At 30.4% G+C, this 45,363-nt stretch carries 39 protein-coding genes and 5 pseudogenes; 35 read left to right on the top strand and 9 right to left on the bottom strand.

Annotated features, from left to right (window positions below; all coding sequences use genetic code 11):
* Window positions 1–43 precede the first annotated feature (43 nt).
* The 29 genes and pseudogenes from AC1RYN_RS01990 to AC1RYN_RS01850 all read left to right on the top strand — a co-directional run bounded on the left by AC1RYN_RS01990 (window position 44) and on the right by AC1RYN_RS01850 (window position 33,516).
* Window positions 44–1,825 carry an SDR family NAD(P)-dependent oxidoreductase gene (locus AC1RYN_RS01990; protein ID WP_481805629.1) on the top strand — a complete coding sequence of 594 codons (1,782 nt, stop codon included), beginning with the start codon at window positions 44–46 and terminating at the stop codon, window positions 1,823–1,825.
* A 7-nt stretch (window positions 1,826–1,832) separates the two neighbouring features.
* Window positions 1,833–2,645, top strand: coding sequence for an acyl carrier protein (locus tag AC1RYN_RS01985; RefSeq protein ID WP_481805628.1), 813 nt, complete (start codon window positions 1,833–1,835; stop codon window positions 2,643–2,645).
* Between the two features lie 44 nt (window positions 2,646–2,689).
* Window positions 2,690–5,044 (top strand): type I polyketide synthase, encoded by a 2,355-nt coding sequence (locus AC1RYN_RS01980; RefSeq protein ID WP_481805627.1) that lies wholly within the window; start codon window positions 2,690–2,692, stop codon window positions 5,042–5,044.
* A gap of 23 nt (window positions 5,045–5,067) precedes the next feature.
* Complete coding sequence (locus AC1RYN_RS01975) at window positions 5,068–5,784, top strand: hypothetical protein (RefSeq protein ID WP_481805626.1); 717 nt, start codon at window positions 5,068–5,070, stop codon at window positions 5,782–5,784.
* A gap of 22 nt (window positions 5,785–5,806) precedes the next feature.
* Window positions 5,807–7,642 carry a KR domain-containing protein gene (locus AC1RYN_RS01970; RefSeq protein ID WP_481805625.1) on the top strand — a complete coding sequence of 612 codons (1,836 nt, stop codon included), beginning with the start codon at window positions 5,807–5,809 and terminating at the stop codon, window positions 7,640–7,642.
* The gene (locus AC1RYN_RS01965; RefSeq protein WP_481805624.1) at window positions 7,611–7,955 is read left to right on the top strand and encodes an acyl carrier protein; all 345 of its coding nucleotides are present in this window, start codon (window positions 7,611–7,613) and stop codon (window positions 7,953–7,955) included. The genes AC1RYN_RS01970 and AC1RYN_RS01965 overlap by 32 nt, the downstream gene beginning before the upstream one ends.
* 256 nt (window positions 7,956–8,211) lie before the next feature.
* Window positions 8,212–9,024 (top strand): annotated as a pseudogene (locus AC1RYN_RS01960) (condensation domain-containing protein).
* A gap of 160 nt (window positions 9,025–9,184) precedes the next feature.
* Window positions 9,185–9,622: a condensation domain-containing protein gene (locus AC1RYN_RS01955; protein ID WP_481805623.1), complete on the top strand. Its 438-nt coding sequence runs from the start codon at window positions 9,185–9,187 to the stop codon at window positions 9,620–9,622.
* A pseudogene (locus AC1RYN_RS01950) lies at window positions 9,550–10,064 on the top strand (AMP-binding protein). The gene AC1RYN_RS01955 and the pseudogene AC1RYN_RS01950 overlap by 73 nt, the downstream one beginning before the upstream one ends.
* A 32-nt stretch (window positions 10,065–10,096) precedes the next feature.
* Complete coding sequence (locus tag AC1RYN_RS01945; protein WP_481805622.1) at window positions 10,097–10,426, top strand: hypothetical protein; 330 nt, start codon at window positions 10,097–10,099, stop codon at window positions 10,424–10,426.
* Window positions 10,410–11,366: a phosphopantetheine-binding protein gene (locus tag AC1RYN_RS01940; RefSeq protein ID WP_481805635.1), complete on the top strand. Its 957-nt coding sequence runs from the start codon at window positions 10,410–10,412 to the stop codon at window positions 11,364–11,366. The genes AC1RYN_RS01945 and AC1RYN_RS01940 overlap by 17 nt, the downstream gene beginning before the upstream one ends.
* A 15-nt stretch (window positions 11,367–11,381) precedes the next feature.
* On the top strand, window positions 11,382–11,627 hold the full coding sequence (locus tag AC1RYN_RS01935) for a hypothetical protein (protein ID WP_481805621.1): 246 nt from the start codon (window positions 11,382–11,384) through the stop codon (window positions 11,625–11,627).
* 19 nt (window positions 11,628–11,646) lie between these two features.
* Entirely contained in the window at window positions 11,647–14,238 is a 2,592-nt protein-coding gene (locus AC1RYN_RS01930) for a non-ribosomal peptide synthetase (RefSeq protein ID WP_481805620.1), read from the top strand.
* Window positions 14,239–14,240: 2 nt separating this feature from the next.
* On the top strand, window positions 14,241–14,417 hold the full coding sequence (locus AC1RYN_RS01925) for a hypothetical protein (protein ID WP_481805619.1): 177 nt from the start codon (window positions 14,241–14,243) through the stop codon (window positions 14,415–14,417).
* Window positions 14,414–14,539, top strand: a complete 126-nt coding sequence (locus AC1RYN_RS01920) for a hypothetical protein (protein ID WP_481805618.1) — start codon at window positions 14,414–14,416, stop codon at window positions 14,537–14,539. The genes AC1RYN_RS01925 and AC1RYN_RS01920 overlap by 4 nt, the downstream gene beginning before the upstream one ends.
* Window positions 14,514–14,654 carry a phosphopantetheine-binding protein gene (locus AC1RYN_RS01915; protein ID WP_481805634.1) on the top strand — a complete coding sequence of 47 codons (141 nt, stop codon included), beginning with the start codon at window positions 14,514–14,516 and terminating at the stop codon, window positions 14,652–14,654. The genes AC1RYN_RS01920 and AC1RYN_RS01915 overlap by 26 nt, the downstream gene beginning before the upstream one ends.
* A 43-nt stretch (window positions 14,655–14,697) precedes the next feature.
* Entirely contained in the window at window positions 14,698–15,204 is a 507-nt protein-coding gene (locus AC1RYN_RS01910) for a condensation domain-containing protein (protein WP_481805617.1), read from the top strand.
* Between the two features lie 34 nt (window positions 15,205–15,238).
* Window positions 15,239–21,172, top strand: coding sequence for an amino acid adenylation domain-containing protein (locus AC1RYN_RS01905; protein WP_481805616.1), 5,934 nt, complete (start codon window positions 15,239–15,241; stop codon window positions 21,170–21,172).
* 6 nt (window positions 21,173–21,178) lie between these two features.
* Entirely contained in the window at window positions 21,179–21,553 is a 375-nt protein-coding gene (locus tag AC1RYN_RS01900; RefSeq protein WP_481805615.1) for a beta-ketoacyl synthase N-terminal-like domain-containing protein, read from the top strand.
* The gene (locus AC1RYN_RS01895; protein WP_481805614.1) at window positions 21,513–25,202 is read left to right on the top strand and encodes a type I polyketide synthase; all 3,690 of its coding nucleotides are present in this window, start codon (window positions 21,513–21,515) and stop codon (window positions 25,200–25,202) included. Before AC1RYN_RS01900 ends, AC1RYN_RS01895 begins: the two co-directional genes overlap by 41 nt.
* A gap of 35 nt (window positions 25,203–25,237) precedes the next feature.
* Complete coding sequence (locus AC1RYN_RS01890) at window positions 25,238–25,477, top strand: hypothetical protein (protein WP_481805613.1); 240 nt, start codon at window positions 25,238–25,240, stop codon at window positions 25,475–25,477.
* Window positions 25,456–25,698: an acyl carrier protein gene (locus AC1RYN_RS01885; RefSeq protein ID WP_481805612.1), complete on the top strand. Its 243-nt coding sequence runs from the start codon at window positions 25,456–25,458 to the stop codon at window positions 25,696–25,698. Before AC1RYN_RS01890 ends, AC1RYN_RS01885 begins: the two co-directional genes overlap by 22 nt.
* A gap of 1 nt (window position 25,699) precedes the next feature.
* Complete coding sequence (locus AC1RYN_RS01880; protein WP_481805611.1) at window positions 25,700–26,323, top strand: condensation domain-containing protein; 624 nt, start codon at window positions 25,700–25,702, stop codon at window positions 26,321–26,323.
* 2 nt (window positions 26,324–26,325) lie between these two features.
* Window positions 26,326–29,025, top strand: coding sequence for an amino acid adenylation domain-containing protein (locus AC1RYN_RS01875; protein WP_481805633.1), 2,700 nt, complete (start codon window positions 26,326–26,328; stop codon window positions 29,023–29,025).
* Between the two features lie 46 nt (window positions 29,026–29,071).
* The gene (locus AC1RYN_RS01870) at window positions 29,072–30,214 is read left to right on the top strand and encodes an FkbM family methyltransferase (RefSeq protein WP_481805610.1); all 1,143 of its coding nucleotides are present in this window, start codon (window positions 29,072–29,074) and stop codon (window positions 30,212–30,214) included.
* Window positions 30,192–31,160, top strand: a complete 969-nt coding sequence (locus AC1RYN_RS01865) for a condensation domain-containing protein (protein ID WP_481805609.1) — start codon at window positions 30,192–30,194, stop codon at window positions 31,158–31,160. The genes AC1RYN_RS01870 and AC1RYN_RS01865 overlap by 23 nt, the downstream gene beginning before the upstream one ends.
* Window positions 31,161–31,538: 378 nt before the next feature.
* Window positions 31,539–32,642, top strand: a complete 1,104-nt coding sequence (locus AC1RYN_RS01860) for an MFS transporter (RefSeq protein ID WP_481805632.1) — start codon at window positions 31,539–31,541, stop codon at window positions 32,640–32,642.
* Between the two features lie 149 nt (window positions 32,643–32,791).
* Window positions 32,792–32,932: a hypothetical protein gene (locus AC1RYN_RS01855; protein WP_481805608.1), complete on the top strand. Its 141-nt coding sequence runs from the start codon at window positions 32,792–32,794 to the stop codon at window positions 32,930–32,932.
* A gap of 230 nt (window positions 32,933–33,162) precedes the next feature.
* Window positions 33,163–33,516 carry a thioesterase II family protein gene (locus AC1RYN_RS01850; RefSeq protein WP_481805607.1) on the top strand — a complete coding sequence of 118 codons (354 nt, stop codon included), beginning with the start codon at window positions 33,163–33,165 and terminating at the stop codon, window positions 33,514–33,516.
* Window positions 33,517–33,979: 463 nt separating this feature from the next.
* Here the strand turns inward: AC1RYN_RS01850 and AC1RYN_RS01845 are convergent, their stop codons facing one another.
* A complete protein-coding gene (locus AC1RYN_RS01845) occupies window positions 33,980–34,558 on the bottom strand; it encodes a TauD/TfdA family dioxygenase (RefSeq protein WP_481805631.1) in 579 nt (192 codons plus the stop codon).
* Between the two features lie 477 nt (window positions 34,559–35,035).
* Entirely contained in the window at window positions 35,036–35,389 is a 354-nt protein-coding gene (locus tag AC1RYN_RS01840) for a DUF6817 domain-containing protein (protein ID WP_481805630.1), read from the bottom strand.
* Between the two features lie 1,871 nt (window positions 35,390–37,260).
* On the opposite strand from AC1RYN_RS01840, the gene AC1RYN_RS01835 reads away from it, so the two are divergent.
* The 4 genes from AC1RYN_RS01835 (at window position 37,261) to AC1RYN_RS01820 (ending at window position 38,866) form a co-directional block, all read left to right on the top strand.
* Window positions 37,261–37,644 carry a prolipoprotein diacylglyceryl transferase family protein gene (locus tag AC1RYN_RS01835; protein ID WP_481805606.1) on the top strand — a complete coding sequence of 128 codons (384 nt, stop codon included), beginning with the start codon at window positions 37,261–37,263 and terminating at the stop codon, window positions 37,642–37,644.
* On the top strand, window positions 37,634–37,984 hold the full coding sequence (locus tag AC1RYN_RS01830; protein WP_481805605.1) for a prolipoprotein diacylglyceryl transferase: 351 nt from the start codon (window positions 37,634–37,636) through the stop codon (window positions 37,982–37,984). Before AC1RYN_RS01835 ends, AC1RYN_RS01830 begins: the two co-directional genes overlap by 11 nt.
* 161 nt (window positions 37,985–38,145) lie before the next feature.
* Window positions 38,146–38,763: a prolipoprotein diacylglyceryl transferase gene (locus AC1RYN_RS01825; protein ID WP_481805604.1), complete on the top strand. Its 618-nt coding sequence runs from the start codon at window positions 38,146–38,148 to the stop codon at window positions 38,761–38,763.
* Window positions 38,717–38,866 carry a hypothetical protein gene (locus AC1RYN_RS01820; protein WP_481805603.1) on the top strand — a complete coding sequence of 50 codons (150 nt, stop codon included), beginning with the start codon at window positions 38,717–38,719 and terminating at the stop codon, window positions 38,864–38,866. Before AC1RYN_RS01825 ends, AC1RYN_RS01820 begins: the two co-directional genes overlap by 47 nt.
* 869 nt (window positions 38,867–39,735) lie before the next feature.
* Here the strand turns inward: AC1RYN_RS01820 and AC1RYN_RS01815 are convergent.
* From AC1RYN_RS01815 to AC1RYN_RS01795, 5 genes and pseudogenes are all read right to left on the bottom strand, one after another.
* Complete coding sequence (locus AC1RYN_RS01815; protein WP_481805602.1) at window positions 39,736–39,888, bottom strand: hypothetical protein; 153 nt, start codon at window positions 39,886–39,888, stop codon at window positions 39,736–39,738.
* Window positions 39,885–40,621 (bottom strand): annotated as a pseudogene (locus tag AC1RYN_RS01810) (relaxase/mobilization nuclease domain-containing protein). Before AC1RYN_RS01810 ends, AC1RYN_RS01815 begins: the two are co-directional and overlap by 4 nt.
* A gap of 78 nt (window positions 40,622–40,699) precedes the next feature.
* Window positions 40,700–41,095 (bottom strand): plasmid mobilization protein, encoded by a 396-nt coding sequence (locus tag AC1RYN_RS01805; protein WP_154785751.1) that lies wholly within the window; start codon window positions 41,093–41,095, stop codon window positions 40,700–40,702.
* A gap of 1,115 nt (window positions 41,096–42,210) precedes the next feature.
* Complete coding sequence (locus tag AC1RYN_RS01800; RefSeq protein ID WP_481805601.1) at window positions 42,211–42,435, bottom strand: hypothetical protein; 225 nt, start codon at window positions 42,433–42,435, stop codon at window positions 42,211–42,213.
* A gap of 99 nt (window positions 42,436–42,534) precedes the next feature.
* Window positions 42,535–42,669: pseudogene (locus AC1RYN_RS01795) on the bottom strand (transcriptional regulator); the annotation flags it as partial.
* 538 nt (window positions 42,670–43,207) lie between these two features.
* Here AC1RYN_RS01795 and AC1RYN_RS01790 point away from each other — a divergent pair.
* Window positions 43,208–43,826: pseudogene (locus AC1RYN_RS01790) on the top strand (ATPase).
* Window positions 43,827–44,128: 302 nt separating this feature from the next.
* Here the strand turns inward: AC1RYN_RS01790 and AC1RYN_RS01785 are convergent.
* A complete protein-coding gene (locus AC1RYN_RS01785) occupies window positions 44,129–44,464 on the bottom strand; it encodes a hypothetical protein (RefSeq protein WP_481805600.1) in 336 nt (111 codons plus the stop codon).
* Complete coding sequence (locus tag AC1RYN_RS01780; RefSeq protein ID WP_481805599.1) at window positions 44,436–44,843, bottom strand: hypothetical protein; 408 nt, start codon at window positions 44,841–44,843, stop codon at window positions 44,436–44,438. The genes AC1RYN_RS01785 and AC1RYN_RS01780 overlap by 29 nt, the downstream gene beginning before the upstream one ends.
* Before the next feature lie 201 nt (window positions 44,844–45,044).
* Between AC1RYN_RS01780 and AC1RYN_RS01775 the strand changes: the two genes are divergently transcribed.
* Window positions 45,045–45,227: a hypothetical protein gene (locus AC1RYN_RS01775; RefSeq protein ID WP_481805598.1), complete on the top strand. Its 183-nt coding sequence runs from the start codon at window positions 45,045–45,047 to the stop codon at window positions 45,225–45,227.
* The last annotated feature ends 136 nt before the right edge of the window (window positions 45,228–45,363 follow it).

Genomic DNA, 45,363 nt, shown 5'->3' with positions numbered 1-45,363 from the left:
TGTTGGCTACGCCTTCGACATTACGTATTGCTAAGGTTAATACATGCTCCTGTTGTTGGGGAAAAATTATTATTATTTGATTCAGGCTTTAAATGAAACTGAATGGGAAATATTTCCAAAATTAACCGTAATTACGTCAGCATCTCAACAAGTAATCACCGATGAGAAAGTAAATATTTTCTCAGCTCCACTTTTTGGAATGAGTAGGGTTGCTTTTCATGAGCATTCCGAATTTGATTGTACTAGAATTGATCTTAGTGACACCCCAGAAAAAGATAGTAAATTTTTATCTAATATACTTTATTCGGGTTTGAAGAAAAAAGAAATAGCTATTCGGGACAATAATTTATTTGCTCACAGACTTAATCATTATGAGATTCCAAAATTCATTGATGCAAATAACAGTGATCTAAAAACTCTCCCTGCTGACGATGCTGTTTCATTTCAATTTGTTACCGACGAACCTGGAGTATTAGATAATATTACAGTTAGAGAAACAGAAATAAAAAATCCAAGTGACGATGAGATTGAAGTAAAAGTACAAGCTGTTGGCCTCAATTTTATGAATGTGATGTCTGCCTTGGGTATTTATCCAGGTTCTCCAAAAGGCTTTCTTTGTTTAGGTATTGAATTTGCAGGTATTGTTAACAGAATAGGCTCAGAAGTAACCGATCTTAAAGTTGGAGATCGAGTGATAGGATTAAGTCCGCAACATGATTGTTTTGGAAAGTACACAATTTGTAAATCACTACAAGCTGTAAAGATTCCTGATCATATGAATTTTCTTGATGCCGCAACAATTGCTGTGGCGTATGGAACTTCGTATGCATGTTTAATAGCCCATGGGAATCTTAAAAAAGGAGAAAGGGTTCTTATCCATTCTGCTACGGGAGGTGTTGGTATAGCTGCAATTGAGATAGCTAAAAATGTTGGAGCTGAAATTTATGCTACAGCAGGAACTGAAGAAAAGAGAGAGCTGTTGAGAAAAATGGGTGTAAAATACGTAATGGACTCGCATTCTCTTGATTTTGTGAAAGAGATTAGAAATTATACAAATGGAGAAGGAATTGATGTTGTATTGAATTCTCTTACTGGTGAAGCAATGATTCAAAGTATTAAGTTACTTCGTGGATTTGGACGTTTTCTTGAAATAGGTAAAAAAGATGTTTATGAGAATAGTATTTTAAAGATGGATATTTTTAAAGAAAGTATTAGCTATACTTTCTTTGATCTTCATAAAATGCTAAATGAAAGACCTGATTTGGTGAGAGGGCATCTTAATAATGTAATGAATCATTTTGAAAATGGACATTACGCAGCAATTCCAAAAACTGTTTTTCCAGCTTCTGCTATGTTAGATGGTTTTAATATGATGGCTAAAGGACAGCATGTTGGTAAAATTGTTTTCGATTTAAATGATCCATTGTTGATGGTAGAACCAGCCAAAAAAATGTTTTCAGAAAATGAAACTTATTTGATTACCGGCGGAATGGGTGGATTAGGTTTTGCTCTTGCAGAATGGATGTGCGAAAAAGGAGCTGTTAATATTGTGCTTGTTGGAAGAAATAAACCTAGCGATGCAAGACAAAAAGAAATTAATAAGTTGATTGCAAGAAAAAAGAACATCTTGATTCTAAATGGAGATATAAGTAATCCTTCGGATGTAGATTTAATCTTGAATGAAATAAAATTATCAATGCCCGAACTAAAAGGTGTCTTTCATGCAGCTGGATCATTATCAGATAGTTCAATTGCAAAATTGAATGTTGAAACATTTAGAAAACCGATAGAAAGTAAAGATTCAAGGTGCGCTGAATCTTCATAATGCTACATTGAATGATAATTTAAAATATTTTGTTCTTTTTTCTTCAGTGGCATCAACAATTGGTTCTATAGGGCAAGCAAATTATGTAGCAGGTAACGCTTTTATGGATGCTTTATCAAAAGAAAGACAATCACTTAAACTTACTGTTAACTGTATCAACTGGGGACCAATCGCAGAGATTGGCCTCGCTGCTGAACAAGATATCCGTGGCGGCCGACTTGAAGAAGAAGGTATCCCTAGCTTTACAGTAAATGAATATATTGAAGCTATTGAGTTGGTATTAACAAATCAATTAACTGATGTAAATGTATTTAATTTTAACCATGCCAAATGGGTAGAGAATAATCCTTCATATGCAGTTGATAAACTTCTTGACAATCTTACAAATTCTAAACAGATAATAGTTGAAAATAATTTTGTGCAAATGCTCAAAGAATCTATTTCATTTGACGAATCTGCCTTAATGATGGAAGTCGAACTTCAAGAAATTTTAGGAGGAATTCTTAAAGCTGCTCCTGGAAAAATTGATAAAGACCTTCCTTTCGTTAATCTTGGATTAGATTCACTTATGGCTATTCAATTTAGAAATAAATTGCAGAAATTAATTGGTATTCAAATCTCAATTACTACGTTTTGGAATTATCCAAAAATTCATCTTTTAGCTCGACATTTATTAAATGAGTTAAACATCAAAACAGAATTGTTTTCGGCTGAAGAAAAAGTAATTATTAACACTGATAAAGAGATTGATCTTTTGATTGAGGAAATGTCTGATTCAGAAATGCTTGAAGAACTGGATCGAGAACTAAATAATCTCTAATCAAATTAGACACTGCAACCAATTAAGAAATAAGCAACACAAGTATGGAAAAGGAACAACTGACTGAAAAACTCAAACAATCATTGGGTGTAATTAAAAAGCTAAAAAATGAAGTTCAGAAGTTAAAGGAAAATGATGGGCCTATTGCTGTAATTGGTATGGCCTGTAAATTACCAGGTAAAGTGAATAATACTGAAGATTTTTGGCAATTGTTGCTTGATAAAAAAAATGGAATTGTTGATATTCCAGCTGACCGATGGAATATTGATGATTTTTATGATGAAAATCTTTCTGTTCCAGGAAAAATGTGCGTTCGAAAGGGAGGTTTTATTGATGATATTGATTTATTTGATGCACAATTTTTTGGGATTTCTCCTATTGAAGCAGAAGCACTGGATCCACAACAACGTATACTTCTTCAAACCACTTTGCAAGCAATAGAATCTGCAGGTATACCTACAGAAAAGTTGAAGGGCTCTTTATCTAGTGTCTTTATAGGAATTGCATCACCTGAATATATTCAGCAGAGAGCAGCAACAAAACAATATCATTTAATGGATGTTTATGATGTTACTGGAAATACTCCGTGTACAGCAGCAGGAAGAATATCTTACAACTTTGATTTAAAAGGTTCTAATCTTGCACTAGACACGGCATGTTCTTCTTCACTTGCAGCTATACATTTAGCTTGCAATAGTTTGCATAACGGCGAATCAGATTTAGCTATTGCAGGAGGCGTTAATTTAATGTTAGAACCAAATGCACATATAATTTTCTCGAAAATGGGAGCACTTTCTCCTGAAGGGGAATGTCGTTCATTTGATGCTAATGCTAATGGTTTTGTTCGAAGTGAAGGCTGTGGTGTTGTTCTATTAAAAAGATTGAAAGATGCAGAAAGAGACGGAGATAACATCCTTGCCGTTATTAAAGGTTCAGCTCTCAATCAGGATGGAAAAAGTAATGGATTAATTGCTCCTAACGGGTTAGCTCAGCAGGAGGTTCTTAAAAGTGCTTTGTTAAAAGCAAATATGACTCCTTCCGAAATTGATTATATTGAAACTCACGGTACTGGTACACCCCTTGGAGACCCAATTGAAATAGAAGCTATAAATAGAGTTTATGGTAAAGACAGAATAAATAAAAACACCTTACATATAGGTTCAGTAAAAACGAATGTTGGACACTTAGAATCAGCTTCAGGAATAACTTCTTTTATAAAGGCTGTTCTTTCCTTAAAGAATAGATGCATTCCTGCCAATCTTAATTTTAAAACCCCTAGTCCACATATTGAATGGATGGATTTTGTAAAAGTTCCCATAGAAACAACTAAGTATAATATAGTTGATAAACCTATGGCTGTTGGTGTTAGCGCATTTGGCTTTAGTGGTACAAACGCTCATGTAATACTTGAAGAGTATAAAACTAAAACAAACAACTCGGAAGATTCTTTAAAAAATCATATTGTTTTTTTATCCGCTAAAACAGATAAAAGCTTGCTAGATATTGCAACTAGATATAAAATATTTCTTAAAACGAATAGTCAAATATCACTTTCCGATTTTTCATATACTACAGGAATTGGCCGATCTCACTTTGCTAAGAGATTAGCAATAATTACGTCTTCAACATCAGATTGTTTAGTTCAGTTAGATCAACTCCAGAATCCTAAAAATGAGAGTATCGTAATTTCTGGACTATTCCCAGAAAGCACAAAGTTAATTACATCATTTTTATATAATGGTCAAGGAACACAATATCCTGGCATGGGGAAAGAACTTTACCATAGCCAACCTGTTTTTAAAGCAGCTGTTGATGAATGTATAGAGTATATAGATAAAGAGATTGAATTTTCGTTTTTAGATTTGTTGCTAGGAGACAATATAAAACAAGATCTAAATCAAACGGAATGGGCCCAACCGGCAATTTTTATTATAGAATATGCTTTAACTAAATTATGGGAATATTGGGGAATTAAACCTAATTATATTCTAGGACATAGTATTGGTGAATATGCAGCGGCCTGTTATAGTGGAATTTTTAGTTTGCAAGATGCATTAAAGCTTATCACAGCAAGAGGAAAATTAATGGAAGGATTGAAAAATCCCGGAAAAATGATTTCAATTGTAGCGAATGAAGAGAAAGCAAGAATAATTATAGACAGATTTGAACAAGTTTCTATCGCAGCAATAAATGGTGATGAAAGTGTTGTGCTTTCTGGCGATGCAAAACAGATCGATGAAATCATTTCAATTCATGGAGAGCAAATTAAAATGAAAGCCCTTAATGTTTCGCATGCATTTCATTCTCCCTTAATGAAACCGATGCTTGAGGAATTTACAAACTTTGTAAAACAATTACCTATAACAACACCTCTACAATACAAATTATTTCATCCGTAACAGGGAAGATTATCACAAATGAAATGAGTACCTCTGATTATTGGGTAGATCATGTAATTAAAACAGTAAAATTTAAGAAAGGCCTAGAAATGCTTGTAAGTTTAGGAGCAAATGTATTCCTTGAAATTGGTGCAGACGCTGTTTTAAGCGGTCTTTCAAAAACAAAAGTAGATCAAAAATCATCTTTAGTAATTACAAGTCTTAAAAAAAACAGAAACAACAATGAAAGTATTCTCTTTGCCTTAGCGCAACTATATGTCAATGGAGCTAATGTTTTTTGGCAGAATTTTTATCAACATACTAAAAATTCAAAAATAAGTATTCCAACATACCCTTTTCAAACCAAAAGATACTGGTTGGAGAATAACATAGATAAAGAAATTGGAATACATAATAAACCGAATGAACACCCCTCTTTGGGAAGTAAAAGAAAACTTGCAGGTAGTATAAATACATATATTTGGGAACAGCAATTTAATCTAAGATCAATATCATATCTGTGTGATCACAAAATAGAAAACACAATTATTTTTCCAGCTGCATGTTATACAGAAATGGCTGTATCGGCAGTAAAAGAACTTAGCAGCCAGAAACATATTGAACTGAATTCGATTAAATTTGAAAAAGTCTTTATTCTGAAAGATGAAGAAATTTATGAACTTCAAATGCAAGTAAAAAAAGAAGATAATAATTTTCGTTTCAGCATTTATAGTAGAACTTTAAAAAGAGAAAGACTCTGAATGGGTATTCAGGATGAGTGGAATGGCAATTACAAAAGAAGATACTAAACAAAGTGTAACTCTTGATATAGATGCAATAAAAAAGAGGTCTTTAAGACAGTTGTCGGGTGTTGCTTTTTATGCTGATTGGTATAAATCAGGAAACCATTGGGAGAATACTTTTAAAGGCGTTTCAGAAATTTGGATTGGTAAAGATGAAATACTTTCGTTTAGTAAAACTCCAGTTGATATAGTTGGTCAAATGAAAGATTATCATTCGCATCCTGCATTAATGGATATATGTGGGCAACTGCTTGCTGCTGGAATTGAAGGAACAAAGGAAAGTGCTTTCGTTGGCAAAGGAATAGGTGCTGTAAAAATACATGATCATTTATCAGGCGATGCGTTTTGGAGTTACGCAAAGATATTAAATAACGATACAATTAATAGAAAACTTATAGGAGATGTTCAGGTGTTTAACTCTGCAGTCGAATTGGTTGCGGAGACTACTAATGTAGAATTTGAATTTATTGGTAGTCAATCAAATGAAATAAAAATAGAACAATGGATTCATGAAGTAGAATGGATCGATATGGATATAATCTCTGAAGCAATAGAACAAAAAGATTCATGGCTTATATTCGACCGTGCTAAAACACTAGGGGCTAAATTATTTTCATCAGTAAATCAACATGGACTAAATGCGATTGTTATTGAAGAAGTAGAAAGGCTTAAAACATGTATTGAAAATAATCAAAAAATTATTTATATCCCACAAAATATCATTGGAGAATCATCAGACTATCTTAATGAAATTTATTTAATTATTCAGGAAATTGAAATCATTATAAAAACAATTACTGATTATAATGGTGAAGCAATAAAGTTATGGGTGATTACCCGTGGAGCATGGAGCTACTCTGCTGAAGAAAAATTACTACATGCCACTTTATGGGGGTTTGTCAAATCACTTGAGCTTGAGAATGAAAAAATTTGGGGAGGTATTATTGATATTGAAAATTCTAATTCAGAAAAATTTAATTTTGAACAAATTCTGTCTCTCATTTGTCGTGAACAAAAGGAAAAACAAATTCTTATTGGTGAAAATTCTATACAAGTTCCTCGCTTAAGAAAAGCAAAAATTACTCCTCCTTCAAACGAACTAAAATTTTCAAAAGATGCCACATATATGATTACAGGTGGTCTTGGTGATTTAGGCCTTCTGACCGCTGAATGGATGATTAAAATGGGGGCTAGAAGACTTATTCTTACAAGTAGAAATGGTTTGCCTTCTCGAAATAAATGGAAAGATATAGATTCCCTTTCAAAGATTGGTAATAAAATAAATGCAGTAAAAAAACTAGAGCTAAATGGAGCTCATATTGAAATATTAAAACTTGATGTAGCGGACGAAAAAAAAATATCAACTTGGTATGATGAATACTGTTCTGCCTCTTTCCCCCCTATTAAAGGAGTTATACATGCAGCAGGAAATGTAAGTTATACGCCTTTTGGAGAATCGAATGCTCAAAAGGCAATCGAACAACTTAGCCCGAAAATTTTAGGAGTGATTAATCTGGATAAAATTTTAAATGATAATCTAGACTTCTTCATTATGTACTCCTCGGCATCAGCGATACTTGCTTCACCTGGTTTGAATATTTATGCAGCAGCCAATAGTTTTATGGACGCACTTGCTTTGTCTAGAACTAATCGTGGATTAAAAACATTAAGTATTAACTGGGGAGCATGGTCTGATACTGGCCTTGTAAATGAAGCCTTAAAAAATCAAAAATCAAGTTATAAGATAATGAATCTTATTTCGCCTAGTCAAGGTATGAGTGCACTTGAGTTGGTTTGGAATTCATCTTCTTGGTAGGTTAGCGGTATTACCAGTCGATTGGTCATCGTGGACAACTTTATTTCCTTCATCAGCAAATATGCCATTTTTTAACGAAGTGATTGAATTTATTAACCCAATAAGGGATGATAACTCTGAATGGGTTGATTTTTTAAATGAATTCAATGGTAATCAGGAAGCCACAGTTTTAGAAATAGAAAAATATTTGATTCAAAAAATAAGTGTATTATTGAGACTAGATAAGGGAGATATAAGTACACATATTTCTCTTGCCGAATACGGACTCGATTCCATGATGGCTATTGAACTTAAAAACAAAATAAGAAACTAACCTTAAGGTTATCCTTAGTATGGTTGATTTAATACAAGGTCCTAGCATCAATGAATTGGCTATGATCATAGCCGAACGTTTAAATAACAAAATTGAGACCATCGCAATTGAACACAAGCATCAAGAATTATCCGCTGGAATAATTATAAATTAAGTGCTGGTCAAGAATCCTTATGGACCTTGTACCAAATGAATCCTTCAAGTTCTGCTTACAATGTAGCTTTTACGACAAGGATAATGAATGGACTGAACTTGGATAAAATGGAAAGAAGCAATTGAAATTATTGTTAATCGTCATGAAACATTGCGAATTTCATTTAGTACATCCGAAACAGGAATTCCATCAAACCTTGCGCCCTTTAGGAAAAAAAAATCATTCAGTTTTAATATCATTGATGCATGTAATTGGGACAATGAAAAATTGTACGAAGAGGTTAAATCTGCTTATGAAATACCATTTAATTTAGAGAATGATCCTCTTTTAAGAGTTGATATGTTTGATGAAGGAAAAGGTTCATTTGTCATGTTGCTTACATTGCATCACATGTGTTGTGATGGTTGGTCATTATGGGTATTGCTCGATGAGTTGAAGGAAGTTTATTCATCACTTTGCACAAATAAAGAAATCATTCTAACGGAAAAGATTTTTAACTATTTTGATTTTGTTTCTTGGCAAGATGAAATGCTCGTAAGTAATGAAGGTACTAGATTATGGCAATTTTGGAAGAAACAGTTGGAAGGAGAACTTCCCTGTTTTAAATTTACCTGTTGATTATCCACGGAGTTTAACAACTGAAAATGTAGGAGCAACTTACAGATTTGATATTGATAAAGATCTAGTAGAAAAACTCAAGGAATTTTCTAAAAAGAATCAGCTACACTTTTCATGTCAGCTCTAACCTTGTTTAAAATACTACTTTACAGATATACTAATACTGAAGATATTATTATAGGTTCACCAACTTCAGGCCGTAGTAAAATGGAATTTGCTGGACTTGTAGGAGACTTTATAAATATGACTGTAGTTAGAACAAAACCATCTAATATTCTTTCATTCAGGAGTATTTAGGAAAAAGTAAAACAGACTGTACTTGATGTGCTTTCTAATCAGGATTTCCCTTTCCCTTTAATTGTTAAAAAATTAAATCCAAAAGAGAAACTAACCCCAATTTTTCAAAGTATGTTTAGTCTCACAAAAGCCTCAAAAGTTTGAAGAAATTATTGCCCTTATGGAAGGAGATAATGTGAAGTGGGGTGAATTAGAACTTAGCCCGTTTAATATGCCTCAGCAAGAAGGGCAATTTGATATCACGCTTGAATTGATTGAGAATAGCAAAGGTATAGCTGGTATTTTTAAATATAATTATAAGTTGTTTAACGAAAGTACTATTGTTAGGATGCAAGAACAATATGTAAACTTGATGCGTGCTTTATTAGATAATCCAGATCAACTTATATCAACAGTTTCTATGCACAACAAAGTGACTGAGGATACGATTCTGAAAAAATGGATCGGTAATAATGTTAAATTATCAGAAAAAGGCATTAATACACTTATTGAAGAACAAGTTGCTAGAAATGAACAACAACTGCATTGGTTGATGGGGACGAAGAGCTTAGTTATTCTGAATTGGATTGCAGAGCAAATCAGTTTGCTGCTTACTTGATATCCAAGGGAGTTAAAAAAGGTGAATTGGTTGGAATCTGTACTGAAGATCTTTTAACATGGTAATATCTATTCTAGCTGTACTAAAATCAGGCGCAGCTTATGTTCCGCTTGATCCGGATTTTCCTGTTGAAAGGTTAAACTTTATCACTTCAGACTCTAATATTTCATACCTCATTACAGAAAATAATCACTTTAAGTTATTTGGTGAATTTAACGGAGTTGTAATTGATTTAGATCAAGAAGCTAGGAACATTGCAAAACAACCTTATGAGCAAAATAGTATAACTGTGTATTCTGATGATTTGGCATATGTAATATATACATCAGGTAGTACAGGTAGACCAAAAGGAACATTAATTACTCATGGGAATGTTGTTAATTTTTGCAAGGGAATGGATACTTTGCTTGGTTCTGATCCGAGGAATATCACTTTGCTGTAACCACAATTTCATTTGATATAGCTGTTTTGGAATTGATATGGACTTTAACCAATGGATTTAAGGTCGTTTTGCAAGAGAATAATATAAAAAATTTGGCTACTCCATCTATGGATTCTTTAACAAGTTTAAATGAACTGGAAAATAGTAATCCATTACCTGAAGCAGGAACAAATAAAATTTACAGCGTTGTTGAAAATATTATAAAAAACAAAGTATCTCATTTACAATGTACACCTTCATTAATGCGTATTCTGATAAATGACGATAATACTAGGAATGAATTAAAATGGCTTAAAAAAATTATGTTGGGAGGAGAAAAGCTTCCCTTGGAGTTGATAAAAAAAAATAAATGCTGTATCTGAAGCAGAAATTTTCAACATGTACGGACCAACAGAAACAACAGTATGGTCATCCGTTAAAAAAATCGACAAACAAGCAACTAGGATTACTCTTGGATCACCGATTGACAATACACAATTTTATATTCTTGACTCCTTTCTCAATCCTGTATCAGAAGGAATGTTAGGAGAATTATATATTGGAGGAAAAGGTGTTACAGCTGGATATATAAACAGACCAGCTTTAACCGAGGAAAAATTTATAAAAAATCCATTTAGTGATGAGTATAATCTTATTTACAGAACAGGTGACTTAGTCCGTTATGACAGCAATAACGAAATTGAATATATTGAGCGTGCAGATTTACAAGTAAAGGTAAATGGTCATAGAATCGAAATAGAGGAAATAGAAATTATACTTAACCAGATGCCACTAGTCGAACAGGGTGTAGTTGTCTGTGTGAAAAAAGATGAAAATGATGCGCTCGTGGCCTGTATAGTTGTCAGTGAAGGTGAACAGTTAGATATCAAGACGCTTCGTTCACAATTAAAAATGGTTCTTCCCGCATACATGATTCCTGGATTTTTTCATATTATTCCTGAAATTCCATTGACTGCTAATGGAAAGATTAATAGGAGTGTATTACAAAATTTAGATATAGAAATCTCATCTCAAAATGAATATGTAGCGCCGAGAAATGATTTAGAAGAAAAGTTGGTGAATATTTGGAAAGAGTTGTTAAATGTTCAAAGAGTAGGTATTTATGACGATTTTTTTGAGTTGGGTGGACATTCACTTTTAGCCGTAAAACTTATTTCTGAAATTAGAAAAATAATTGAAGTAGATATTGAAATGAGGCTATTATTTGAATTAACAAACATAGCTTTAATTTCAGAATACATAGAAATGACAAAATTAAATTTACTAGATACTTCTAAAGTTTATCAAAAAATTGAATTATAAAAAAACACCAAATTAATGCAAGAAAATAGCATCTCAACAGTTTTAGCCCTATTAAAAAAAGCAAATGATCATGGAATTATTGTTTCTAAAAATAATGATAAACTTAATTTACATTTTACCGATGATGCCATAATAGATAATGCTATAATAGAAGATTTAAAATTTCAAAAACAGGCAATATTAAATTTTTTGAGCAATCAATTAATGAAACCTAAGGAAGAAGAATTATCAATTTCAGAGTTTGTAAAGTCTAGAGAATAATGTCTTCAGCAAAATTCCTTTGTCATTTTCACAGGAAAGACTTTGGTTTGTTGATAAATTTCAAAAAAGTGCTCAATATAATCTACCAGCTGTTTTTAAAATAAATGGAGACTTAAATATCCAAATGTTAGAGCAATCTTTTAAGGATATTATAAAGCGTCACAAAGTTTTAAGTTCTAATTTTAAAGATGAAGACGGAGTTCCTTACCAAAGTGAAATATTGGATATTGAGTGGAATATAAAAATTATCAATGATTCAAAAACTAATGACGACAAAGCTATAAATGAATATATACTTAATGAGATTCAGAAGGATTTTGATCTTTCAAAAGATTATTTAATTAGAGGTACGATAATAAACTTTTCTGATGAGGTTTTACTTGTTGTTGTTTTGCATCACATAATATCTGACGGATGGTCAATTCCAATTTTTATTAATGAATTGAGCGAATTATATCGATCAAAAAAAAATAATAGATCTGCTAATCTAGGCGTGCTACCAGTACAATATTCGGATTATTCACTATGGCAAAGAGAGTATTGGGAAAAATTGGTTCTCGAAGATAAATTGAAGTACTGGGAGAAAACATTGGATGGAGTAACTCCAATAAATTTACCTATTGATTATTCTTATCCTTCACTTCAAAGTAATAATGGAGATCTTATAGATTTTAGCTTTTCAAAGCAATTAAACGAAAATGTCATTAGTTTTTCAAAACACAATAAAGTCAGTGTTTTTATGACTCTTTTAAGTGCCTTGAAAATATTAATGTACAAGTATACAGGTCAAAATGATGTTTGCATAGGTACACCTGTCGCTAATAGGAGTCAAAATGAATTGGAAAATCTTGTTGGATTTTTTGTTAATACTATTGCTTTAAGAAGTTATCTGAATGAAAATGAAAGTGTTAGTGTCTTTGTAGATCAAATCCGTAAAGTAACTTTAGAGTCATATTCAAATCAAGATGTGCCTTTCGAAAAAGTTGTTGAACGAGTTGTTAAAGATAGAAATGTAAGTCGTAGTCCGATATTTCAGGTTTTATTAGTTCTACAGAATGAACCTTATGCACAGGTAATAAATATTGATGATGTAACTCTAACGCAATTAAAAATAGAAAAAAAGACATCTAAGTTTGATATTACTTTTGAATTCATTCAAAATAAGTCAGGACTTGAATTGAGTATAGAATATTGTACAGATTTATTTAAACAAGAGACAATAGAGCGCATGGCAAGTCATTATGAACTTCTGTTAAGTAATATTGTAGATAATCCGCATCAACAGATAAAAGATCTTAAATTTCTAAGTTTAGAAGAAGAGAAAACATTAACGGCAGACTTCAATGATACCTTAAAGACATATGATCATGATAAAACTTTAGTCGATTTATTAAAAATCCAAGCGAATCAATCGCCAGATGAAATAGCCTTGATTTTTGATGAAGAAGAATTAACATACAGAGAACTTGATAAGCGTTCGAATCAGTTAGCTCATTACCTTCAAAGAAGAGGAGTAAAAAAGGAATCATTAGTAGCAATATGTATTGATCGTTCTATTGAAATGATTGTAGGATTGCTTGGAATTATAAAAGCCGGAGGTGCCTACGTACCTATAGACCCTGAATATCCTATTAGCAGAATTAACTATATGTTAGAAGATTCGGGAAGTGAAATTCTTTTAACCAGTTCAGAAAGCTGCCCATTGACATTAAATGATCCAGAGATAGATTTGATCTATTTAGATCAAGAGTCTGAGAATCTTAATAACGAATCCATTTTGGCTTTAGATATTGAAATTAGTGTTGATAATTTAGTTTATGTGATTTATACCTCTGGTTCGACGGGTACTCCAAAAGGAGTTATGGTAGAGCATAAAAATATTGTAAATCGATTGTATTGGACGCAGGAATATTATGGGCTGACTCCATTAGACAAAACTTTACAAAAAACATCCTTTAGTTTTGATGTTTCAGTTTGGGAAATATTTTGGCCTTTGATAAGCGGTTCAAAATTAGTTTTAGCAAAACCTGGAGGACAGAAAGACAGCTTTTATTTAAAAAATATAATCGCGGAGCAGGAAATAACAACGATTCATTTTGTCCCTTCAATGCTTGAAGTGTTTTTGCAAGACATAAACCTTGATGATTGCAGAACATTAAAACGTGTCTTATGCAGTGGAGAAGAGCTTAAGAAGAGTCATGTTTTAACATTTAGAGAAAAATTACCGGTAACAGCATTGTATAACTTATACGGTCCAACTGAGGCCGCAGTAGATGTTACTTACTGGCAGGTTCCATTGGATGTAAAAGGACTTGAAATAGTTCCGATTGGTCAGCCTGTTTCAAATACCAGTTTATACATTTTGGATAAAGATGGAAATACAGTACCCATAGGCGTTGTAGGAGAATTATTCATTGGTGGAATACAAGTGGCACGAGGTTACCTGAATCTTCCTGACCTAACTAAAGAACGCTTTATTTCAAGCCCTTTTCAAGAGAATATGCAATCTAGATTGTATAAAACTGGCGATTTGGCTCGCTGGTTATCTGATGGTAATATTGAATATGTGGAAGAAGGGACAATCAGGTTAAAATTAGAGGTTTTCGAATAGAGTTGGGAGAGATAGAAAGTGTTTTACAGGAAATACCAAGTATCAAGCAAAGTATTGTAATTGCTCGAGAAGGAAATGATTCGAACAAACAATTAATAGCATATATCGTTTCAGATGGAGTTTTAGATTTAATAGAAGATAAGCGATTTTTCTTAGAACGAGGCTGCCAGATTATATGATCCCATTATCTATTATAAGTATAGATGAAATTCCATTGACATCTAATGGTAAGATTAATAAGAAAGCATTACCAAAATTCAATGATTCAGTTTTAAATCGTAAAGAATATACTGAACGCTAGAAATGAAATAGAAGAAGAAATAGTAAATATTTGGGGAGAATTATTAAATATCGATAAAATTAGTATTTACGATAATTTTTTTGATTTAGGAGGACATTCACTGCGCAGCTGTTAGGGTAATTTCCTTGATAAGGAAAAGATTAAATATTGAAGCTGAAGTGAAACAATTATTCATCAATCCTACAGTTGAAGGTTTTTCAGAGTATATTCATAGATGTAAAATAGTTCGTGTTTCTACAACAATTGAAAAACAAAAAAGGACTGAAAACATACCTCTTTCTTTTGCACAGGAGCGACTATGGTTTGTTGATAAAAAACAAGGAAGTGTTCAATTTCATTTACCAGTCGTATTAGAATTACTTGGAAATGTGAATGTTGAAATTTTATATAACTCATTTAAAAAAATAATTGATAGACACGAAATATTAAGAACAGTTTTTGTAGAAAATAAAGGAGAAGTATTTCAAAAAATATTAAAAATAGATGACGAATCAGTTTCATTTTTTGAAGAAATAAATACGACTGAAAAAGAAGATTTAAATTACCTAATACAGAATGAGATAGATAAACCCTTTAATCTGTCAAAAGATTTATTATTGAGAGTGAAGCTATTTAAACTTTCAACTGAAAAATGCTGTTTACTCTTACTATTATATAAATATTGATGGTTGGTCGCTGCCAATTTTTGTAAAGGAATTATTGGAAATTTATGAATCTGAAGAAAAAGGAATTGAACATGGATTAAAAGAACTTCCGATTCAATATGCAGACTTTGCTATTTGGGAAAGATCAAATACTGATGAAGTAACTTTAAATACAAAACTTAAGTTTTGGGAAGAAAAACTAAAAGATCTTTCTCAATTAAATTTACCTACGGATTATCCGCGACCAAAATTTCTAAGCCTAAAAGGGAGTAATACAAGGTATAGTATTGATAAAGAGTTAAGTAGTAAATTAAAAAAATATAGTAAAGAGGAAGGGGTTACCCTATTTATGTCAATGATGGCTATTTTTAAAGTAATGCTTTATAAATATACTAATCAAGAAGATATATGTATTGGGACATCAGTAGCAAATCGAAATTATGATGAAATAGAAGAGTTAATTGGATTCTTTGCTAATCGATTAGTTTTAAGAAATTCAGTAAAAGGAGATAGTTTATTCAAAGATTTTCTAAATCAAATTAAAGATTCTACGTTAGATGTATTTAATAATCAAGACGTTTCTTTCGAAAAGATTGTAGAGCGAGTTCAACCTGAAAGGGATTTAAGTAGGAATCCTTTATTTCAAATAGCATTTATATTTAATAATAATGAAATAATTCCTAGTATAAATATAGGGGAATTAACCGTTGTTGTGAAAGATTATGTTCAAAAAACGTCTAAATTTGATCTAGCATTTAATGTGATTGAAACTGATTCTGAATTAGATATTTTTATAGAATATAATACGGATTTGTTTAAGGATTCAACTATTAATAGAATGTTTGAACATTATGATACTCTTATATCTTCTATTCTAACAAATCCAAACTATACAATTGATCAATTAAATATTTTAGGAGAAGAAGAAAAGAATAAAATATTAGTTGAATTTAATAAGCCTAAAGCTGATAAATTATATGATAAATCATTTATCGAATTATTTAAAGAACAAGCAAGAATTTCACCTTCAGAAAGGGCTCTAGTTTTTGAAAATCAAATATTAACGTATAAAGAGCTTGATCAAAAATCAAGTTTGCTGGCCAATTACCTTCTATCTAGAAATGTTAAGTCTCAAGAAATCATAGGTGTATGCTTGAAAAGCCCTCTGCAAATGGTTTTAGCTATATTGGGGATTTTAAAAATCAGATCGGTGTATTTATCAATTGACAGTGAATTGCCAAAAAGTAGAATTAAATTTATAACAGAAGACACAAAATTAAAGTTTGTTTTGACTGATGAATTTTGTCAGAATTTATTTGATTCAGAAGATGATTTAGAATTAATTAACATAGATAATAAAGCAATATTTGAAGAAAATGAATCAACAAAAGAACTTATATGTTTTGATGATTTTATCAATGATGACTTTTACATTATCTATACTTCAGGCTCTACAGGAAAGCCCAAAGGAGTAGTTATATCACATCATAATGTTTTAGATTATATATCTGGTCTTTTTGAACACACAGATATAACAATGTGTTCTTCATTTGGATTAATGTCAACAATGGCAGCAGATCTTGGTAATACCGTTTTGTTTAGCTCACTTCTCTTAGGCAAAACACTTCATTTATTTTCAAGAGAGTCACTTACAAATGCAAGTAATATGCATGAATATTTTGAGAATAACAAAGTTGATTGTATAAAGATTGTGCCATCTCATTGGAAATCCCTGGAATATAATAATAATATACTTCTGCCTAAACAAATGGTGATATTTGGGGGAGATAAATTAACGATGGATGTAATTGAAAAGATTAAGAATATTGATCACAAATGTAAAGTTTTGAATCATTACGGCCCAACTGAAACAACTATTGGGAAATTATTGTATAAAGTTGATTTAACAGAAAAGAAAGACATTATACCTATTGGCAAGCCATTTACAAATAGCGTTGCCTATATTTTAGATAAATTTAAGAACCCTGTTCCCATTGGAATTGCTGGAGAGTTATTTATTGGGGGTGCAGGAATTTCAAGAGGATATTATAATCAGCCTGATTTAACTAATGATAAGTTTATAGAGAATCCTTTCTCCGACGATTATAATGGTAAATTATACAGTACAGGAGATTTAGTTCGTTGGTTGTCAGATGGTAATATCGAATATATCGACAGAATTGATAATCAAGTTAAAATAAATGGCTACAGGGTAGAGATTGGTGAAATCGAAAAGACTTTATCAGAAGTAAAAAATTTAAAACAAAATGTTGTTATAGTTCGTGAAGAGGATGAAAATAAATCTTTAGTAGCTTATGTGGTTACAGATGGCGATTTTGATAAGGAATTAATTAAGCAACAGCTGAAATTAAAATTACCTGATTACATGATTCCTGCATTAATTGTCAATTTAGAATCAATTCCTTTAACTGCAAATGGGAAAATAGATAAAAAAGTATTATTAGAGAAAGAATTATCTCAAATAAATATTAAATATGTTGAACCAAGAGACGAATTAGAGCAGAAGTTAGCTACTATATGGGAAGAATTACTTAAACGAGATAAAATTGGAATTCATGATAATTTTTTTGAGTTAGGTGGACATTCTTTATTAGCAATTCGAGTTGGATCTAGAATTAGAAAAGAGCTGAAGAAAGATTTGAGCATAAATGATTTGTTTTTGAACCCTACAATTGCATCTCTTTCGGTTTATATCAAAGCTATTGAATATTCTAGTAAGTTATCAATTATAAAAATTAATGAACGCCCAGATGATATTCCATTATCCTATTCTCAGGAAAGATTATGGTTTATTGATAAGTTATATGGCAGTACACATTATCATATACCGTTTGCACTAAAAATAGAAGGATTTGTTGATAAAGATGTATTTGAAGATATGTTTAAAGTTTTAATAAATCGTCATGAGGCATTGAGAACTATTTTTATTGAAAAAAATGGAGCCGTTTATCAGGAAGTAATTACTCCTGATTTGTGGAGATTAGAATATGTAGAAAATTTTCAAATCAATACGCAGGACGATATTGAAATTTTAATTAATCAAGAAATTTATAAACCCTTTAACTTAAATAAGGATTATCCTTTTAGAGTCAAAATTATTAAAGAAAATACAGATCAACATTACATGGTTGTTGTGATACATCATATCGCCGCGGATGGATGGTCAATACCAATTTTAATTAATGAATTAAAATCAATTCTCGAATCTAAAATAACAAAAGAACCTCAACAATTAAATGAGTTGCCTATTCAATATTCGGATTATACAATTTGGCAAAGACAATATTTCAATGAGAAGGTGCTGTCAGAGAAAACGACGTATTGGGAAAATAAATTAAAAAATACAGAAACTTTAAACTTACCATTAGATTACAAAAGACCCAATATACAGTCTATTAATGGTAGTTCTGTAGATTTTATTTTTGAAAGAACATTAGTTGATAAGCTAAAAAAAATATCAATAGATTGTGAAATAACTCTATTTATGGCACTTTTGAGTGGCTTAAAAATATTAATGTATAAATATACTGGACAAAATGATGTTTGCATAGGTACACCTGTTGCTAATCGGGATCAAAACGAGCTCGAAGGACTTATAGGTTTTTTTGTAAATACAGTTGTAATGAGAAGTCATTTAAATGAGACTTCAAGTTTTCTTGAATTTTCAGAACAAATCAAAACGACTTGTTTAGAAGCATATTCGAATCAAGAAGTCCCTTTTGAGAAAATAGTCGAAAAAGTTGTTAAAAACAGAGATTTGAGTACAACTTCATTGTTTCAAGTTTTATTTGTTTTTCAAGACAAATCAGAGATATATGAAATTAATTTAGATTCTGCAGGTTTAAAATTCTCAATTCAGAAATTAAAACAATCTATAAGTAAATTTGATTTAATATTCAATCTAACAGAAAATAAGTCAGGACTTGAATTGAGTATAGAATATTGTACAGATTTATTTAAACAAGAGACAATAGAGCGCATGGCAAGTCATTATGAACTTCTGTTAAGTAATATTGTAGATAATCCGCATCAACAGATAAAAGATCTTAAATTTCTAAGTTTAGAAGAAGAGAAAACATTAACGGCAGACTTCAATGATACCTTAAAGACATATGATCATGATAAAACTTTAGTCGATTTATTAAAAATCCAAGCGAATCAATCGCCAGATGATATAGCCTTGATTTTTGATGAAGAAGAATTAACATACAGAGAACTTGATAAGCGTTCGAATCAGTTAGCTCATTACCTTCAAAGAAGAGGAGTAAAAAAGGAATCATTAGTAGCAATATGTATTGATCGTTCTATTGAAATGATTGTAGGATTGCTTGGAATTATAAAAGCCGGAGGTGCCTACGTACCTATAGACCCTGAATATCCTATTAGCAGAATTAACTATATGTTAGAAGATTCGGGAAGTGAAATTCTTTTAACCAGTTCAGAAAGCTGCCCATTGACATTAAATGATCCAGAGATAGATTTGATCTATTTAGATCAAGAGTCTGAGAATCTTAATAACGAATCCATTTTGGCTTTAGATATTGAAATTAGTGTTGATAATTTAGTTTATGTGATTTATACCTCTGGTTCGACGGGTACTCCAAAAGGAGTTATGGTAGAGCATAAAAATATTGTAAATCGATTGTATTGGACGCAGGAATATTATGGGCTGACTCCATTAGACAAAACTTTACAAAAAACATCCTTTAGTTTTGATGTTTCAGTTTGGGAAATATTTTGGCCTTTGATAAGCGGTTCAAAATTAGTTTTAGCAAAACCTGGAGGACAGAAAGACAGCTTTTATTTAAAAAATATAATCGCGGAGCAGGAAATAACAACGATTCATTTTGTCCCTTCAATGCTTGAAGTGTTTTTGCAAGACATAAACCTTGATGATTGCAGAACATTAAAACGTGTCTTATGCAGTGGAGAAGAGCTTAAGAAGAGTCATGTTTTAACATTTAGAGAAAAATTACCGGTAACAGCATTGTATAACTTATACGGTCCAACTGAGGCCGCAGTAGATGTTACTTACTGGCAGGTTCCATTGGATGTAAAAGGACTTGAAATAGTTCCGATTGGTCAGCCTGTTTCAAATACCAGTTTATACATTTTGGATAAAGATGGAAATACAGTACCCATAGGCGTTGTAGGAGAATTATTCATTGGTGGAATACAAGTGGCACGAGGTTACCTGAATCTTCCTGACCTAACTAAAGAACGCTTTATTTCAAGCCCTTTTCAAGAGAATATGCAATCTAGATTGTATAAAACTGGCGATTTGGCTCGCTGGTTATCTGATGGTAATATTGAATATGTGGGAAGAAGGGACAATCAGGTTAAAATTAGAGGTTTTCGAATAGAGTTGGGAGAGATAGAAAGTGTTTTACAGGAAATACCAAGTATCAAGCAAAGTATTGTAATTGCTCGAGAAGGAAATGATTCGAACAAACAATTAATAGCATATATCGTTTCAGATGAAGAATTAAATACTATTTATTTAAGAGATCAGCTAAAGGTGTTTTTACCAACTTATATGATCCCCAAATATTTTATTCAATTAGATAATATTCCGCTAAACAGCAATGGTAAAATAGATAAAAATATTTTACTTAATGAGAATTTGTCAGTCCTTTCTTCAGGTGTAGAATATTATGAGCCTAGAAATGAAATAGAGATGAAAATGGTAAATATTATAGCAAGTGAATTAGAAAGAAAATACAAGGATGTTGGGATAGATGATAATTTCTTTGATTTGGGAGGGACATCTTTAAAAATGATTAAAATATTAAGTAAAATTAATAGTGAATTCGGGCTTGATGTTAAGATAATTCTACTTTTTCAATATCCAACCATTAGGAGTTTGACTCAAAAGATTTTTTATGAAGAAACAATCGTTGAAAAAAGCAGCTCAGAGGATGAGAATATTTCTGAATATCTTGATGATATAATAAATTTAATGAACTAGGAATATATGAAAAATCAAACTAATAGTAAAGATATAGCTATAATTGGAATCTCAGGAAAGTTTCCTAAATCTAGAGATGTTAATGAGTTTTGGAAAAATTTGATTGATGGTGTTGAGTTGACTACTTTTTTCTCTGACGATGAGTTAAAGAGTTTTGGAATGTCAGATGTTCAGATTAATGATCCTAATTTCATAGGAGTTGAGTCATCAATAGAATCGGAAACATTTGATTATTCGTTTTTTGGATATACGCAAGAAGAAGCCTCATTAATGGATCCGCAAATAAGGTTATTTCATGAGCAAGTATGGGTAGCACTTGAAGATGCTGGTTGTAACCCTCATGATTATCTCGAAAAGAATTGGAATTTTTGTTGCAGCTAACGATAATCTAAATTGGAGAGTTCATGCATTGACTTCTCAAGGAAGTAATGTTAATCCATTTTATCTTAATCAAATATCTGATAAAAATTATATAAGCACTTTAATTTCCTATAAATTAAATTTAAAAGGTCCAAGTTACTATATAGACACCGCTTGTTCAAGTTCACTCACTGCAGTGCATTTAGCATGTCGAAATCTTTTACTTAGAGAATGTTCTGTAGCCATTGCAGGCGGGATTAGAATTAATACACTGAAAGAGAGAGGTTATTTTTATCAAGAAGGTATGATTTTCTCGAAGGACGGACATTGCAGATCTTTTGATGCTAATGCTTCTGGTACAATTTCAGGTGAAGGTATAGGTGTTGTTGTTCTTAAAAGATTAGATGATGCAATTAGAGATAAAGACTCTATTTATGCCGTAATCAAAGCATCAGCAGTTAATAATGATGGAAGCAATAAAATTGGTTACACGTCCCCAAGTGTAGATGGTCAGGCAAATTGTATTAAATTGGCACATGCGATTGCTGGTATTCCTGCTGCTTCAATATCATATATTGAAACGCATGGTACAGCAACTAAACTTGGAGATCCAATAGAAATAGAAGCTTTAAATAAAGCCTTTAATTTCAATAAAGAAAAACATTGTGCTTTAGGCTCTGTGAAATCCAATATGGGACATTTGAGTGCTGCTGCAGGAATAGCTGGATTAATTAAAACTGCTTTATCATTAAAACATAAAATTATTCCTCCCTCATTGAATTATGATGAACCAAATCCTAATATTGATTTTAAAAATGGTCCTTTTTATGTGAATCAAAATTGTCAGGAATGGAAAAGTGTAAATCAAGAGCCTTTAAGGGCAGGAGTTAGCTCTTTTGGTATTGGTGGAACTAATGCACATATTGTATTGGAAGAATTTTCTACCAATGAGGAATCATTTGATAATCGTCCTTATAAGATTGTGAGACTTTCGGCAAAAAGCTCAGCATCTTTGCAGAGGTACAAAAATGATCTAATTCCCTTTTTAAAGAACAACCCAGAAGTCAATCTTTCATATTTATCTTATACTCTTCATACAACAAGAGCTAAATTTGATATTCAGGATTATTTTGTTTGCGCAAATAATCAAGAATTAATTGATTTATTAAAAATTTCTGAGGAAGATAAATTTGTTCAAGAGACTTTTAAAAAGAAAAGGAAAGTGGTTTTTATGTTTCCTGGAGGTGGAACGCAATTCATTAATATGGGCTACAAAATTTATTTATCTGAACCTTATTTTAAAAAGGTAATGGATGAAGGTTTTGATTGTCTTAAAAGTATAAATGGAAAAGATTTTAAAAAAATCATTTTTAACGAATCCCTTGATGAATTTCAAAATAAACTAATTAATGATATTGAGAATATACAGCCATTACTCTTTCTTTTCGAATATTCATTAGCAAAACTATTCATTCATTGGGGAGTAAAGCCAGACATGATGATTGGCCATAGTCTTGGTGAATATGTAGCGGCCTGTGTGAGTGGTGTTTTTACTTTTGAAGATGCATTGCAAATAATTTCTGCTAGAGGTAGACTAATGAGTCAAGTTGACGAAGGCTGCATGTTGAGCATAGGAGTATCGGCTGAATCGATTCCCGCTTCATTGTTAGAAAAAGTCTCAATTGCGGCAATAAACTCTCCGGATTCATTCGTAGCATCAGGAACAATTGAACAAATAGTAGAATTAGAAAAGAATCTTTCTTTAAAAGAAGTACCTTTTAGAAGATTAAAAATAGCTATTGCATCTCATTCTGAAATGATGAATCCAATTTTAGAGGATTTAAAAAAAGAAATTAACAAGGTAAAATTATCTAAAGCTGAAATACCTTTTATTTCCAATTTTGATGGCAAATATATTACTAATGAGCAAGCAATTTCTGTAGAGTATTGGGGTTCTCATTTAAAAAATACAGTTAATTTTTCTAAAGGAATCAAGACTTTGCTGGAAGATGATGATGTCGTATTTATTGAAGTTGGACCAGGAACAGCTTTAACTACTTTTCTTCAACAAAACAATTTGGATAAAATTCATAGAAATATTATTTCTATGAATTTAATTAAACATCCTTTTGAAGAAATTGATGACAACAAAAAATTAATGCAATGTGTTGGAGAATTGTGGAAAGCAGGAATTGATGTGAATTGGAATACTTTTTATGAATTTGAGAAAAATTTTAAAATTTCTGCTCCATCATATTCATTTGAGAAAAATGTTTTCCCTGTAAGAGTAGATCCTTTTAGTAAGATTTTGGAGAATGGTTCTAGAGATATAAAAAAAGCAGAAAATGTCACGGAATACATATATAATCAGAAATGGAAGCAAGTAACTTATCTTAGTTTAAATTCACAAGAAGCGTTTGATTGGACTATAGTTTTCGTAAATGATTCAAACTTATCTAAATCGGTACAAAAAAAACTTAAAAATGAGTCGAGTACTATTTTTTATGTAAAACAAGGTGAAGAATTCATTAATAATGGAAATGAGTTTTATATCAACATTTTTAATGAAGACAACTATAAACAGCTTTTCGATTATTTATCTACACAAATAAAAGGTACCTGCAGAATTTTACATCTTTGGAATACTTGTGACGAAGTTGATAAATATTCAAATGAGTCACTTCGAGCTATTCAGTATAGTGGTTATTTTAGTATTTTGAATATTGCAAGGAGTTTTGAATTAAAAATTAAGAATTCAAGTTTAACAATAGATGTTGTTATTTCAAATCTTTTTAAAGTTTTTAATCAAGATGAGATGAAATATGAAAAATCTACGGTACTAGGAGCTTTAAAAGTGATACCAAAGGAATATCCACAGATTAAATGTAATTGCATTGAATATGACACTTTAGAATTTAGTGATACATCAAACGATATTCTTAATTTATTAATTCTTGAATCTAATACTTACAGGTCTAAGGAAATAATAGCTTACAGGAAAGGTGAATTATGGGAGCCTACCTATGAAATGATTGAAGATAAAAATATTGTTCCAAGTGGCAATTTTAAAAAAAATGGTACTTATTTAATTACTGGTGGTAATGGTGGTATTGCAAGAGTATTTAGTGAATATCTGGTTAATGAGTATGATGCTAATTTAATTTTGGTTGGAAGAACATATCCAGAGGACGATTACTTAGAAAAATTAAATACTGGAAAAAGTAAAATCATTTTTATCGAGTCAGATTTGATTGATAAACAAATTTTAGAGTCTAAAATAAGTTTATTAATACAAGAAAATGAGCTAGAGTTGAATGGAATTATTCACTCTGCTGGGGTAGCAGATTTTTATGGATTAATTCAAGATAGAACCAACGAAGAATGTGAAAATGTTTTTGTTGCCAAGATATTGGGAACTAAAAATCTTTATGATATTTCCTTAAAATACACTTTAGATTTCTTTGTTATGTGTTCGTCAAACTCTTCTTTAATGGCTCCTTTTGGACAAGTAGGGTATATTGCTGCTAATATTTTTCAAAACTATTTTGCACAGGCGCAAAGGTCTGGAAATAAGGTTATAAGTATCTTGTGGGATGCTTGGAAAGAAGGTGGTATGGCTATTGATGCAAGGAAACGTAAAAGTATAAATCAAGAATTAAAAGGTATTTAGATCAAACAGGAATCACAAATGCCGAAGGAATTAAATTGTTAGAATATTCAATCTTATATAATTTGCCCAATTTTATTGTTTCAACGAAAGATCTAGAAAATTGGATTAGCGATTCAAAAAATCTTACAGTAGATAAAGTTATCAGAGAAGTTGAAAAAGCTACTGCTTTTGTAAAAGTTAAAACAGAAAGGCCATTGCTTAAGTCTAAGTATATAGCGCCTACGACTGAAACAGAAAAAATATTGTGTAAAATATGGCAAGACTTTTTGGAATAAAAGATATTGGAATTAACGATAGTTTTTTTGAGATAGGAGGAGATTCGTTGAAGGCGATGACAATAATGAATACTATAAAGAAAACTTTTGGAATTAACATTTCTCTCAAAGAAATGTTTGTTAAACCAACTATTTATTTTCTAGCAGAAAATATTGATGCTATAAATAATATTCACTGCTCTAGTAATGTTGATGAATTTTTTAATGAAATAAAAATTTAATATGATTGATTTAATAAAAAAACTGGTAAGTGAAGAAATTTATCTTAAAGTTGAAGAAAACGAACTAATTGTAAAGTTTAAAGGAAGCAGTTTATCAGAGCACATTATTGATGAAATAAAAACAAACAAACAGGATTTAATAAAGTTTTTAAGTAATAAGGAAGAGAATTATTCAATACCAGTATCAAAAGTTCAAGAGAATTATGATTTGACATCTTCGCAGAAAAGGTTGTGGATACTTAGTCAATTTGAAGGAGGAAGTTTAGCATATAATATTTCAAATGTTTTTGTACTAAAAGGAGATTTTTCTTTTGCTAATCTTGAGACTGCTTTTAAAACGGTTATTCAAAGACATGATAGTTTAAGAACTTCTTTTAGAAAGGATGATAAAGGCGATATCAAACAATTTATATTAGATTATAGTCAGGTTGATTTTGATGTTGATTTTCAAGATATTAGTGTAAGTGGTGCATCATTTGCGAAGAAGATTATAGAAGAAGAGTTTAGAAATCAATTTGATTTGACCCAGGCTCCTTTGGTTCGTGCTAAAATTATAAAATTGTCGAATATTGAACATATTTTGGCTATTACTATTCATCATACTATTGGAGATGGTTTTTCTTAGATATCTTAACTAAAGAAATTATCCAAATTTATAATGCATTAATTAACGACAGTAAAATATCATTACCAGCATTAAAAATTCAATACAAAGATTACGCACAATGGCTGAAAAGTGATATTGTTTTGGAAAGATTAGAAAAACAAAAAACATTTTGGTTAAAAGAATTTGAAGGAGAATTACCAATATTAAATTTACCTAGTTTTAAAAAAAGGCCAATAATTCAAAGTTACAACGGAGAAACTATTAGTCATATTTTTGATCAGAATTTTTCAAAAAAAGTCAAAAAATTCGCCAGCCAGCATGATGCTACTTTATTTATGCTTTTAATGTCTGGTGTAAATACTTTATTGCATAGATATACAGGACAAAATGATATAATAATTGGAACACCCATAGCAGGTAGAGAACATGTTGATTTACAAAATCAAGTTGGGCTATATATTAATACCTTGGCTATAAGAACTCGATTTAAAGAAGAAATTACATTTTCAAATTTATTAAAATATCAAAAAGAAACATTATTAGGGGCTTATGAGAATTCGGATTACTCATTAAATGATCTGATAAATCAACTTAAATTTAAAAGGGATGCAAGTCGCTCTGCATTGTTTGATGTAATGGTTGTTTTGCAAACTCAGCAAGGCATTGCTAACTTGGTAAATCATGATTTAAAAGGTTTAGAGATAGCATCTTATGAGGATATTGCTAAAGAGGCAAGTCCTTTTGATCTAACCTTTTCATTTTCAATGATTGATGATGAACTGCAATTACATTTGAAATATAATACAGATATTTATGATTTCTTTTGGATCGAAAAAATGATTACACATTTTCAAAATTTACTTTCAAAAGCAATTGATCAACCAGAAAAAGCAATCGATGAAATCGATTATTTAGAAGAATATGAAAAGCATCAGATTTTAAATTTATTTAATGAACAGAATGTATCTTACCCAAAAGATAAAACGATAATTGATTTATTTGAAGAACAAGTCGAAAAAACACCAAACAACGTAGCATTAGTTTTTGAAGAAAAAAAGTTTAGTTATTTAGAAATTAATCAATTGGCTAATCAATTAGGGAACTATTTGAGGACTAGTTATGATGTCCAACCGGACGATTTGGTTGGTATTAAGTTAGATCGCAGTGAAAGAATGATTTTTGCAATCTTAGGGGTATTAAAATCTGGAGCAGCTTATGTTCCCATAGATCCCGGCTATCCTAATGAAAGAATTGATTACATTGTTAAAGATAGCGCCAGTAAAGTCATAATCAATGAAGAAGAATTAGAGTTGTTTTATGAAAATCAACAGAAATATTCTAAATTAAATCTCGAAAAGATCACCACGCCAAATAGTTTAGCTTATGTAATATATACATCTGGAACCACTGGAAACCCAAAAGGGACTTTACTGGAGCACAAAAATGTTGTGAGACTTTTTTTTAATGAAAAATCGCTATTTGATTTTAAAGAAACAGATGTATGGACAATGTTCCATTCATATAGCTTTGATTTTTCAGTATGGGAAATTTTTGGAGCATTATTATATGGAGGTAAATTAGTGATCATACCTAAAAGTATTGCTCAAGATACCCCAGCATTCATAGAATTATTATATGATCAATCTGTTACAATTTTAAATCAAACCCCTTCAGCATTTTACAATTTAATAGAATTTGAACGAAGAAAAGAAAAAAGAGAATTTAAAATAAGATATATTATTTTTGGAGGAGAAGCATTAAATCCATTATTACTTTCTGACTGGTTTAAGAGATATTCTAAAATAAAGTTAATCAATATGTATGGTATAACAGAAACTACCGTTCATGTTACCTATAAAGAAATTAAAGAAAGTGAAATAGAATGCGAACAATCTAACATTGGTAAAGCAATTCCAACTTTAAGCTGTTTAATATTGGATTCATCAAAGCATTTGGTTCCCATCGGAGTTGCGGGTAAGATTTATGTATCAGGAGATGGTTTGGCAAGAGGTTATTTGAATCGACCGGATTTAACAGCCGAAAAGTTTATCAATAATCCATTTCAAAGTGATACAAAAGTTTATAATACTGGGGATTTAGGTAGATGGCTTCCTGACGGCAATATTGAATTTTTAGGACGTGAGGATCATCAAGTAAAAATTAGAGGACACAGAGTAGAGTTAGGAGAAGTAGAAAATGTATTGTCTCAAATTCCGGGTGTTAATCAGAGTTGTGTTTTAGTAAAGGAAAGACATACAGATATTGGTGTAAACAAGTATATGGTGGGTTACTATATAGCGAATAAGAGCTCTGTGGAGGCACGTGCTAGTTATATAAAAGAAATATATAAGGATAAAATAGCAGCAAATAATTTATGCTATGAAGTACTTAATAAAGATTTTAGTGCATTTGCATACCGAAAAAGTGAATTAGAATTTTTACATAAAGAAATATTTCAAACCAATACATATTTATCAAATATTACAATTAACCAAGGTGACATTATATTTGATGTTGGGGCAAATATTGGAATTGCGTCACTATTTTTTGCAAATCAAGCAGATAATCTTACTATATATAGTTTTGAGCCAATCAACCAGTTATTTGATGTTTTAAATATGAATTTATTCATTCATTCAGATAAAGCATTTTTTAAAAATCTCAATTATGGAATTGGGGATAAAAATGAAGATAATGTAGCTTTCTCATTTGTAGAATAATACAGTTATATCAACTCAATATCCAAATTTAGAAGAAGATAGTGAGTTGTTATCTAGCTATCTAGGAAATGTAAATCCTTTAACAGACAATAAACAATTAGTAGATTTTATTATTGACTCTCAAGAAGAAGTTTTTTGTCAAATACGCACTATTTCAACGATTATTGAAGAGGAGCGTATTGATAAAATCGATTTGCTTAAAATCGATGTTGAAAAAGCTGAATTAGATGTTATTAATGGAATTCAAGAAAAAGATTGGAATAAAATAAGACAAATTATAATTGAGGTTCATGACAAAGAAAATCGTCTTGAATTTATAAAATCGACTTTGTTAGAAAAGGGCTATTCCGTAAAGATTGAGCAAGAAATGGATTTGCAAAATTCTAGACTTTTTATTGTCTATGGTACTAGACTATCTATAGATACCATTACAAATAAAGAAACTAATGGTAAGTTAACCAATAATAATCCTGTCTATGAAACACTAGAGAAGTATAAATCACATGATGCTAAGATAATTATAAGTCCTGAAATAGTACTAAGTTATCTCAAAGTAGTTTTGCCAGATTATATGATGCCGACCAGCTTAGTTGAGTTAGAAAAATTTCCATTAACCCAAAATGGTAAAATTGATAGAAATGAATTGTCAAAAATGGAAGGGGAAGATTTGATAAAAAATGAATATGTTGCTCCAATTAACGAAATCCAATGCAAGTTAGTTGAGATTTGGCAAGAAATATTGGGTATAGAGGAGATTGGAATTAAAGATGATTTTTTTGCATTAGGCGGACATTCATTAATTGGAATGCAAATTATATTTAGAATACAAAAAAAATTAACAGAAGATGTGACAATTAAAGATTTATTTGTAAATCCAACCATAGAGTTGCTTTCTAAAGTTATAGAAGACAAAAATATAAACAATGATCGTATTAAAGAATTAAAAGAGATTAGTCGTAAAGATTATATAGGAGAAGAACTACATGAAGTTTTGTACAATCAAAAATGGAGGTTTAAAGAATATGAATTAGGAATATGCACGGCAAAAAACACAGTAATTAAAACAGAACTTTATAATGTTGATGAAAAAGCTCTATCTAAAACATTAGAAAGTTTAGTTTTAAGACATGAAAATTTAAGAACATTATTTTGTCGTCGTGGAGAAGATGTTTTTCAAAAGAATATATGAGATAGATAATTTTCCAAATAGTCTTAAATTAATTGATATAAGTGAAAGCAAACAAAAAGATGAAGAAATGGCGTCACTTGTGGACAAAATTTCAAATCATTTGTTTGATTTTAGTACTGAACAATCTTTTTCATGTAATTTAATTAAATATGAAGAAGGTAGGTACATGTTTATTTTTGTTGTGGACCATATCATTTGTGATGCTACAGCAATCAAAATATTAGTAGATGAGCTGTATTTAATTTACAATGCTTATAAAGATAATAAGGAAAACCCGCTAAAACCTCTTGAATTACAATTTAAAGACTATGTTAAATATCATAATGAGCATTATAAGGGTGATAAATTAAGCATGCACCAATCGCATTTCATAAATCTTTTAAAGAATACTCCTGCTAAATTAAATCTTAAAGAGAAATATTTAGATAATGTATTATTGTTAAATAAGGGCGAAGATGTTCTAAATGAATCGGATATTTTCAAAAAGCATAAAAAAGATGATTTGAATGTTTCAAGAAATGAAATAACAAATGGTGCATCTTACAAGTTCGTATTATCCGAGGAGATCTTAAACGACATTAAAAGAGCATCTTCTGAATATAAAGTAAGCTTATTTAATTTTATTTTCACTTGTTATAGTGTTTTTTTATCAAGAATATGCAATCAGAATGATTTTGTAATTTTGTCTCCAATATCAACTAGAAGTAATGAAGATTTTTCAAAAATCGTTGGATGGTTAATTGGGAATTTGTTAGTTAGGATTAAAGTTGATGATGAAAAAGATTTTCAGAGTTCATTAATGTTATGCAAAGATCAGCTCATAGAAGCGATGGATCATATTTATTACCAGAACTATGTTGAAGATGTAAATGTTTCATGGAATGATTTAATGTCAGCAATGATCAATGTTATTGCAGACGTTTATAATGAAAGAGATATTAAGTGAGGCAAAGTCTTCCCACAGTAACCTGAGTCATCATATACATTTTAACTTATCATTTACACTTGAAATATATAAAAATGGAATTGCTGTTAATTGTAAGTATAGAAAAGATTTTATAAATCCCTTATTGATAGAGCTAATTTGTGAAGATTTTATTGAAGTTTTACGAATTGCTAGTAGCTCTCAAAATATTGAAATTAAAAATTGGGTTTAAATGAAAAAGTTTTATTCTTATTATTATTGGTACTAATATTTCATTTGGAAATGCATTAACAGGATTTACACTTGGAATTTGGACACTAAATCATACTACATCAACATTGTCTTATGCGTTAATTAGCTTTTCCGCAATTGCACCTCAAATACTATTAAGCCCTTTTTATTGGAAGTTTTATAGATCGATGGGATAGAAAAATAACCATAATACTTGGGCAAGCGATTGCTGGTATAGGAACACTAATGTTAATTTTGTTAGTAGATAATGATCTATTATCCGATTGGTCCATCATTTTGATTGTTCTAGTAAAATCTATTTGTAACGGATTTATTACTCAAGCATATTATGTTTCTACAAAATTTTTGGTTCCAAAAAAGCTCGCAAGGAAAGCTAAAGGTATTGAGCAGATTGGATTTGCCATAGTCAGAATTCTGGCACCTATTCTAGCACCTATAATGCTTGCTATTATAAGTTTAAAAGGCTTATTGTATATAGATTTGTTAACTTATTTTATAACGGTATTCGTTTTCTTATTTTTTAATTTCGGAGAAAGTAGAGAAGAAATTAAGAGAGTTAACTTGTTTAAAGATTCAACAATTGTGTTTTCTTATTTAAAAAGTGAAAAAGGTCTAGTTCGAATTTTAGGATACTATTTTATAACTAATTTACCTCTTGGTATGGCATCTGTAATGATTGCACCATTAGTCTTAGATTTTTCAAACGAAATTACGTTAAGTATAGTAATGTCAATTGGGGGTATTGGTCTTTTGTCTGGGGGCCTTTTTGCATCTTTTTATAAGGGAATAAAAAATCCTGTTGCTGCTGTTTTTAATCTGAATATTTTTATTGGTTTGGTGCTGTTTTCATGTGTTTTTTTATATATTAATTCAGTTTTGCTGAGCATTGTTGCTTTTGTTTTAGCATTTTCCATAACGATTATAAATGTGCTCATAAATTCATTTTGGCATGTTATAGTGCCACATGAACTTGATGGAAGAGTTATGGGATATAGAACAATTATTATGGGATCTGCTATTTTACTATCATACCTTTTAGGTGGAATTATAGTTGATTTTTTGATATTGCCAATTGTAAAATACTTTGATTTTAAACATCTGACAAACAGCTTACCAAATAAGACAATAGCAATTATGTTTCTATTTTCCTTATTAGGTATTTTGAATACTTTGGTTTCTATTAAATATAGAAAAATTAAAAATATAGAAAAATTAGATAAATTATATATTGATTCATTAGAATCGATTTAGGAAATAAAAGTGTTTTTTAAATTATAATATCTAGTAATATTATACAATTAAAAACGACACCAAATTAGTGCCTCATATGGGAATCACTTTTTTCTTTAGCATAGAAAAGAAAATATTCTATATCGTTGCATCTAAAAAATTACAAATTAATGATGAAAAGCCCAATAATTAAAATTATTGCATTGCCTTTTGCAGGAGGTAATGTATATTCATATCGAAGTTTTGAATTAAAGACCCCTTCAGATTATGAATGGATATCCGTAGAACTCCTGGCAGAGGTAAAGACTTAATCAGGATTGTATTAACCAATTCAGTCCACAAGTTTTCAGATGTTTATAACCAAGTTGTAAATAGTATTGAAAATACAGATTACATTATTTACGGTCATACATGTAGGACTTTTAGGGAATGAACTTGCAAAAATGCTTATTAAGGACAAAAAAAGATTACCACTGTTTTTGTATTTTACTCGGTAAAATTTCCTTCTGTCAGAATTTGAAAAAAATATATATTATTTAAAATGGACGAATTTTGGAATGAAATATTTTTAATGGGGGGGATCTCAGATGAGATTATGAAAAATGAATATATCAAATTATTTTTTGAACCAATATTGAGGTCCGATTTTAGATCGATTGAAAATTATAAATACTTAGAAGTTGTGGACAAAATGTCTTTACCGATTTTCTTAAGAATTGGAGATCAAGAAAAAATTAAGATGAATCAATTAAAGGATTGGCAAAATGAAACGACAATACCCATAGATATACGTGTTTTGAATGGAAATCATTTTTTTTTATTTAATAATTATCAGTTAATTTTAGATGAAATTGTAAGCTTAACTACGATAAAACTGTTTTGCAGCATGTTTTAAGTTCTAAATAAAGCATAATCTAAATAGCTTATTTTTCGTTTACTCTATTTTTTTGGTTCAGTATCCATCGATAAACCCATGTCGAAAATTGAAGGTGAAAGCTCGCTTCTGTTTTTAATTTCTCAGGTTTTTCATAAAATTATTTCAAACCTTTTCAATTGATTTAGGAATCGGAAAAATTACTGAACCAATTAAATATTTCATTCAGTCATTCAAAGAAGTAAATCTAAAACGTTATGCGTCAATGATTTTGTTATATTTTGTATTGCGTATTTTAAATTTTAAGTTAATAATGTCTCTTCCGGAAGGCCATCTGGTACTCTTGAAACTATAGTTTTTTTATCTCGTAAATATCGTTTTTATCATAGTATTAGAAATATTATATCCTATAACATAGAAACTAGGATTTTTCGTTCTCCTTGAAAAGGTTCTCTGCCATGAGCAATTAAAATATTATCAAGAATTAGCAGTCACCTTTGTTCCACTTAAAATAAACACTATGTTTTTTTGTTACTTCTCTTATTTCATCAAAGTATTCTAAAGGAATCAAACTTCCATCACCAAAACATGCATATTGAGGCATACTAAATACATCATCTTCATAGAAATCCATAAGAGCTTCATATATTTTAGGTGGATTAGTTGAAAAGTGAGATTGATTAGCTTTGATTAAACCAAACCCAATCTTTCGAAATATCATGTGAAGAACAGCTTGTCTGTTTTGAATTAATTGTAAGTTATTATTGTTAAGCCATTTTATGTTAATTTGATTTAATTTGCAATGTTCTTCAACTTCATATTTGTTATTGGTTTCAAAAGTTTTTTGCCAAGAAACCCCAGCGCCGATACCATTATTAAGGTTTCTGATATATTTAACACCTTTATTTTTGAATTCGTTTAGCAATTTTTCAGAAAGATCATTATATATTTTTCTACTGTCAGCAATGACAGTGCTTCCTCCAATATGTGAAGGAATAGAGCAACTGAAAAATAAAAACTTAGGCCAGTTACTGGCATAAGATAGCTCATTATGAAGAGAAATGAATGACTCTGATGGATGTTCAGTTGATGTATATATTTATTGTGTAACTTCGTTCTGGGTGAGTTTCCACCAATATAATCTAAACTGTCACCAAAGCTAAAATTAGAAGTACGTTTCTCTAGAGAATCCCATTATCAATGTCATAGCCTCTAAATAAAATTGCACCATTTGTATGAATTAATTTTAATATGATATCAATCTCATCTTTAATAATTTCTTAGAGAATCTCTTTCGTCATTTTCTTTTTTATACCATATATAAGGTAAGTTTTCTTCTGTATTAGATAGCATTTTAATATATTTATTTAGTAGAAAAACAACCTTTTATTTCTGTATTGATCTACTATTTTTTTTAATTCTTTTTGTGCAGGATTACTTAAGTGATTTTTTCCTCCGGGATATTATCGATGTATTTAAAGCTCTTTTTTTTCCAAAAAAGAGATGAGGGAATTGCTCAATTAAATTTGCAGCTTCTATTTCAATTAAAGATTTTCAGAATTTCATTCGAAATTTTAACATTTTCATCTGTTATTCTATTGTATAATTCCATATTCTCATTATCAATTTGTTGAAGAAATTTTCTATTTGTAACACAAAACAAATAAACTAACTCTTCAGAGTCTACTCCAATAATATCTTGAACCATTACTCGTTTATCTAAATTAATAGATTTTTTCTTAAAAGATGAAGTGCCATATATACTGTGAAATAATCCAGCTAAACAAATCTCCTGAGGGTTGCCCCGATGGCTAAGAACTGTGTAAGTTCCCTTTAAGTGTGTTAATAGATTCCGGCTTGAATGAAAACTATTTTTAAATTTAAGAGTATCCAGTAAAGTAATATACTTTAATCAATCATCAGTTTTGTATTAGTCAGTTCTATTAATTTTTTATTTTTTATATCAACAAATTGCTTTTCATTAGAAAAAATTATCACCAGTTTAAATAATGTGACTGCTTCAAAATCTAAAATTCTAAAAGCACAATTATAAAATACTTTTTGAGCTTATATACAGTGGGATAATAAAGAGTGATTTGAAGACTCTTTTATTTCACATGTCTTAAAACGTATTCCATTATTAACAATAGATATTTTATTATCATTCATAATATTGAGGCTAACACTATAGATTCATCAATAATAATATAGTTTTAACCAGCTCAACTAACTGCTAAATGATAAATTTTTGATTTACATAATAGATTTGTATTACGTTATTTTATAATTTAACTTTTGCTTTTAAATCATATTACATAAAAAACAGTTAAACATGTTGATTAATATAAAACATTAGTAAAAAACAAATATATTAAAAGTACTAATATAAGATGAAGGATCCATATTAAAAAATAAATTTAAATAATAATAATTTCTTAGTTGGTTTAAATAGCCCTGTCAATTGATCTTGTTAAAAAAAGTATAATGAGTGTACACTTCTCAGGGTTCACCAAATAAATAATTTTAAAGATTGTATAAGTTTGTCAGCTTCGTCTGATAAGCTTGACCTTATAGATAAAGTTGATGGCGAGTAAGTCTTTCAGAGGATACAAAAAAGGTAATCTAATCCATATGCAAAATTGCCCGTATCATTTTAATTTGTTTTTAGAGAAAACTAAATTAGTACAAGTTGCAAACATTTTTTAATATATTTGCTGTTAAAAATTGTAATAAATCGTCAGGTACTTATTTTTAGATAACATCATGACTCAGCTAAAGCATAAGATATTGCAGGAGAACTAGCCGAGAGTTTTTGCATTACCAAGATTATGTTAAGTATGAAGATGGCACATCTGAGACTCTTAATTATATTTTGAAGAAAATAGCGCATTACTACCATATCAGTATCGATTTATTACTGTCTATTGATGTGCGTAAAATTGATACTGAGGATTTACTCAAATTGGAGAACAATCGATTGGTGCTTCCTATCATTTTGTACAGAGAAAGGGAGAATTTCATAGAAGTTGCACTCAAAAGGTGAAGGCTGGGTATTTGAATGCTTATCTCGATCCGGAAATATATTGAAATTCCGCAACAAATCTCTCTTCCTTTTTTTGGGTTTGGGGAAAACACAAGGGGTGGCGATGGAGGATATTTATGTCTCCACACGTGAATGTTACGATCATCATTGGGCGCTACATGGAAAAATACTTGGCGAAGTACTTAGTGGCAAGACCTACTATTCATCACCAAAAACGAGGGGATGGTGTACAAACGACTCCATAAAAATACTTGTTCTTGAATCCGACAATCGGCTTTATCACAACTGTGAAGTCAAGGCTTCGGATGCATTGGGAATATGGGAATATGAATGCAACATTAGACGAAACGAAAGTAAGCCTAAGTTTGTGAACCCATAAACGTGGAAAAATGTTCAGGGAATGAAATATGAGATTTCCGAAGTAAGAAACAGGATAAATAAGCTACAAAAATTAAGAAAAACTTATATATTTGAAAATAAATATTGTGTCTTAGCAATCACACATATCAATCCTTAATTTGGGAGGCTTTGTTTGATTTTATCACGCATATTAAGCAAGTTTGGTGGGAAGTTTATCGAAAAATAGCAGAAAATAAAAATTAATAAAAAAAATATGATTGCATTGTACATAAATTGGGATTTTGATCCCGAAATAATAAATATTTATGGTTTTTCATTAAACAGACTACGAACTTTTATTTGTTTGTGGTTTGCTTTTATGTATGTACATACTAAAAGGAATTTTCCGAAGAGAAAACTTAAAAGAAAGTGCACACGAAGCACTTTTTATTTACGGAATATTTGGAATTTTTATTGGAGCAAGATTAGGACATTGTTTATTTTATGACTTTGAATATTTTTCAAATAATATTTTAGAAATGTTTTTACCAATAAAAATAAACCAAATTGGAGAAATAAAATTTATTGGTTATCGGGGATTAGCAAGCCACGGAGGAACAATTGGACTAATTATTTCACTTTATTTATATTCAAAAAAATATGAAATAAAATATCTTAAAATACTTGATTTAATTGCAATAGTTGCACCACTTGGAGCAACATTTATTAGACTTGCTGTTTTAAATGAACTCGGAAATGATTGGTAATCCGACTACAATGCCTTGGGCATTTATTTTTAGAAAAGTTCGTGAAAATATACCAAGACATCCATCCCAACTTTATGAAGCAATCGCATATTTAATAATTTTCATTATAGTCTTTACTGTTTACAAAACTAAAAACATAAAGTTAGGAAATGGTTTTTTGTTTGGTTTAGCAATAACCTTAATTTTTACAATGAGAATTTTAATTGAGTTTGTAAAAATAAATCAAGTGGAGTTTGAAAATGGAATGAAATTAAATATGGGGCAACTATTGAGTATTCCATTTATAATAATCGGAATATATTTTATGGGTAGTAATTTAATGAGAAAAGAAACTAAATAAAAAACTTGGTGGCAAGATTGCCTAAAAATCGCAGAAAATAAAAATTAATAAAAAAATATGATTGCATTGTACATAAATTGGGATTTTGATCCCGAAATAATAAACATTTATGGTTTTCCATTAAGATACTACGGACTTTTATTTGTTTGTGGTTTGCTTTTATGTATGCACATACTAAAAGGAATTTTCCGAAGAGAAAGCTTAAACAAAGTGCACACGAAGCACTTTTTATTTACGGAATAGTTGGAATTTTTGTTGGAGCAAGATTAGGACATCGCCATCTATGTTTTGAATATTATTCAAAAAATTTATTAGAAATATTTTTACCAATAAAAGTAAATCAAATTGGAGAAATAAAATTTATTGGTTATGGCGGATTAGCAAGCCACGGAGGAACAATTGGACTAGTTATTTCACTTTATTTATATTCAAAAAAATATGAAATAAAATATCTTAAAATACTTGATTTAATTGCAATCGTTGCACCACTTGGAGCGACATTTATTAGACTTGCTAATTTAATGAACTCGGAAATGATTGGTAATCCGACTACAATGCCTTGGGCATTTATTTTTAGAAAAGTTGACAATATACCAAGACATCCAGCCCAACTTTATGAAGCAATCGCATATTTAATAATTTTCATTATAGTCTTTACTGTTTACAAAACTAAAAACATAAGAGTTAGGAAATGGTTTTTTGTTTGGTTTAGCAATAACCTTAATTTTTACAATGAGAATTTTAATTCAGTTTGTAAAAATAAATCAAGTGGAATTTGAAAATGGAATGAAATTAAATATGGGGCAACTATTAAGTATTCCATTTATAATAATCGGAATATATTTTATGGGTAATAATTTAATAAGAAAAGAAACTAAATAAAAAAACCAGCCACCAACAGCAAGGGTTTAGTTGGGTGGGTAGCACGAACAATGAATACCGGGTTGAACGGAACCGATTATATGTACACACCCTAGTATGGATTATCGTTGAGTTTTGAGAGAGAATTATAAGAGGTTATACTTCCTTTAAAAACTTTAGTACATCAGTAATCAAATCATGCAGTATGATGTCCTTTTCAAAAAGGGAACATCATGGTAAACGATTTTGTTGCCAATACGTCCAGTAAATTCCTTGTTCCTAGTAAAACGAATTATATTATCCACGATAGAGTGTTCGTTTAAATTGATTTCTGTACCGATATAAAAAGAATTCCGAATAATCATTAGACAAAATAAAAGTATAGACTATTCCTTTATCCTTAGTTGGGGTTGGAAATACATAAAATATACAAGTTCTAATGGTCTGGTGGTTTTCATAAAAGAGATTTGGTTTTAAAGAGGAATAAGCTTTTAAATGTTAGTGTCTTACGGTAATATGGCAAAGTTAAAAAATTAATGAGATAATCCTCTTCGTTTTTTCTTATTTTTTTGGTTTTTCAACTGAATATGGTAAATAATCCGTTGTCTGTTCAGCCTGCATTAAATTATCAATAATTTTATCTAACTTTGGTAACATTGCAAAATATTGTTTCCCTTCCGACGTAAGCACATCCAATACTTTTACTATATCAGGAATAGTGAGTGTGTTCTTCTGTTGTTCAAAAACAGTAATTAGTGATTCTTTAGAACGAAGCTTTTCATAAATCTGATTTCTTTTTGTTCACCAGCAACCTTTAATTCTGCATCGTTCTTCGATAGCTTTTGCACTGTATTGTTTACCCAAGCTACTGCCATTAAAAACATTTTTTGTTATATGGTCAATATAGGTAATGCCATAGAGTAAACCTTCTTCACTTTTTCTCTAAAAATGGTGCTGATGCCCTCTTTTTCCAGTCGTCTTGCAAGTTCGGTTATCGGCATTGCTCGCTCTCTTAATAATGCCATATCAATGGCATTTTTCACTTCTGTGTATCAAGTGGATTTCTAACCTCATTATTCTTGAATTTTTCCTCTAAAAACTTCAAAGTCGGTTTGTTGTAAAAACTGCTGGATTTTATTGGAACACCTATTGATTTTCCATTTGCGTCTAATATGTGATATACTAATCCCTTTGCTAAAAACATTTTCGAATTCTCACTGCCACGATCTGCCATGACATTGTACTGTTTGAGAGCGGCATTAAGCTCAGCAAAGCTATCGTACTTGTAATGGTTCAGAACCGTATTTAGAACATTAAATATGGCTTTCTTAGATTCAATCATTCCATATTGAACCTTGCCCATTGAAACAGGCTCTAAACTAAATTTTTCTTCCTTTTTTCTTCCTTCTGCTTTTACCAGTCCAAATTGCTGTTCAATCTCTTTTCTTGCAGGTTCCGATTTTCTCAAACCAATATTGTGCAGATCGATTCGTTTACCGTCTTTCTCAATATTTATAGAAACCACGTGCAAGTGTTCGTGTCCGGCATCGTGATGTTGATACACCAAATAAGGTTGTTCACCGAAACCGATTTCTCCATATAAGTATCGGCAATAACAATTAGTTTTTCTTTGGAATGTTTTTCCGACGGGTCAAAATTCAGGGAAATATGAAGCGTATTACATTTTACATTTTCGTTTAATTCCGCTCGTTTTACAAACCGATTTAGCTTCATAATATCAGTCATTTTATCGACATCATTAGGATAATTACCCACTGCAATACACTCTGCATTACCCGCCTTTACTTTGTTCTCATTATAATAAAAAACGCTACGGATTGAATGGCTTGTTTTTTATGATTGCAACCATTTGTCTGTAATTTTACTGGTGTGACTTTTAATTCCTTCTATCTTATCATTTATGATTTTTCTATCTATTTCAAAACTGATAATCCAGACTCTAAATTCCGGAATTTGTTGCAGGGTATGCAGTTTTTTCACGACCTGATTCAGGTTACTTCCAATAGCATTTAACTCCTTACGAAGTAGTATTGTTTCTTCTGTAAAATAATCTAACGACTGATTTCTGTAAGTGGTGGTAATGTTCTTGTCGAATAGGTTCTTGCGAAGATAATCACTTAACTTACGACAGGTACTGGCTTTGTATTTCTGCTCAATTTTTGCATATTCTTCTGTTGTGAGTCGCAAAGTAATTTTGCGTGTTCTGTTTGAATTTTCTCTTTCCATCATCTTTCATTTTCATTGTTATCAAACTCTTTTTCTTTTAGTGTCTCCACCACCGAGTTCCGAGGTAATAGGTGGCAAGATAGGTGGTTGTCCGACAACCATACATCTTGCGGACTGCAGGAACGTGGCAGTCTTTTAGACATTTAAAAGGTAAATACTAAATTAAATAGAATATTTGAGATTAGACTATGATGGACATATTTTGTCCATGATACTAGTTCGTTTGATTTGCGGAGATGCTGTTTTTTTTGTTCCTAAATGCAAATTCCGGTGATATTGATCACCCCATTCCAATTTAAAATTCTTTCAGAAGAAAAGTAAGTAGACCAAATTTGTACAATCTATCAAACTGATTTCTAATAAACTTTAGTATATAGTTTATATATTTAAATAATTTAGATGAGATTTTAAAATGATAAATATGACTACAGAATTTTGGATATAGAAAGGTTGGGGAGAATCAGTTGATAACGCAACAATTGAAGATACTAATGTTGCAATTGAAGAAATAATTAAAATTGGCAAAGAATACGGTACTTTCTGGGTTGGACACAATGACAAGGAGTATGTTCTTGAGATTCATAAAGATTTAAAGATTTGTTTCTTATTTACGGAGAAAATCAAGATGAAAAAATACAAACAAAATTTGTTAATTGGGATGAATGTAGGCACTTTCTTCGAGATGTACTTTTCTAAGGATTTTTTAGGACTTAAGGACGGAATAAAATTGAAAGCATTTTCAAATAGCTAGATTTCTAATGTATATTAATAAATTCTATATCCATCAATAAAAATTTTTCAAAAGAAAAAGGAGAAAAAGAAAGCAGTTAAAAATGGGACATTCAGGCAATGGAAGCGCTATACCAACCCGAAGGGTGACAGGCGAGGAACGAAGCGTGTCATTATGCGCACTTCTCTTGCCGATGTCCAATAAATTAGCTTGCTTTTTATTCTTTTTTGAAGAGTTTTTTAAAAGTCTTTTTGAAAGTGTACTTTTTCAAACAATACTGCTTTGATAATCCATAAAATTCTGAATGCTTTCAGGAAGATTTTTGTGCATGTTCTGAAAACATAAATACAATCTGAAACTATCTTTTACAGTAGAGTAATTGTGCCAGTTAGATGTTATTAATAGAAATATAGTCCAGTACAAAATCTTCCGCTTCTTTTTTGTGTTCAACAGAAGTCGAAAATGAGTTGAGATAAAAGTCTTCATTTTCATCCGCAATGTGAATAATTTCAGTGTAACCTTTTATTATTAAAGTACCTTTTAATTTTAATACTTTAAGCTCATTACTTCTGTCGATTTCTTTTTTCACTCTAAGCTTTATAGTTTTATTCATGGTATTAGTTTTTGGTAATTTAATAGAGCAAAAAATGTTCTAAAACAAAAAAGAGACTGTCTAGTCTCTTTGTGGAATTAATATATCTTTTATAGAAGCTTATTTAGCTTTTAGTAATTTTTCCAAATATTCGACTTTATCTTTTTCAGCTTGAACTAAACGTTCGTAAAGTTTTCTGTTTTCATCAACAATTTCCATCATTTTATCTAATGGATTAAATGAGCAGTTATTTGAATGTATTGCTCCAGATTTATAAATTGAAAATATCAGACTCTGAGAGCAAGGAATAAAACAGCGAAGATATCTCTGAAAAACAAAGCCCATAAAATCACATTTAGATCCTGTTTTCATGGACATATTATGACCATCATTATAATAAAAAAGCATATTATCTTTGTAAAAGTTGAAGCGAAACCCTTTATGAGGGGTAAATTTTGCTTATGATATTCAGTGTTTTAGATTCTATCTTTGTAAAACTAGTAGTAAGTAAATGCTGTGATTTTTTAGAAAATCAATTTTAACTTCTGCAAAAAAGACCTGACTTCGGAAGGTGTTTTTCCAGCTCCGGCAGGGCAAGTTGTTTTGAGGCACTAATCGAATTTCGAGTGCCTCAAAACACAACTTGCCATTACCTTTGTGGTAATATTTTTTGCGAATACATTTTTATTTTTATCTATTTTAAAAGCTGAATTATAAAAAATAGGCATGCACTTGAAGAATAAACTAAAAGTGTAAATAATGTACACTAAAAGTGTAATTTATTATCTTTGTAATGATGAGTAAAAATCTTTATATAATTGCAGGTTGCAATGGAGCAGGTAAAACAACTGCTTCGTTTACAATACTTCTCTGAAATACTAAATTGTAAGGAGTTTGTAAATGCTGATGAAATAGCCAAAGGACTTTCGCCGTTTCAACCGGAAAAGGTGTCTTTCGAAGCTGGTAGAATAATGCTTCGCAGAATAAATGAGTTGTTATCAAATAATGAAAATTTTGCATTTGAAACAACTTTGGCTACGAAAAGTTATAGATCAAAAGTCACTATAGCTCAGGAAAAAGGTTATAAAGTTATGCTATTGTTCTTTTGGCTGCAAGATGTTGATCTTGCTATTGAAAGGGTAAAGACCAGAGTTAGGGAAGGCGGACATAATATTGAGACGGATGTTATTAAACGACGATATGAAAATGGAATTACAAACTTATTTGATATATATTTGCCAATAGTTGATGAGGCATTGATTTTTGATAATACAGGTGTAAAAGCAGAATTAATTGCACAGAAAATATTAGGTTACGATATCGAAATTAACAATAAAATTAAATTCGATAAACTCAAAAACAGAGAAACATGGAAAGTCACAAAACAACAGCGACTCAGAAGAAGATTATAGACGCAATGGAAAAAGTTTATGAAAATTTAATTGAGTTTAAAAAGAAAAAAAACAGCGATCTGGTTGTCATGGAAAATGGCAAGATTGTAAGGATAAAACCTACTTCATTGTAGGTTATTGTAATCTATTTAAAGCTCTCAGAATTGAGGGCTTTTTTATTAATTATAAGTAAGAAAATTTATTTATTAGGAGATAATTAAACCTAATCTAGGTTTCGTGTTGTTAAAGATGTAGTGACCGTTTTTTATTTGATATTTTTTACAAGAAGCTATTTTGCAGTATAGTTTAAAGAGTAATGTCTTTTAAATAGTTTTATTTTTTATATAACAGATCCACTTTTCTACTTCATTTTTTATTTCACTTGCATTATGTTTTGGATAGTGTTTTTTAACATATTCAACGAATTCTGTTTTAGTATTACCTGTTTCCCATTCCATAACACTAAGATAAAGCATTGGCCATTTTTTAGTCTGCTGCATAAAATCATATAATGCAAAATAGGGAGGTCCATAATACAATGAATTCTCAATAAGTTCATCATAGAAAGATTTTGTAAAAGCCTTTTTCATGTCTCTGATAATCTCATAAGTGATACGGTGCCTGCTGCCTTCACGAATTGCTACTGCAAGGGCAGACATACTTTTGTCCTGAAAAAAGGTATAAAGATAATTGCGAAGTTCTCTTCCATGATATCACAGAATCCTGGCTGTAAAAAGCATATTCTTGTTTGAATAGTTCTAGAGAAAAATTATCGGAATGCTTGTTTTCGATAAATTCAATTACTTCCATTTCTAAGGTAATAATCTTTTCAAGAGAAGGACTTCCTATTAATCCTGCAACAGCTATAATATACTTTGGTTTGGAAAACAATTCAAAAAAATTACTTTTAAAAAAGAGAGTTTTTCTCTCAAAAGTTACCTGCACATACAAAGGATGTGTCATGATTTTACCCAATGGAACTTGTTTCAGTTTTTCGTTGAAGTAGGTTTTATAGCTTATTTTAGATGGTTTGTTCATACTGTTTTTTACGAAATTTTGCCACTATGCTTGTTTAATATCAAACTACAGTGGGTTATAGATTATTATAAATAATTAAAATCAGTACAAATATAGATAAAGTTTTTATAAAATATAAAATTATAAAAACAATTTTATTATCTTAGCATTGTGAAGCTTATTAGCGAATGAGAAAGGATGGTGAACGTTAAAGAAAGTTGTATGGAAAATAAAAAAGTCAATGAAGAGGTAAATGAAAAAAGAAGAATAACGCCAGAGAAAGCCTTGGAAATGTTACAGGCTGATGGACTGGATGTAACGCTTGAACAAGCCAGGAATATTTTGGAATTTTTGCGTAAATTAGCTAATATTACAGTGAGTAAGTATTTAAAAAGAAGAGGATGAAAATGATAGCAGACTTATATGTACGAGTAAGTACCGATGAACAGGCAGACAGAGGATATTCCCAGAGGAATCAGGAAGAAGTACTGCGTAAATATTGTGAAATCAATTCTATTGAAATAAGAGATGTGATTTATGA

Source organism: Flavobacterium sp. TC780 (assembly GCF_056783245.1).
Note: the sequence above shows the minus strand (reverse complement) of the source record. Positions and strands in the feature narration are given on the sequence as shown.

Coding starts and splice junctions, on each gene's coding strand:
- AC1RYN_RS01835 (WP_481805606.1), top strand. CDS start 37,261: ATGTACATACTAAAAGGAATTTTCCGAAGAGAAAACTTAAAAGAAAGT.
- AC1RYN_RS01785 (WP_481805600.1), bottom strand. CDS start 44,464: ATGTCTGCCCTTGCAGTAGCAATTCGTGAAGGCAGCAGGCACCGTATC.
- AC1RYN_RS01900 (WP_481805615.1), top strand. CDS start 21,179: ATGAAAAATCAAACTAATAGTAAAGATATAGCTATAATTGGAATCTCA.
- AC1RYN_RS01780 (WP_481805599.1), bottom strand. CDS start 44,843: ATGAACAAACCATCTAAAATAAGCTATAAAACCTACTTCAACGAAAAA.
- AC1RYN_RS01980 (WP_481805627.1), top strand. CDS start 2,690: ATGGAAAAGGAACAACTGACTGAAAAACTCAAACAATCATTGGGTGTA.
- AC1RYN_RS01830 (WP_481805605.1), top strand. CDS start 37,634: ATGATTGGTAATCCGACTACAATGCCTTGGGCATTTATTTTTAGAAAA.
- AC1RYN_RS01865 (WP_481805609.1), top strand. CDS start 30,192: ATGTTTTTCAAAAGAATATATGAGATAGATAATTTTCCAAATAGTCTT.
- AC1RYN_RS01975 (WP_481805626.1), top strand. CDS start 5,068: ATGAGTACCTCTGATTATTGGGTAGATCATGTAATTAAAACAGTAAAA.
- AC1RYN_RS01800 (WP_481805601.1), bottom strand. CDS start 42,435: ATGAATAAAACTATAAAGCTTAGAGTGAAAAAAGAAATCGACAGAAGT.
- AC1RYN_RS01805 (WP_154785751.1), bottom strand. CDS start 41,095: ATGATGGAAAGAGAAAATTCAAACAGAACACGCAAAATTACTTTGCGA.
- AC1RYN_RS01820 (WP_481805603.1), top strand. CDS start 38,717: ATGAGAATTTTAATTCAGTTTGTAAAAATAAATCAAGTGGAATTTGAA.
- AC1RYN_RS01920 (WP_481805618.1), top strand. CDS start 14,414: ATGATCCCATTATCTATTATAAGTATAGATGAAATTCCATTGACATCT.
- AC1RYN_RS01955 (WP_481805623.1), top strand. CDS start 9,185: ATGGAAGGAGATAATGTGAAGTGGGGTGAATTAGAACTTAGCCCGTTT.
- AC1RYN_RS01880 (WP_481805611.1), top strand. CDS start 25,700: ATGATTGATTTAATAAAAAAACTGGTAAGTGAAGAAATTTATCTTAAA.
- AC1RYN_RS01885 (WP_481805612.1), top strand. CDS start 25,456: ATGGCAAGACTTTTTGGAATAAAAGATATTGGAATTAACGATAGTTTT.
- AC1RYN_RS01850 (WP_481805607.1), top strand. CDS start 33,163: ATGGACGAATTTTGGAATGAAATATTTTTAATGGGGGGGATCTCAGAT.
- AC1RYN_RS01990 (WP_481805629.1), top strand. CDS start 44: ATGCTCCTGTTGTTGGGGAAAAATTATTATTATTTGATTCAGGCTTTA.
- AC1RYN_RS01970 (WP_481805625.1), top strand. CDS start 5,807: ATGGCAATTACAAAAGAAGATACTAAACAAAGTGTAACTCTTGATATA.
- AC1RYN_RS01775 (WP_481805598.1), top strand. CDS start 45,045: ATGGAAAATAAAAAAGTCAATGAAGAGGTAAATGAAAAAAGAAGAATA.
- AC1RYN_RS01895 (WP_481805614.1), top strand. CDS start 21,513: ATGATTATCTCGAAAAGAATTGGAATTTTTGTTGCAGCTAACGATAAT.
- AC1RYN_RS01855 (WP_481805608.1), top strand. CDS start 32,792: ATGATGAAAAGCCCAATAATTAAAATTATTGCATTGCCTTTTGCAGGA.
- AC1RYN_RS01825 (WP_481805604.1), top strand. CDS start 38,146: ATGTATGCACATACTAAAAGGAATTTTCCGAAGAGAAAGCTTAAACAA.
- AC1RYN_RS01935 (WP_481805621.1), top strand. CDS start 11,382: ATGCAAGAAAATAGCATCTCAACAGTTTTAGCCCTATTAAAAAAAGCA.